General features: G+C 74.6%; 52 protein-coding genes, 1 rRNA gene and 1 pseudogene (1 of these 54 running past the window's edge). 26 read left to right on the top strand and 28 right to left on the bottom strand.

Annotated elements, in window-relative coordinates; all coding sequences use genetic code 11:
• The 3 genes from BMW62_RS19195 to BMW62_RS19185 all read left to right on the top strand — a co-directional run.
• On the top strand, positions 1-270 hold the end of the coding sequence (locus tag BMW62_RS19195) for a methyl-accepting chemotaxis protein (protein ID WP_091934415.1). Its footprint begins 1,314 nt before the window's first position; only the last 270 of its 1,584 coding nucleotides appear in the window; the start codon falls outside the window, past its left edge; the stop codon is at positions 268-270.
• A 218-nt stretch (positions 271-488) separates the two neighbouring features.
• Positions 489-1,499: a sensor histidine kinase gene (locus BMW62_RS19190; RefSeq protein ID WP_091934413.1), complete on the top strand. Its 1,011-nt coding sequence runs from the start codon at positions 489-491 to the stop codon at positions 1,497-1,499.
• Between the two features lie 46 nt (positions 1,500-1,545).
• Positions 1,546-2,049 (top strand): MarR family winged helix-turn-helix transcriptional regulator, encoded by a 504-nt coding sequence (locus BMW62_RS19185; protein ID WP_091934505.1) that lies wholly within the window; start codon positions 1,546-1,548, stop codon positions 2,047-2,049.
• A gap of 13 nt (positions 2,050-2,062) precedes the next feature.
• On the opposite strand, the gene BMW62_RS19180 is transcribed toward BMW62_RS19185, so the two are convergent.
• The 3 genes from BMW62_RS19180 to BMW62_RS19170 form a co-directional block, all read right to left on the bottom strand.
• A complete protein-coding gene (locus BMW62_RS19180; protein ID WP_091934410.1) occupies positions 2,063-3,916 on the bottom strand; it encodes a diguanylate cyclase domain-containing protein in 1,854 nt (617 codons plus the stop codon).
• Positions 3,917-3,982: 66 nt separating this feature from the next.
• Positions 3,983-4,993 (bottom strand): ATP-dependent DNA ligase, encoded by a 1,011-nt coding sequence (locus BMW62_RS19175; RefSeq protein ID WP_091934407.1) that lies wholly within the window; start codon positions 4,991-4,993, stop codon positions 3,983-3,985.
• Between the two features lie 110 nt (positions 4,994-5,103).
• Positions 5,104-5,625 (bottom strand): NUDIX domain-containing protein, encoded by a 522-nt coding sequence (locus BMW62_RS19170; protein ID WP_091934502.1) that lies wholly within the window; start codon positions 5,623-5,625, stop codon positions 5,104-5,106.
• A gap of 38 nt (positions 5,626-5,663) precedes the next feature.
• Here BMW62_RS19170 and BMW62_RS19165 point away from each other — a divergent pair, with 38 nt between their 5' ends.
• Complete coding sequence (locus tag BMW62_RS19165; protein WP_091934404.1) at positions 5,664-6,140, top strand: DnaJ family domain-containing protein; 477 nt, start codon at positions 5,664-5,666, stop codon at positions 6,138-6,140.
• Between the two features lie 180 nt (positions 6,141-6,320).
• Complete coding sequence (locus BMW62_RS22790) at positions 6,321-6,488, top strand: hypothetical protein (RefSeq protein ID WP_170852468.1); 168 nt, start codon at positions 6,321-6,323, stop codon at positions 6,486-6,488.
• Between the two features lie 129 nt (positions 6,489-6,617).
• Here BMW62_RS22790 and BMW62_RS19160 read toward each other — a convergent pair whose 3' ends face one another.
• Complete coding sequence (locus tag BMW62_RS19160; protein ID WP_091934401.1) at positions 6,618-8,492, bottom strand: hydantoinase B/oxoprolinase family protein; 1,875 nt, start codon at positions 8,490-8,492, stop codon at positions 6,618-6,620.
• Entirely contained in the window at positions 8,489-10,591 is a 2,103-nt protein-coding gene (locus BMW62_RS19155) for a hydantoinase/oxoprolinase family protein (protein ID WP_091934398.1), read from the bottom strand. The genes BMW62_RS19160 and BMW62_RS19155 overlap by 4 nt, the downstream gene beginning before the upstream one ends.
• A gap of 183 nt (positions 10,592-10,774) precedes the next feature.
• Here BMW62_RS19155 and BMW62_RS19150 point away from each other — a divergent pair.
• A pseudogene (locus tag BMW62_RS19150) lies at positions 10,775-11,341 on the top strand (hypothetical protein); the annotation flags it as partial.
• Here BMW62_RS19150 and BMW62_RS19145 read toward each other — a convergent pair.
• Together BMW62_RS19145 and BMW62_RS19140 are read right to left on the bottom strand one after the other, a co-directional pair.
• On the bottom strand, positions 11,342-11,908 hold the full coding sequence (locus tag BMW62_RS19145) for a DUF421 domain-containing protein (protein WP_139206312.1): 567 nt from the start codon (positions 11,906-11,908) through the stop codon (positions 11,342-11,344).
• 110 nt (positions 11,909-12,018) lie between these two features.
• Positions 12,019-12,435: a MarR family winged helix-turn-helix transcriptional regulator gene (locus BMW62_RS19140; protein ID WP_211435198.1), complete on the bottom strand. Its 417-nt coding sequence runs from the start codon at positions 12,433-12,435 to the stop codon at positions 12,019-12,021.
• A gap of 82 nt (positions 12,436-12,517) precedes the next feature.
• On the opposite strand from BMW62_RS19140, the gene BMW62_RS19135 reads away from it, so the two are divergent.
• The gene (locus BMW62_RS19135; RefSeq protein WP_091934389.1) at positions 12,518-14,359 is read left to right on the top strand and encodes an ABC transporter ATP-binding protein; all 1,842 of its coding nucleotides are present in this window, start codon (positions 12,518-12,520) and stop codon (positions 14,357-14,359) included.
• Between the two features lie 48 nt (positions 14,360-14,407).
• Here BMW62_RS19135 and BMW62_RS19130 read toward each other — a convergent pair whose 3' ends face one another.
• Positions 14,408-15,616 (bottom strand): globin domain-containing protein, encoded by a 1,209-nt coding sequence (locus BMW62_RS19130; RefSeq protein WP_091934386.1) that lies wholly within the window; start codon positions 15,614-15,616, stop codon positions 14,408-14,410.
• A gap of 183 nt (positions 15,617-15,799) precedes the next feature.
• Here BMW62_RS19130 and BMW62_RS19125 point away from each other — a divergent pair, with 183 nt between their 5' ends.
• The 5 genes from BMW62_RS19125 (at position 15,800) to BMW62_RS19105 (ending at position 20,705) form a co-directional block, all read left to right on the top strand.
• Complete coding sequence (locus tag BMW62_RS19125) at positions 15,800-16,687, top strand: GGDEF domain-containing protein (protein WP_244524161.1); 888 nt, start codon at positions 15,800-15,802, stop codon at positions 16,685-16,687.
• A gap of 73 nt (positions 16,688-16,760) precedes the next feature.
• Positions 16,761-17,384 carry a dihydrofolate reductase family protein gene (locus tag BMW62_RS19120; RefSeq protein ID WP_091934380.1) on the top strand — a complete coding sequence of 208 codons (624 nt, stop codon included), beginning with the start codon at positions 16,761-16,763 and terminating at the stop codon, positions 17,382-17,384.
• Between the two features lie 578 nt (positions 17,385-17,962).
• Positions 17,963-19,096 carry a serine hydrolase domain-containing protein gene (locus BMW62_RS19115; RefSeq protein WP_091934378.1) on the top strand — a complete coding sequence of 378 codons (1,134 nt, stop codon included), beginning with the start codon at positions 17,963-17,965 and terminating at the stop codon, positions 19,094-19,096.
• Positions 19,096-19,650: a hypothetical protein gene (locus BMW62_RS19110; RefSeq protein ID WP_091934375.1), complete on the top strand. Its 555-nt coding sequence runs from the start codon at positions 19,096-19,098 to the stop codon at positions 19,648-19,650. The genes BMW62_RS19115 and BMW62_RS19110 overlap by 1 nt, the downstream gene beginning before the upstream one ends.
• Positions 19,651-19,781: 131 nt before the next feature.
• On the top strand, positions 19,782-20,705 hold the full coding sequence (locus BMW62_RS19105; RefSeq protein WP_091934372.1) for an SDR family NAD(P)-dependent oxidoreductase: 924 nt from the start codon (positions 19,782-19,784) through the stop codon (positions 20,703-20,705).
• Positions 20,706-20,809: 104 nt separating this feature from the next.
• Here BMW62_RS19105 and BMW62_RS19100 read toward each other — a convergent pair whose 3' ends face one another.
• Entirely contained in the window at positions 20,810-21,277 is a 468-nt protein-coding gene (locus BMW62_RS19100) for a winged helix-turn-helix transcriptional regulator (protein WP_091934369.1), read from the bottom strand.
• A gap of 88 nt (positions 21,278-21,365) precedes the next feature.
• Between BMW62_RS19100 and BMW62_RS19095 the strand changes: the two genes are divergently transcribed.
• Positions 21,366-22,790, top strand: coding sequence for an MFS transporter (locus BMW62_RS19095; protein WP_091934367.1), 1,425 nt, complete (start codon positions 21,366-21,368; stop codon positions 22,788-22,790).
• Positions 22,787-23,539, top strand: a complete 753-nt coding sequence (locus tag BMW62_RS19090; protein WP_170852467.1) for a thioesterase family protein — start codon at positions 22,787-22,789, stop codon at positions 23,537-23,539. Before BMW62_RS19095 ends, BMW62_RS19090 begins: the two co-directional genes overlap by 4 nt.
• 68 nt (positions 23,540-23,607) lie before the next feature.
• Here BMW62_RS19090 and BMW62_RS19085 read toward each other — a convergent pair whose 3' ends face one another.
• Positions 23,608-23,925: a hypothetical protein gene (locus BMW62_RS19085; RefSeq protein WP_091934361.1), complete on the bottom strand. Its 318-nt coding sequence runs from the start codon at positions 23,923-23,925 to the stop codon at positions 23,608-23,610.
• Between the two features lie 77 nt (positions 23,926-24,002).
• On the opposite strand from BMW62_RS19085, the gene BMW62_RS19080 reads away from it, so the two are divergent.
• Together BMW62_RS19080 and BMW62_RS19075 are read left to right on the top strand one after the other, a co-directional pair.
• Entirely contained in the window at positions 24,003-24,272 is a 270-nt protein-coding gene (locus tag BMW62_RS19080; protein ID WP_091934358.1) for a type II toxin-antitoxin system Phd/YefM family antitoxin, read from the top strand.
• Positions 24,269-24,664, top strand: a complete 396-nt coding sequence (locus tag BMW62_RS19075; protein WP_091934355.1) for a PIN domain-containing protein — start codon at positions 24,269-24,271, stop codon at positions 24,662-24,664. Before BMW62_RS19080 ends, BMW62_RS19075 begins: the two co-directional genes overlap by 4 nt.
• A gap of 244 nt (positions 24,665-24,908) precedes the next feature.
• Here the strand turns inward: BMW62_RS19075 and BMW62_RS19070 are convergent, their stop codons facing one another.
• Positions 24,909-25,739 (bottom strand): SDR family oxidoreductase, encoded by an 831-nt coding sequence (locus tag BMW62_RS19070; RefSeq protein ID WP_091934352.1) that lies wholly within the window; start codon positions 25,737-25,739, stop codon positions 24,909-24,911.
• Positions 25,740-25,880: 141 nt separating this feature from the next.
• On the opposite strand from BMW62_RS19070, the gene BMW62_RS19065 reads away from it, so the two are divergent.
• On the top strand, positions 25,881-27,287 hold the full coding sequence (locus tag BMW62_RS19065; RefSeq protein WP_091934349.1) for a metallophosphoesterase: 1,407 nt from the start codon (positions 25,881-25,883) through the stop codon (positions 27,285-27,287).
• An 18-nt stretch (positions 27,288-27,305) separates the two neighbouring features.
• Here the strand turns inward: BMW62_RS19065 and BMW62_RS19060 are convergent, their stop codons facing one another.
• From BMW62_RS19060 to BMW62_RS19035, 6 genes are all read right to left on the bottom strand, one after another.
• Positions 27,306-27,995, bottom strand: coding sequence for a GPR1/FUN34/YaaH family transporter (locus BMW62_RS19060; protein WP_139206311.1), 690 nt, complete (start codon positions 27,993-27,995; stop codon positions 27,306-27,308).
• A gap of 245 nt (positions 27,996-28,240) precedes the next feature.
• Positions 28,241-28,924, bottom strand: a complete 684-nt coding sequence (locus BMW62_RS19055; RefSeq protein ID WP_091934346.1) for an SRPBCC family protein — start codon at positions 28,922-28,924, stop codon at positions 28,241-28,243.
• Positions 28,921-31,344: an aerobic carbon-monoxide dehydrogenase large subunit gene (gene cutA, locus BMW62_RS19050; protein ID WP_091934343.1), complete on the bottom strand. Its 2,424-nt coding sequence runs from the start codon at positions 31,342-31,344 to the stop codon at positions 28,921-28,923. Before cutA ends, BMW62_RS19055 begins: the two co-directional genes overlap by 4 nt.
• Entirely contained in the window at positions 31,341-31,859 is a 519-nt protein-coding gene (locus BMW62_RS19045; protein WP_091934341.1) for a (2Fe-2S)-binding protein, read from the bottom strand. The genes cutA and BMW62_RS19045 overlap by 4 nt, the downstream gene beginning before the upstream one ends.
• A complete protein-coding gene (locus BMW62_RS19040) occupies positions 31,856-32,725 on the bottom strand; it encodes an FAD binding domain-containing protein (protein ID WP_091934338.1) in 870 nt (289 codons plus the stop codon). The genes BMW62_RS19045 and BMW62_RS19040 overlap by 4 nt, the downstream gene beginning before the upstream one ends.
• A 207-nt stretch (positions 32,726-32,932) precedes the next feature.
• On the bottom strand, positions 32,933-34,411 hold the full coding sequence (locus tag BMW62_RS19035) for a uracil-xanthine permease family protein (protein ID WP_091934496.1): 1,479 nt from the start codon (positions 34,409-34,411) through the stop codon (positions 32,933-32,935).
• A gap of 183 nt (positions 34,412-34,594) precedes the next feature.
• On the opposite strand from BMW62_RS19035, the gene BMW62_RS19030 reads away from it, so the two are divergent.
• The gene (locus BMW62_RS19030) at positions 34,595-36,100 is read left to right on the top strand and encodes an FdrA family protein (protein ID WP_091934336.1); all 1,506 of its coding nucleotides are present in this window, start codon (positions 34,595-34,597) and stop codon (positions 36,098-36,100) included.
• Positions 36,097-37,515 (top strand): YlbE family protein, encoded by a 1,419-nt coding sequence (locus BMW62_RS19025; protein WP_091934333.1) that lies wholly within the window; start codon positions 36,097-36,099, stop codon positions 37,513-37,515. Before BMW62_RS19030 ends, BMW62_RS19025 begins: the two co-directional genes overlap by 4 nt.
• 79 nt (positions 37,516-37,594) lie before the next feature.
• On the opposite strand, the gene BMW62_RS19020 is transcribed toward BMW62_RS19025, so the two are convergent.
• The 4 genes from BMW62_RS19020 to BMW62_RS19005 form a co-directional block, all read right to left on the bottom strand.
• Positions 37,595-38,440, bottom strand: coding sequence for a hypothetical protein (locus BMW62_RS19020; protein ID WP_139206310.1), 846 nt, complete (start codon positions 38,438-38,440; stop codon positions 37,595-37,597).
• 26 nt (positions 38,441-38,466) lie between these two features.
• Positions 38,467-39,024 carry an RNA polymerase sigma factor gene (locus tag BMW62_RS19015; protein WP_091934328.1) on the bottom strand — a complete coding sequence of 186 codons (558 nt, stop codon included), beginning with the start codon at positions 39,022-39,024 and terminating at the stop codon, positions 38,467-38,469.
• Between the two features lie 210 nt (positions 39,025-39,234).
• Positions 39,235-40,029, bottom strand: coding sequence for a PilZ domain-containing protein (locus BMW62_RS19010; protein ID WP_091934325.1), 795 nt, complete (start codon positions 40,027-40,029; stop codon positions 39,235-39,237).
• Between the two features lie 136 nt (positions 40,030-40,165).
• On the bottom strand, positions 40,166-40,921 hold the full coding sequence (locus tag BMW62_RS19005; protein ID WP_139206309.1) for a DUF2470 domain-containing protein: 756 nt from the start codon (positions 40,919-40,921) through the stop codon (positions 40,166-40,168).
• A gap of 63 nt (positions 40,922-40,984) precedes the next feature.
• Between BMW62_RS19005 and rpsD the strand changes: the two genes are divergently transcribed.
• Entirely contained in the window at positions 40,985-41,587 is a 603-nt protein-coding gene (gene rpsD, locus BMW62_RS19000; RefSeq protein ID WP_091934319.1) for a 30S ribosomal protein S4, read from the top strand.
• Positions 41,588-41,791: 204 nt separating this feature from the next.
• Positions 41,792-43,546 (top strand): SpoIIE family protein phosphatase, encoded by a 1,755-nt coding sequence (locus tag BMW62_RS18995; protein ID WP_211435197.1) that lies wholly within the window; start codon positions 41,792-41,794, stop codon positions 43,544-43,546.
• 16 nt (positions 43,547-43,562) lie between these two features.
• On the opposite strand, the gene BMW62_RS18990 is transcribed toward BMW62_RS18995, so the two are convergent.
• The 3 genes from BMW62_RS18990 to BMW62_RS18980 form a co-directional block, all read right to left on the bottom strand.
• Positions 43,563-44,528 carry a tripartite tricarboxylate transporter substrate binding protein gene (locus BMW62_RS18990; RefSeq protein ID WP_091934313.1) on the bottom strand — a complete coding sequence of 322 codons (966 nt, stop codon included), beginning with the start codon at positions 44,526-44,528 and terminating at the stop codon, positions 43,563-43,565.
• Between the two features lie 113 nt (positions 44,529-44,641).
• Positions 44,642-45,733: a PP2C family protein-serine/threonine phosphatase gene (locus BMW62_RS18985; RefSeq protein WP_244524160.1), complete on the bottom strand. Its 1,092-nt coding sequence runs from the start codon at positions 45,731-45,733 to the stop codon at positions 44,642-44,644.
• 89 nt (positions 45,734-45,822) lie between these two features.
• Positions 45,823-46,968, bottom strand: coding sequence for a Cache 3/Cache 2 fusion domain-containing protein (locus BMW62_RS18980; protein WP_091934310.1), 1,146 nt, complete (start codon positions 46,966-46,968; stop codon positions 45,823-45,825).
• 346 nt (positions 46,969-47,314) lie between these two features.
• On the opposite strand from BMW62_RS18980, the gene BMW62_RS23540 reads away from it, so the two are divergent.
• Positions 47,315-47,437 (top strand): hypothetical protein, encoded by a 123-nt coding sequence (locus tag BMW62_RS23540; protein ID WP_280138676.1) that lies wholly within the window; start codon positions 47,315-47,317, stop codon positions 47,435-47,437.
• A 168-nt stretch (positions 47,438-47,605) separates the two neighbouring features.
• On the opposite strand, the gene BMW62_RS18975 is transcribed toward BMW62_RS23540, so the two are convergent.
• The 3 genes from BMW62_RS18975 to BMW62_RS18965 are packed head-to-tail and all read right to left on the bottom strand — an operon-like array spanning position 47,606 to position 50,281.
• Positions 47,606-48,709: a barbiturase gene (locus BMW62_RS18975; RefSeq protein WP_091934308.1), complete on the bottom strand. Its 1,104-nt coding sequence runs from the start codon at positions 48,707-48,709 to the stop codon at positions 47,606-47,608.
• A gap of 11 nt (positions 48,710-48,720) precedes the next feature.
• A complete protein-coding gene (arcC, locus tag BMW62_RS18970) occupies positions 48,721-49,692 on the bottom strand; it encodes a carbamate kinase (RefSeq protein WP_091934306.1) in 972 nt (323 codons plus the stop codon).
• A 55-nt stretch (positions 49,693-49,747) separates the two neighbouring features.
• Entirely contained in the window at positions 49,748-50,281 is a 534-nt protein-coding gene (locus BMW62_RS18965; RefSeq protein ID WP_091934302.1) for a GNAT family N-acetyltransferase, read from the bottom strand.
• Positions 50,282-50,385: 104 nt separating this feature from the next.
• Between BMW62_RS18965 and BMW62_RS18960 the strand changes: the two genes are divergently transcribed.
• Positions 50,386-51,555, top strand: coding sequence for a benzoate/H(+) symporter BenE family transporter (locus tag BMW62_RS18960; RefSeq protein ID WP_091934301.1), 1,170 nt, complete (start codon positions 50,386-50,388; stop codon positions 51,553-51,555).
• Positions 51,556-51,558: 3 nt separating this feature from the next.
• On the opposite strand, the gene BMW62_RS18955 is transcribed toward BMW62_RS18960, so the two are convergent.
• Complete coding sequence (locus tag BMW62_RS18955) at positions 51,559-52,404, bottom strand: PHP domain-containing protein (RefSeq protein WP_091934299.1); 846 nt, start codon at positions 52,402-52,404, stop codon at positions 51,559-51,561.
• A gap of 119 nt (positions 52,405-52,523) precedes the next feature.
• Between BMW62_RS18955 and BMW62_RS18950 the strand changes: the two genes are divergently transcribed.
• The 3 genes from BMW62_RS18950 to BMW62_RS18940 form a co-directional block, all read left to right on the top strand.
• Positions 52,524-54,746 (top strand): RecQ family ATP-dependent DNA helicase, encoded by a 2,223-nt coding sequence (locus BMW62_RS18950; protein WP_091934297.1) that lies wholly within the window; start codon positions 52,524-52,526, stop codon positions 54,744-54,746.
• A gap of 157 nt (positions 54,747-54,903) precedes the next feature.
• A complete protein-coding gene (locus tag BMW62_RS18945; protein WP_091934296.1) occupies positions 54,904-55,533 on the top strand; it encodes an alpha-ketoglutarate-dependent dioxygenase AlkB in 630 nt (209 codons plus the stop codon).
• 399 nt (positions 55,534-55,932) lie between these two features.
• A 16S ribosomal RNA gene (locus tag BMW62_RS18940) occupies positions 55,933-56,129 on the top strand; the annotation flags it as partial.

Below are 56,129 nucleotides of genomic sequence, written 5' to 3'. Positions count from 1 at the left end.
GGCAGCGTCACCGCGATCATCGCGGAGATCAACGACTACCAGACGACGATCGCCTCCGCCGTCGAGGAGCAGACCGCGACGACGAACGAGATGAGCCGGGCGATCGGGGACGCCGCGGAGAGCGGCCGGTCGATCGCCGGCACCGTCGGCGAGGTGGCCCAGGGTGCTCAGGAGACCTCCGCAGGGGTGGCCGCGATGCAGACCGCGGCGGACGATCTCGTGCGCATGTCCGGTGAGCTGCGGAAGGTGGCCGGGGCGTTCCAGAGCTGACCCGCCGGTAGCCGTGGGCGCGGCGCGGCGCGGCGCGACCGGCCGGTGGCGGTGGGGTCCGACCCCACCGCCACCGGTCGCGTCCGGGCCTCTGCGGTCGCCCCGAGGGGTGAGGACCGGTCGTTCGCCGCGCCCCGGTGCGGGACCTGACCGACGATGTCGCAGAATGCTCAACCAGTCGGCCGGGAAGGTTCCGGTCCGAGGGTGCAGGAGACCGGATGGAGCAGGGAACCGGCGAGGGCGCGGCGACGGTTGCGCCCGACCGTTCCCGTGCCCGCCCGGTGGACACCCTCCCGGGCGTCGCGCACCTCGCCGCGCCGGTCGGCTCCGACGAGGAGCTGCTGGCCGCCGTCCTGCCCTACATCGACGAGGGGCTGCGGGCGGACGACCTGGTCGTCCTCTCCTGCCCCCCGGAGACGGCGGCGCTGGTCACCGGTGCGCTGGGCGAGCGTGCCGGAACGGTCGAGGAGGACACCCGGCTGTGCCTCCTCGGCACGACGGTGCCCGACGCCGTCGCCGCCGGCCGCGACCTGGTGCGGCGGGCGCGGGGCACCGGATCGGGCCGGTTGCGGGTCGCGGGTCAGGTCCGGTTCGGGCCGACACCGCGCGACTGGTGCGAGGGGCTGCGCTACGAGGCCGCCGCGAACCTGCTGCTGGCCGCCCGGCCGGTGTCGGGCCTGTGCCTGCTCGACCGCCGCGAGCTCTCCGCCGAGGTGCTCGCCGGCGTGGCCGCCACGCACCCCTGGGTGCTCACCGGCGGCCGGGTGGTCCCGAGCGGGGCCTTCGAGGACCCTGCCGGCTACGCGCGCCGGCTGCCGGTGCCCCGTGAGCCGCTGGAGGGGCAGGCCCCGGCGCTGGCGGTGGACGACGCCCCGTCGCTCTCCGAGCTGCGCCGGCTCCTGCGGACGGTGATCCAGGCCCGGGTGCCCGATCCCGACCAGGCCGCCGACCTGCACTTCGCCGCCAGCGAGATCGCCAGCAACGCCTTCCGGCACGGGGCCCGCCCCGTGTCGGCCCGCGTGTGGGGCGACGGCGAGCGGCTGGTGTGCGCCATCACCGACCAGGGGCACGGCACCGACGTCCCCTTCCCCGGCTTCCACCCGGCGCACGGCGTGGACCTCGCGAAGGGCGGCATGGGCCTGTGGCTGACCCGCAAGCTCTGGGACCACGTCGACCTGGTCCCGGGGCCGGCCGGCTTCACCGTCCGGCTCAGCTCCCGCCTGCGCTGATGCGCGCCGATCCGTCTGCGCCGCCGGGGCCGTTACGGTGAGCGACGTGGAGGACGCCGTCGACCTGATCCTCGAGCAGTGGGCCCGGGAGCGTCCGGACCTCGACTGCTCGCCGATGGGGATCGTCGGGCGCATCACCCAGCTCCAGCGCGAGGTCCACCTCGCCCAGCGGGCCACGTTCGCCCGGTATGGCCTCGACGCGCCGTCCTTCGACGTGCTGGCGGCCCTGCGGCGGGCGGGCGCGCCCTACCAGCTCACGCCGACCGCCCTCATGCGCACGGCGCTGGTCACCTCCGGCGCGATCACGCAGCGGCTGGACCGGCTGGAGGAGCGGGGCCTGATCACCCGCGAGCGCAGCGAGGCCGACGGCCGGGCCGTCGTCGTCACGCTCACCGACGCGGGGCGCGCGGCGCTGGACGCGGCGCTGCCCGATCACCTGGAGACCGAGCGGCGGCTGCTGGAGGCGCTGCCGTCGGAGGACCGGGAGCAGCTGGCGGCGCTGCTGCGCCGCCTTCTCGTGGGCCTGGGGCGGGTGCCGCAGCAGCCCTGAGCCGCCCGTTCCGTCAGGGCAGCGCGTCCTCCGCCGCCCCCAGCAGGACATGCGAGTCCTTGCCGGTCCGCTTGGCGGCGTACATGGCGGTGTCGGCGCGGTGCAGCAGCTCCTCGGCGGTGCAGCCGGCCGTCCCGAGCGCGCCGCCGATGCTGGCGGTCACGGTCACGGTGATGGTGCGGGTGCCGACCCGGACCGGCGCGCGCAGCGCGGTCAGCAGCCGGTCGGCGACCTCGCGCAGCCGCACGGCATCGGCGTCGGCCAGCAGGAGGGCGAACTCGTCACCGCCCAGCCGCGCGACCACGTCCTCCCCGCGCACGCCGGCGGAGAGCCGGGCGGCGACGGCCAGCAGCAGCTCGTCCCCGGCCGCGTGCCCCAGGGTGTCGTTCACGTCCTTGAAATCGTCGACGTCGACGAAGAGCACCGCCGGCGAGGTGCCCGGTCCGGCGTCGGCGGTCGCGGAGGCGAGCCGCTCGTTGAAGGCGGTCCGGTTGAGCAGCCCGGTCAGGGGGTCGGTGCGCGCCTGGCGCCGCAACTCGTCCTCGAACAGCTTCCGGTCGGTGACCTCGCGGAAGTTCACGACCCAGCCCTCGATGCCGACGGCGTCCACGCGACCGCTGATCCGCATCTCCACCCACCGGGTGCCGCCCGAGCTGTGCTGGACGCGGATGTCGGTGTCCACGACGCCGGAGCCGCCGCCCGGCGAGCGGCCGGCCGCGGCGACAGCAGCCTGCAGGCGCGGCTGGTCGCGGGGATCGGCCAGCGAGATGGCGTCGCGCCCGACGTAGTCCGCCGGGGGGCGGCCGAGGAGCGACTGGACCGCCGGGCTCATGTACGCGACCGATCCCGCGGCGTCGACGATGGCGATGACGTCGGCGGCGTTCTCGAGCAGGATCTGGAGGCGTGCCTCGCCGGCGGCCAGGGCGGCCCGGGCCCGTTCGCGTTCGCGGGTCAGCGCTGCCAGCCGCCACAGCGCCAGCCCGGTGAGCAGCGTGCTGCCCAGGCCCAGGAGGTAGCCGACGCCGCCGTGGCCGATGCTCCACAGGAGCAGCAGCGCCGGGCTGATCAGCAGGGCGGCGCCCAGGCCGAGGACCCGGCTCGACGCGGCCTCCTGCTCGGTTTCGGGGCGTGCGCCCAGGGCGCGGACCGACGGGTGCCGCATGGCGAGCACGAGGGCGGCGATCGCCAGCAGCGGCAGCGGGTCCAGCCAGGGGTTCTCGCGGAGCGGTCCGGCCACCAGGCGTCCGGCGTAGCCGGCGACGGTGAGGACCCCCGCGGCGAGCAGGGCCAGGGAGCTCACCGACCGACGGCCGCGGGCCATGGCCAGCGGGACGCAGACGATGAGGAGCACCACGGTGATCAGCGGCGTGCCGATGCCGGTCTCGAGCAGGTCGGCCGGCACGTCGTGCCGGCCGCCGACGATGGCGAGGACGGCGAGCCCGGCGGCCAGCAGCAAGGTCGCGGTGTCGCCGGTGGCGGCCCAGTCGCGCCGCCGGGGGCCGCGCACGACCGCGATCGCGCCCACCACGACCGCCAGGTAGGCAGCGACGTCGAGACCGGACTCCACGGTGCCGAGCGGCCCCGGGAGCACGCCGGCGAGGGCCGGCGTCTCCACCGCACTGCTGGCGGCGAAGCAGGCCAGCCCCACGCAGAGCGCGCGCCAGGCGGTGGTCAGCGGTGACCGGTGGTCGCGCAGCGCGGTGGCGCCGGCCGCCACGCCGAGCAGGAAGAGCGGCACCTCGGCCGCCGGTCGCCAGGGACCGATCGGCACGACCGTGGACACGAGGAGCGCCACGACCGCGGCCAGCCCGGCGTGGCACCACGCGGCGCGCGCGGTGGCCGGGGCCCGGGAGGGAGAGGTGGTCACCCGATCCCATCGGCCGCCGACCGCGGGTGGGTGATCCGGTTCACCCGCAGGGGGGAGGGCCCCCCCTCAGATCGCGGGGAGGTCCTCGCGGCGGAGGTCGGGGCGCACCCGGACGAAGCGCAGGGGGTGGCGGAACACCCCGGCCTGCAGAGCGGCGTCGGCGCTCACCTCGACGACGGCGCTCGGCTCCACGCGCGTGAGGGGCACGGCCAGGCGGCCGCCGCCGAACCGGCCGGTGCCGATCCGCTCGGGCCAGGGGTGGTCCGGGCCGGCGGGGCGGAGCACGGCGGCCAGCTCGGCGGACTGGGCGGGCGAGAGCGGGCTGCTCCGGCCGACGACGACGAGCTCGCCGTCGCGGTAGCGGCCGGCCACCAGCTGGCTCGGCCGGTCCAGGTCACCGATGACGCCGCCGGCCAGCACCTCGGTCGTCTCCCAGCTCTTGACCTTCAGCCACTCCCGGCGCCCGGGGGCGTAGCGGGTCGCCGCCCCCTTCACGACCAGCCCCTCGACGCCGGCCGGGCGGAAGTCGTCGAACCACCTCCGCGCCTCGGCGGGGTCGGCGGTCACCGGGGAGAGCTGCATCGGCGGGGCCCAGCGGGCGGCCAGCTGCTCGAGGGCGGCGCGGCGCCGGGTGAACGTCCGGCCGCGCAGGTCCTCCCCACCGGCGGCCAGCAGGTCGAAGGCCACGTAGGAGGCGGGCGCGGTGGAGACCTGCGCCGCGATGCGCCCGGCCGAGGTCACCATGCGCTGCTGCAGCAGGCCGAAATCGAGCCGGTCGTCGTGCCAGATGACGACCTCGCCGTCGACCACGGTGCCGGGAGGAACCTGGGCGAGCGCGGCGGCGGCGACGTCGGGGAAGCGGTCGGTGAGGTCGCGCCCCTGCTTGGACCACAGCCGGGTGGCGCTGCGGTCGCGCACGACCACCAGCCGGTAGCCGTCCCACTTGGGCTCGTACCGGCACCCCCCGCTCAGCGCGGCGGGCGACGGGATCTGGCGGACCGGCTTGGCCAGCTCCACGGCGACGGGCCCGGCGAGCTCGGGCGGCAGCGCGGGCAGACCCGGGGCGGACAGGGGCACCGGGACAGCCTGCGGGGAGCCCGGGCGCCGCGCACGCCGGCGGCGGGTCGGCACACCCGTTCGGGGGCCGGTCACCACGCTCCGTCGCCACCCGGGCGCGGGGCGGCCTCTCAGCCGAGAAGCAGCAGCGCGTAGGCCGCCAGCGAGGGCCCGTCGGTGAAGCGGCCGTCGCGGATCATCGCCCGCAGCTCCTGCTCGGGGACGAACGCGGTCACCATGTCGGCCTCGGTCGCCTCCCGCGCGGGAGGGCCGGGCACGAGCCCTGTCGCCAGCCAGACGTCGAACTCCTGCGTGGAGAGCCCCGGCGCCAGGTCGAGGTGGCCGAGGTGGGTCAGCGTGCCGGCGCGCAGCCCCGTCTCCTCGGCGAGCTCCGCCCGGGCGAGCTCCTCGGCCGAGCCCTCCGCGCCCTGGGTCCAGGTGCCCTGCGGGAACTCCCAGGCGCGGCGGCCGAGCGGGTGGCGGTGCTGCTGCACCAGCCAGAAACCGTCCCGCTCGGCGGGCAGCACCAGGGCGAAGTGGGGTTTCTCCACCACGCCGTAGACGCCGCGGGACCCGTCGGCCCGCTCGACGCTGTCCTCCCGCACCCGGATCCACGGGTTGCGGTACACCTCCCGGCTGCTCGTCGTCCGCACGGTGGCGAGCGTGCCAGAGACGTGGACCATGGACGGCGATGACCGAGCGCAAGCCGCCGGGGGTCTCCTTCGAGACCTGGGTGGACACCCAGATCGCGCGTGCCCGGGAGCGCGGTGACTTCGACGGCCTGGACGGCGCCGGCAAGCCGATCGCGGGCCTGGAGCGCGACACCACCGCCTACGACTGGGTCGTGGCCAAGGCCCGGCGCGAGGGCATCGAGACCGCGGAGATGCTGCCCCCCGGCCTCGCCCTGCGCCGGGAGCGCGACGTGCTCCCGCAGCGCGCGGCCCGGCTGGGCACGGAGGAGGCGGTCCGGGCGCTGGCCGAGGACTACAACGCGCGGGTCGAGGCCTTCTGGCGCACCCCGCAGCCCAGCCGGTGGTCGCCGGTGCCGGGGCTGGCCGACGTCGAGGCGCTGGTCGAGGGCTGGCGGCGCGACCGACCCGCCGAGGAGCCGGCTCCCGCCCCGCCCGCGCCCCCCGTGCGCCGGCGCTGGTGGCGCCGGCGCGGCTGAGCGCCGCCGGGCCCGCGGCCTCAGCGCCGGCGCAGGCCGGCGTCGACACCGTCTGGGTGCGGCGGAGGCGCTGCGCGGCCGGGCCGGTGGAGCGGGTGCCGCGGCGTCCGCTCGTGGCGGAACCCGCGTCGGCGGCGTGGGGCCGGGGTAGGGGCCGGATCCGCCGAGGAGGAGGCCGACATGACCGAGGTACCAGGGACCGACCGTGACGAGGCCCGGGAGAACGTGCTCGAGGAGACCCCGATCACCCCGGAGGGCGTCGAGCAGGACACGTCCACCGGGGGTGACGAGGGCCAGGACGGGAACCAGGCCAAGCCGGACGCCGGGACCGCCGATCCCGTGACGTGAGCCGGGCGGGAACCCGTCCCGCGCCGCGACCTGGGCCGGACGGTGTCCCGTGCCGGGCGCAGTCGCTCTCTGCCCCGCTCGACGGGGCAGAGAGCGACTGTCCTCGGGACCCCTGCACGGCTCCGCCGGCTACCCCGGCAGGACGTCGAACTCGTTGAACGCCGCACCGCCGGAGAGGGTGGCGTAGCCGGGCCCGCGGTCGAAGAACGGCTCGTCGCCGGTGCGGGCGCCCCGCAGGGAGGCCCGCAGCTCCTCGGTGGCGGCCAGGTCGGCCTCACCCGACTCGAGGACGACGACGCCGTAGTCCTCCCGGGCGCCGGCGACCGACACCTTCCGCCAGGAGATGTCGCGCAGCACCTCGTCGACCGGCCGGTCCAGCGGGTCGCCCCAGCCGCCGCCGCCCGTCGTCCGAATGCGCACCACGGTGCCGGCCTTCAGCGGCTCGGCGTCGGCGAGCGCGTCGACGTCGTGCTCGTCCGGGCCGCCCGGGTCGACGGTGATCTGGAACGGCCGCCCGGCCTTGCCGCCCTTGACGCCCCAGCAGGCGAGGATCGAGCGGTCGGCGATCGACATGAAGTGGGCGTCGCGCAGCACGCGGATGTGCTTCTCGTAGCCGCAGCCGCCGCGGTAGCGCCCCGGCCCGCCGGAGTCCATCGCCAGCCCCAGCCGCTCGACCCGCAGCGGGAAGCGGCCCTCGGTGAACTCCGTCGGCAGGTTCCGCGAGTCGGGGACGACGTGGATGGTGTCCTCGCCGTCGGCGTAGTAGCGCCCGCCCGAGCCGCCGCCCAGCACCTCGCGCATCAGGTACGGCTCGCCGTCGAAGTCCGTGCCGTAGACGCCGGTGTATCGGATCGTCTCCTGGTCGGCGGGCATGCGGCCGCCGGTGGCCTTCGCCAGCACCCCGGCGAGCACGCCGAGCAGCCGCAGGATGACGAACGTCCGGGCGTTGGTCGGCGCCGGGAAGATCGGGGTGAGCAGCGTGCCCTTCTCCGGGAAGCGCATCTCGATCAGCGGGACGACGCCCTCGTTGACGTCGAGCTGCGCCATGCGCTCCGGCGTCTCGGCCAGGTTGCGCAGGATCGGCGCCAGCCACTTCTTGAGGAAGTTGCCGTCGGCGTAGTCGCCGCAGTGGTTGATCGGTCCCTTGGCCTGCGGGCCGGTGCCGGTGAAGTCGATGACCAGCGGCGTCTCCTCCGAGGAGTCCATGGTCAGCGTGATCCGCTGCCGGTGCAGCTGCGGCTCCTCGACGCCGTCGTGCTCGGCGTAGTCCTCCCAGACGTAGGTGCCGTCGGGGATCTGCGACAGGATCTCCCGCCGGTACACCTCGGTGGAGCTGTCGAGGATCGCGTCGAAGGCGGCCTCCACGGCCTGCACGCCGTACCGCTCGAACAGCTCCCCGAGCCGGCGGGCGCCCGCCAGGCAGGCCGAGCACTCCGCATCGAGGTCGGCCGCGAGCGAGTCGGGCATCCGCGAGTTGCGGGTCATGATCTTCAGCGCGCTCTCGTTGGGCACGCCGCGGTCCCACAGCTTGATCGGGGGGACCATCAGGCCCTCCTCGTACACGCTGGTCGCCGCCGACGGCATCGAGCCCGGCACGGCGCCGCCGATGTCGTCGTGGTGGCCGAACGCCTGGATGAAGGCGACCACCCTCTCGGCGCCGTTCACGTGCGCGAAGACCGGCACGGTGACGCAGAGGTCGGGCAGGTGGCCGATCCCGCCCTCGGAGAGGTAGACGTCGTTGTGGAAGTAGACGTCGCCGGGGTTCATCGAGTCCAGCGGGTAGTCCCGCACGACCGGCTGCACCAGCGCGGAGTACGAGCGGCCGGTGAGCTTGCGCAGCAGCCGGTCGTGGATGCCGGCCCGGAAGTCGTGCGCGTCGCGGATCATCGGGGAGCGGGAGGTGCGGCCGATGGAGGTCTCGACCTCCTTCTCGATCGCGGCCAGCGTGCCGGCGACGATCTCGACGAGCACCGGGTCGGCGGTCGTGGCGTCGGTGAGGCTCATCGGCCGGTCTCCTTCGTGAGCAGCAGGTTTCCGTAGGCGTCCACGGTGGCGGCGAAGCCGGGGTGCACCGGGACGGTGGAGCCGAACTCCTCGACGATCGCCGGGCCGCTGACGACGTCGCCGGGGGCCAGGCGCAGGCGGTCGTAGGTCGGCGTCTCCACCCAGTCGCCTCCGGAGGACGACGACGGCTGCACAGCGTCGAAGAAGACGGGACGGGAGCCCGTGACGGCCCGGTCCGTCCCGCCGTCGGCCGGCGCCAGCTCGACGAGGTCGGGACGCCGGATCGGGCCGATCCCGCTGACCCGCAGGTTCACCCACTCCACGGCCTGGCGCGGGTCGTCGGCGAAGTCGTAGCCGTACAGCTGGCGGTGCGCGGCGTGGAACTCCCGCGCCACCGCCTCGGTGGCCTCGGCGTCGAGCTCGCCGTCGGCGACCGGCACCCGCACCTCGAACGCCTGGCCGACGTAGCGCAGGTCCGCCGTCCGCTGCATGCGCTGCTGGTCGCGGCCGAAGCCCTCGCCGTCCAGGGCGACCTGCGCCTGGGCCTCGAGGTCGGCGTAGACGGCGCGCACCCGGGCCAGGTCCAGGTCGGCGTGCCGGCTGATCACGGTCTGCACGTAGTCGTTGCGGACGTCGACGGTGAGCAGGCCGAAGGCGCTGACGTTGCCCGGGTTCGGCGGCACCAGGGTGCGGGGCAGGCCGAGGATGTCCATGAGCCGGCAGGCCAGCAGCGAGCCCGAGCCGCCGAAGGTGGTCAGCGTGAAGTCCCGGACGTCCAGGCCCTTGGCCACGGTCACCTGGCGCAGCGCGTTGGCCTGGTTCCACGCGGAGATCTCCAGGATCCCGGTGGCCGCCCGCTCGAGGTCCATGTCCAGCTTCGCGCCGAGCTGCTGCAGCCCGTCCCGCGCGGCATCGACCGACAGCGGGATCTCGCCGCCCAGCAGGTGCGGGGGGATCCGGCCGAGGACGACGTGGGCGTCGGTGACGGTCGGCTGGTCGCCGCCGTTCCGGTAGCACATCGGGCCGGGGTCGGCACCGGCCGACTTCGGGCCCACCTTGAGCGTGCCCTCCGGCGAGAGCCAGGCGATGGAGCCGCCGCCCGCGCCCACGGTGACGACGTCGATCATCGGGATCTTGGACGGGTAGTCGCCCACCGAACCCTCGGTGGTGAGCGCGGGCTCCCCGTCGATGACCACCGTGACGTCGGTGGAGGTGCCGCCGCCGTCGCAGGTGAGCACCCGGTCGAACCCGGCGGTGCCCGCGATCAGCGCCGCGCCCAGCGCCCCGGCGGCCGGGCCGGAGAGCATCGTGGTGATCGGCTGGTGCACCACCTCGGCGGCCGAGAGCACGCCGCCGTTGCTCTTCATGACGTAGAACGGCACGCCGGGCGCGATCTCGTCGAGGCGGGTGCGGATGTTGGTGACGTACGCGCCGACCTTCGGCTTCACGGCGGCGTCGACCAGCGTCGTCACCGAGCGCTCGTACTCCCGGTACTCGCGCAGCACCTCGGAGCTGATGCTCACCACGGCGTCGGGGTGCTCCTCGCGGATCACCTCGAGCATCCGGCGCTCGTGCGCGTCGTCGGCGTAGGCGTGCAGGAAGCAGACGCCGACGGTGGTGATGCCGGCGTCGCGGAAGAAGCGGGCGGCGGCGCGGGCGTCGTCCTCGTCGAAGGGGCGCACCTCCGCGCCGGTGTGGTCCAGCCGCCCGCGCACGGTGTGGACCAGGTCGGCCGGGACGATCCGCGGCGGCTTGACCCAGAAGTAGCTGTTGCCGTAGCCGTCGGGCACCGACTGGCGGGCGATCTCGAGCACCGACTCGTAGCCCTCGGTGGTGATGAAGCCCAGGCGGTCCAGCTTGCCCTCGAGCAGCTGGTTGGTGGCCACCGTCGTCCCGTGGCTGACGGCGGTCACCGCCTCGCCGGTCAGGCCCATCAGGTCCAGCACCTTGCGGACGCCGGTGAGGAAACCCTCGGCCGGATCGGCGGGCGTGGACGGCGTCTTGGTGGTGGTCGTCCGCCCGGTCTCCTCGTCCACCGCGACGACGTCGGTGAACGTCCCGCCGGTGTCGATGCCGATGCGGACCCGGCGCTCGCTCATGGGAAGAAACCTTAGCGGTGAGATAACCGGATCGGAAGACTCCCGCCGCCGCGGGTGCGCCCCGCGCGGACCCATGCCTACCGTGGGCCGATGGACACCGCCGACCTGCTCGCGCTGCGGTCCGACGACCGCGCGGCCCTGCTCCTGATCGGCCTGCGGGGCGACTGGTAGCCCTACTGCTGCGCCCAGGCGGTCCGCCTGGCCCCGTCTCTGCCCCGTCTCGCCGCCGCCGGCACCGAGGTCGTGCTCGCCTCGGTCGACCCGCCCGAGGTGCAGCTCGCGTTCGACCGCACCTGGCACGTGCCCTACCGCTGGGTGAGCGATCCCGACGGCTCCCGGCTGGCGAAGCCGCTGGACGCCTGGGACGAGGACGCCTCGATCTTCCGGCCGGTCGTCATCGCGGTCGCCCCCGACGGCCGGGAGGTGTTCCGGGAACTTTCCCGCGACTTCACCGACCGGACGGACGACGAGCCCTTCCTCACCGCGCTGGAGGGGCTGGGCCTGCCCCCGCTCCCCGAGCCCGGGCCGTGGGCCCCGGAGGGCGTCGAGCCCCGGCCGTCGAAGCGGGCGTTCACGCCCGGCTCCTTCATCCCGTACTTCCGCGCCATCAAGTTCAACACCATGGCGCTGGCCGACCGGATGCGCGACGACCGGGACCGCGAGGAGGTCCGCACCGAGAACCGGATGGCCGCCTCCTTCCTGGAGTCGTTCGACCGCTGGCGGGCCGAGCACCCGCCGGAGCGCCAGTAGTCAGCCCGGCGCCCGCCGCGCGCCGGGCTCCTCCGCCGTCGCGGGGAGGCGCTCGGCGCCGGGCACGTCGGAGAACAGCCACGGGTCCAGCCGCTCGGACCTGCGCACCACGCTCACCGCCCCGGTGCGCTCGAGCACGACGCAGCCCACCTCGGCGAGGTCGCGGATGCCGGCCAGCCGGAGCTTCTGCCGCAGCTCGTCCTCGCCGACGTGGGCCGCCCGCAGGTTCTCCCGCAGCGGCACGTCCCCGGCCATGAGCAGCACCGGGGGGCGGTTCAGCAGCCGGTCCACCCAGCGGCTGCGCCGGACCCGCACCAGCGCGATCTGCGTGGTGAAGAGGGTGACGATCGCGACGACCCCGGTGAGCAGGGTCGGGTCGAGCAGCAGCGCGGTCCGGCCGATCACCGCGCCGAGCGCGATGGCGCAGCCGAGGTCGAAGCTGGACATGGTGGCGAGGCTGCGCTGGCCGACCAGCCGGACGCAGAGGATCAGCACCAGGTACATGGACACGGTGGTCAGGACGACGAGGCCGGCCGTCTGCCAGTCGATCCCCAGCTGGTCCCTCATCGGGCCTCCCCGGACGGCGGTGTGGGTCAGCCCCATTCTCGGGGGCGTCCGCCGCCGCGGCTGCGCGCCTCCCGGGGGCAACAGCTCGGCAGGCCAGGCGCCCGGCGCGGTCAGTCGGCGAGCGTGCGCAGGATCCGGGCGAGCGCGGCGCGGTCCTCGGGGCCCAGGCGGGCGAAGAGCTCGGCGGAGTCGGCGGCCCGCGCGCGGCCGATCTCGCCCCGGAGCCGCCGCCCCTCGTCGGTCGGCCGCAGCAGCACCGCCCGGCGGTCGGCGGGGTCGGGCGACCGCTCGACCAGCCCGCGCTCCTGCAGCCCGTCGGCCACCTCGGTCGCCGACCGGGGCGCGATGTGCAGCGCCTCCGCCAGGTCGGAGAGCCGGACGCCCTCGCGCTCGCAGACCACCCGGAGGGCCCGGGCCTGGTGGGGGGAGAGGTCCCAGGGGGCCAGCGCGTCGCGCCACCGGCGGCGCTGGGTGCGGGCCACCCGCATCAGCAGGTCGCCCAGCTCGCCGGTCCGGTCCTCCGCCACGGGGGAATGGTAGCGGCGGTGCTCCGGTTACCGGACAGTGAGGTAACCTCAGCAACCTGGAGGTGGCGACATCAGCGAGACGATGACCGGCGGCGGAGGCCGCGGTGGTGGCGGCGGGGGCAATTCCGGCCGCAGGCCCGACCCGGCCGACCTCGCCCAGCTGGAGCGGTCCCCGGTGCGCTGGGGCCGGGTCGCGGCGCTGTTCCGCCCGTTTCGCGGGCAGCTCGCCGTCGTGGTCGCGCTCATCGTGGCGTCATCGGCCGTGGCGCTGGCCACGCCCTTCCTCATCCGCCTGGTCATCGACGAGGCGATCCCCGAGCAGGACGTGCCGCTGCTGCTGTGGGCGGTCGGCGGGATGCTCGCCGTCACCGTGGTCACGGCCGTCTTCGGCGTCGTGCAGACGTGGATGAGCACGACCGTCGGCCAGCGGGTCATGCACGGCCTGCGGACGGCGGTCTTCACCCACCTGCAGCGCCAGTCCCTCGGCTTCTTCACCCGCACCAAGGGCGGCGAGGTGCAGTCGCGGCTGATGAACGACATCGGCAGCATGCAGTCGGTCGTCACCTCGACCGCCACCTCGTTCGCCTCCAGCGCGACCACGGTCATCGGCACGGCCGTCGCCATGGTGGTGCTGAGCTGGCGGCTGTCACTGCTCTCGCTGATCGTCCTGCCGCCGGCGATCTGGCTGACCCGCCGCGTGGCCCGCATGCGCCGCACGATCACCGCCCAGCGGCAGCGGCACCTCTCCGACCTGCACTCCCAGGTCGAGGAGGGGCTCAGCGTCAGCGGCGTGCTGCTGGGCAAGACCCTCGGCGCGGGGCCGGTGCAGTCGCAGCGCTTCGCCGGCACGTCGGAGTTCCTCGTGGACCTCGAGGTCCGCTCGCAGCTGGCCGGGCGCTGGCGGATGGCCACGATGAGCGTCGTCTTCGCCGGCATCCCGGCGCTGATCTACCTGGCCGCGGGCCTGCCGGCGACGTCGGGCGGCATGACGATCGGCACGCTGGTCGCCTTCACCACGCTGCAGGGCGCGCTCTTCCGCCCGCTCATGCAGCTGCTGGACATCGGCGTCTCGCTCACCGCCTCGATGGCGCTCTTCAGCCGGGTGTTCGAGTACCTCGACCTGCCGGTCGACATCGACGACCCGGCCCACCCCGTGCCGGTCGACCCGGCGCGGGTGCGCGGGGAGGTGCGCTTCGAGCACGTCGGCTTCCGCTACCCCGACGGCGTGCGGCCCGCGCTCGACGACGTCGACGTCACCGTGCCCGCCGGCTCCACCCTGGCGCTGGTGGGCGAGACGGGCTCGGGCAAGAGCACGCTCGCCTCCCTGGTGGCCCGGCTGAACGACCCCACCACCGGGCGGGTGCTGGTCGACGGCGTGGACGTGCGCGACATGCGGCTCGCCGACCTCGCGCGCGTCGTCGGCGTCGTCTCCCAGGAGACGTACCTGCTGCACGGCACGGTGCGGGAGAACCTGCTGCACGCGAAGCCCGACGCCACCGACGCCGAGCTGGTCGACGCCGCCCGCCGCGCCCAGGTGCACCACGTCATCGCGGCGCTGCCCGACGGCTACGACACGGTGGTCGGGGCGCGCGGGCACCGCTTCTCGGGCGGGGAGAAGCAGCGCCTGGCGATCGCCCGCACGCTGCTGCGCGACCCGCGGGTGCTGGTGCTCGACGAGGCGACCAGTGCGCTGGACAACGAGACCGAGCGGGCGGTGCAGGCCGCGCTGGACGAGGCCGCCCGCGGCCGCACGACCATCACCATCGCCCACCGGCTCTCCACCGTGCGCGACGCCGACCGCATCGTCGTCCTGGACGCCGGCCGGGTCGCCGAGCAGGGCGCCCACGAGGAGCTCCTGGCGCTCGGCGGCCGGTACGCCCGGCTGGCCGGCCTCGCCCAGCGGGACGCCGCCCTCGCCGGCTGAGGCTCGCGCCGTCGTCCACGCCGCGCCGCGCCGCCCCGGCCCCGCGGTTCAGTCCAGATCGGCCTGCCAGAGGTCGGGCCCGAAGACCTCGTACTGGATGTCCCTGGCCGGGACGCCCCGGTCGATGAGCGTGCTGCGCACCGCCTGCATGAAGGGCAGCGGGCCGCAGAGGTAATACACGGCACCCCAGGGCAGGTCGACCTGCGAGAGGTCCATCTGGCCGGCGTGCGCCCCGGCGACCGGCATCGAGCACCCGTCGCCCTGCTCGAACCAGACGTGCACCGAGGCGTTGGGCAGCTTGTGGACGTCGCCGACCACCTGCTCCCGCAGCGCCCAGGAGGCCTCGTCGACGTCGGCGTGCCACAGCCGTACGTCCAGGCCGGAACCGGCGTGCGCCAGGTGCGAGAGCATCCCGGCCATCGGCGTGATGCCGATGCCGGCGCTGGCGAAGACCACCGGGCGCCCGGAGTCGTCGAGGACGACGTCGCCGAACGGCACCGACAGCTCGAGCCGGTCGCCGACACCGACCGAGTCGTGCAGCAGGTTCGACACCTCGCCGTCGGGCGTGCCGCCGCCGTGCACCCGCTTGACGGAGAACTGGCGGTGCTCGCCGTCGTCGGCGCGGGTGAGGCTGTACTGCCGCGGCTGGCGGACGCCGTCGGGCATGACAGGGCGCACCGTCACGTACTGGCCGGGCAGCGAGGTCTTCACCAGCCGGTCGTCGACCCGCTTGACCTTGAAGGTGACGACGTCGTCGGTCTCGGGGGTCTTCTCGGTGACCTCCCACTGCCGCCAGACGGTGTCCGGGCGGACGCCCCGGGCGCTGTACAGGCCGCGCTCCTGGTTGATGAGCGCGTTGGCCATCAGCCAGTAGACCTCGTCCCAGGCGGCGGCGACCTCGGGCGTGACGGCGTCGCCGAGGACCTCGACGATCGCCCAGAACAGGTTGTCGTGCACCACCTGGTACTGCTCGGGCGTGATGCCCAGCGAGGTGTGCTTGTGGGCGATGCGGCTCATCAGGTGCTCGGGCAGCCGGTCGGGGTGGTTCACCAGCGCGCTGGCGAACACCGCCACGGAACCGGCGAGCGCGACCTGCTGGGTGCCCTCGGCCTGGTTGCCGCGGTTGAACGTGCCGTCGAACAGCTCGGGGTGCTCCCCGAACAGGTGCGCGTAGAACCGCCGCGCGATCTCCTGGATGTTCTCCGCGACGACCGGCAGCGTGGCCTGGATGACGGGTGCGGACCTGTCGGACAACATGCGGAACTCCTTCCCCCTCGGTTCCCCGTACCAGGGCCACGTTAGGCAACACGGGGTGCCGGGGCAGGTCCGGAACGGTCCCGGGAGGTCACCTCGCGCCGTATGGTCACCGCCCCGGGCGCGGAACCGGTCCGTCCGACGAGCAGCGGGGGTGAGCGCGGGATGCCTGCGCAGGAGGGCGCCGTGCCGTGGAGGGTCGCGGGCCCCGGCCTGCCGGACACCCACCTGGCGTGCGCCTTCGTGCAGGCGGTGGACGCGCTGCTGTGCATCATCGACGCCGAGGGCCGGATCGTGCTCGCCAACCTCGCCCTGCAGCGCTTCACCGGGCTCGACCGCGACGCGCTGCTCGGCCGGCGGTTCGTCGAGGTGTGGGTGATCCCCGGCGACGTGCCCTACGCCGAGGAGGCCGTGCAGCTGGCGATCCGGAGCGGCAAGGCCTACCCGTTGGAGGCCGACTGGGTCGACGCGCACGGTGGCTTCCGGCGGATCACCATGCGCAACACCGTCCTGCGGGACGACGACGGGCAGCCCTGGGCGATCGCCTGCGTGGGCCTCGACGTGACGGAGGAGCGGGCCCGGGAGGCACGGCTGCACGAGAAGACCCGCACCGATCCGCTCACGGGCGTGGCCAACCGCGGGGCCCTGTTCGACGAGCTGGGGCTGCGGTTGAGCACGACCGGTTGCGGGCTGCTCTTCTGCGACCTCGACGAGTTCAAGCGGGTCAACGACCAGTACGGGCACGGCGTGGGCGACCGCCTGCTCGCCGAGGCGGCCACCCGGCTGGTGGAGGTCGCCGGCCCCGAGCACCTCGTGGCGCGCTTCGGTGGCGACGAGTTCGTGATCCTCTGCTCCGTGGCCAGCGAGGCGGCGCTGGCCGACCTGTCGCAGCGCGTCGTCGCCCGGCTGGGCATGCCCTTCCCGGGGCCCGACGCGCCGCTGTCGATCGGGGTGAGCGTCGGGGCGACCATCGGGCGCCCCGGGGAGCCGTCGGACGACGTCATCGCCCGCGCGGACCGCGCCATGTACGGGGCGAAGAGCACGGAGCGGCGGCGGGCGCGGCGGCTGCCCTGACCCGGCGGCGATGAGTTCCGGGGCCGGCGGTCGTCTACCCGGAGACCGTCCCGCCCCACGCAAGGAGGACACCGTGCGCCCGATCGTCGTCACCACGTTCCTGACCCTCGACGGGGTCGTGCAGGCCCCCGGCGGCCCGCAGGAGGACACCTCGGGCGGCTTCCGCCACGGCGGCTGGCTGGTGCCGTTCTTCGACGAGGCCATGGGCGCCCAGATGGAGCGGTGGTTCGCCCCCGCCGAGGACTTCCTCCTGGGCCGCGGCACCTACGAGATCTTCGCCGCGCACTGGCCGAAGGCCCCGACGGAGGGCGACCCGGTCGGCACGGCGCTGAACACGTTGACCAAGCACGTGGCGTCGCGGACGCTCACCGCGCCGCTGGAGTGGGATACCGCGCGGCTGCTCGAGGGTGACGTGCCCTCGGCGGTGCGGGAGCTGACGCAGCGGGACGGCGGCGAGCTGCAGGTGCACGGCTCGGCCGGGCTGGTGCACACGCTGCTGCGCGAGGACCTGGTCGACGAGCTGCGGCTGATCACCTTCCCGGTCGTGGTCGGCGCGGGCAAGCGCCTGTTCGCCGACGACGCGGCGCCGCGCTCGTGGCGGCTGACCTCGTCGGAGGTGACGTCGACCGGAGCCGTGATGGCGGCCTACCGGCGGGTGGGCGAGCTGGAGACCGGGGACCTGACGCTCCCGGGGTGAGCCGGCAGCGGGTTCCACGTGGAACCCGCCGCCGCCCACCTCAGGGCCAGCGGACCGCCGGGTGCTCCGCCCGAGCTCGGTGGCGTGGACGAGGGTGCAGCCGCCCGTCCGCTCCTCGTACCACCGCTCTGGGTCGGCCAGCAGGGCACGCGCTGTGTCGTGCGACAGCAGGGCCGGCCCCGGCACCGGCGAGTTGCCTGCCTCGTCCCGGGCATCGTCGCGCAGCTCGATCAGCTCCGCGTCGAGCCGGCGCAGCAGTTGCGCGGAGCACGCTCCCAGGTCCGGCGCATCCCACCAGTCGTCCCGGTCGTCGAGGAAGCGCCCTGCCGACGGGCCCGGCGGGGACCAGGCCTGCTCCCCGGAGCGTCACGTGCGGCACGGCGCTCCCGGCGGGGCGCCCCGGACGACGCTCCGCCTCTGCTCCCCGTGCGGACCAGGGGCAGAACCTCCCGAGGGGATCCCCGGCCCCGGCGCCGCCGTCGCGAGGTCTTCGGTGGCGCAGCACGGCCGGGCCGGGGAGTGTGTCCATGATCGGTTCCGGACGCGACGACGAGGTCGCGGGCGAGCGAGGAGGTCCCATGGCGGAGGTCCACGGCAGGTGCGACGAGCGGTTCGCGGGGGTGCGCGAGGCGCTGGCGCAGCAGCTGGACGGCGAGGAGCTCGGCGCATCGGTCGCCGTGGACCTCGACGGCGAGACCGTCGTCGACCTCTGGGGCGGTCACCGCGACGAGGCGCGCACCCTCCCGTGGTCGGAGCACACGATCGTCAACGTCTGGTCGACGACGAAGTGCGTGCTGGCGCTGGCCGCCCTCATGCTCGTCGACCGCGGCGAGCTGGACCTCGACGCCCCGGTGGGCGACTACTGGCCGGAGTTCTGCGCGAAGGGCAAGAAGGACGTGCGGGTGCGGCAGCTGCTGTCACACACCTCCGGCGTCTCGGGCTGGGAGCAGCCCTTCTCCATCCGCGACATGTACGACTGGCACTTGGCCACCGAGCGGCTCGCCCAGCAGCGCCCCTGGTGGGAGCCGGGGACGGCGTCGGGCTACCACGCCAACAACCAGGGGCACCTGGTCGGCGAGGTGATCCGGCGGATCACCAACACGACGTTCAAGAAGTTCGTGGCCGACCGGATCGCCGACCCGCTGGGCGCGGACTTCCAGATCGGGGCGCGGGAGTCGGAGGTGTCGCGGATCGCGCCGGTGGTGCCCCCGCCGCGCCCGGACGTCGACCCGCGCACGCTCGACCCGGAATCGGTGGCGGTGAAGACCTTCACCGGCCCGCTGGCCTCGGCGAAGGCCGCCAACAGCCCGGAGTGGCGGGCCGCCGACCTCGGTGCGCTCAACGGCCACTCCAACGCCCGCGGCGTCATGCGGGTGCTGCGCACGCTGTCGCTGGGCGGCGAGGCCGGCGGGGTGCGGCTGCTGCAGCCCGCCACCGTGGAGAAGGTGCTCGACGTGCAGGCCGACGGCGTGGACCTGGTGCTGGGCGCGCCGTTCCGCTGGGGGACGGGCTTCTGCCTCGGCTCCCCGACGGTGCCCTACGTGCCCGAGGGCCGGACCTTCTTCTGGGGCGGCTGGGGCGGCTCGCTGGCGGTGGTGGACCTCGACCGGCGGCTGACGATCACCTACATGATGAACCGGATGGGCGGCGGGCTGATCGGCTCGCCGCGCAGCGAGGCCTACGTGCGGGCCGTGTACGACGCGCTGGCCTGATGGACCTCGACGACGTCCTGCCGCGGCCGGAGCACGTCACCCGGCAGACGCGCTGGATCGCGGCCGGGCCCGAGGCCGTCTGGGACGCGCTGCACGCGGTCCGTCTCTCCCAGCTGCCGGTGACGCTGGTGCTGGGCGCGGCCCGGTTCCTGCCGGTGGTGCTCTCCGGCCGCGGCCTCGGGCAGCTGCACGACCGGCCGTTCCTGGACGCGCTGCCGGTGCCGCTGCTGGGCGCCGAGGGGCCGTCGTCGGTGGTCTTCGGCGGTCCGCTGCAGGCCTGGCGCCTGGACGGCGGCGACGACGGCCCGGCGTTGGATGCGCCGGCCTTCCGCCGGTTCACCCAGCGCGGCTGGGTCAAGGCGGCGATCGACTTCCGGTTGACCGCGCGCGGCGGCGGCACGGACCTGAGCTCGGAGACCCGCATCACGTCGACCGACGAGGTCACCCGCCGCCGGTTCGACCGCTACTGGCGGCTGATCCGGCCGGGCAGCTCGGCGGTCCGCTGGGAGGTGCTGACGGCGGTGGAGCTCAAGGCCACCGGCCGCCTGCCCTGACCCGTCACCCCCTTCGAGCATGCGCGCTGACAGTGAGGGCCCGGCGTCCAGCACCCGGCGGCCGGCGCACATCGTCGGTGGGGGGCGGCCGTGACGCGTGGCGCATCCGCCCGGCACGATCCGCCCATGGCTTGGCCGAGAAGGACATCCCCGACCTCGCCGGGCGCACCGCGGTGGTGACCGGTGCCAACGGCGGCCTCGGCCTGCAGACGTCGCTCGCGCTGGCCGGTGCGGGTGCGCACGTCGTCCTGGCCGCGCGGGACCCGCAGAAGACGACGGCCGCGGTCGCCCGGATCGCCGAGCGGTACCCGGCGGCGTCGCTGGAGGTCGTGCCGCTCGACCTGGGCGATCTCGCGGCAGTGCGGGCCGCGGCGGGCGCGGTGCTGGCCGGGCACGAGCGGGTCGACCTGCTGGTGAACAACGCCGGGGTGATGGCGATGCCGCAGTGCACCACCGTCGACGGCTTCGAGCTGCAGCTCGGGGTGAACCACCTCGGGCACTGGGCGCTCACCGCGCACCTGCTCCCCGCCCTCCTCCATGCGCCGTCGGCCCGGGTGGTGACGGTGACGAGCACGGCGCGCCACCGCGCCCGGCGGCTGGACCCGGCCGACCCGCACCTGCGGCGCGGCTACGGGGCGTGGGCCTCCTACGCCCGGGCCAAGATGGCCAACCTCCACTTCGCCCTGGGGCTGCAGCAGCGGTTCGCGCGGGCCGGGGTGTCCGCGGCCTCGCTGGTCGCGCACCCCGGGCTGTCGAACACCGACCTGCAGGCGCGGTCGGTGCGGGAGGGCGGCGCCGGGTGGGTGGGGGCGTTCTTCGAGGCGCTGACGGCGCGGTCGGGGATGACGCCGTTCGAGGGCGCCCGGCCGCAGCTGCGGGCGGCGACCGACCCGCGGGCCGGGGGTGGGGAGCTCTACGCGCCCCGGTTCGGCTCCAACGGACCAGCGGTGCGCCGGCCGATCCTGCGCCGGTGGGCCCTGCAGGAGCAGATCGACGTCCTGTGGGAGGTGTCGGCGCGGGAGACCGGCGTCCCGCTGGAGGTGCCGCCCGCCTGACCCGCGTGCCCGCCTGACCCGCGTGCCCGCGCCCCGACTTCCGGGAAGTAGGGGCCCGGTGGGGCCGACGGGGCCCGGTTTCCCGGAAGTCGGGTCGCCCGGGCTCAGCGGGGGAGCGGGCCGTGCCCGGGCTCGCTGCCGCCGGGCACGTGCCGCTCGGTGCCCCGCCCGACCCGTTCCCCGCAGACGTCGCACACCCAGGAGGCGGCGATGCGGTGCCCGTGGTGGTGCAGCTCCACCGGCGGTGAGTCGGCGACGTGGCGGTCGCCCCACTGCATGAGCGCCTGCAGCACCGGCAGCAGGTCGGTGCCGGCCCGCGTCAGGTGGTAGTCGGCGCGCGGCGGGGTGCGGCTGTACTCGCGCCGCTCCAGCACGCCGGCGTCGACGAGTGCGGCGAGCCGGGCGGCCAGCCGTTCCCGGGGAGCACCGGTGCCGCGGAGGATCTCGCTGAACCGGTGCGCGCCCAGCGACACCTCGCGGACGATCAGCAGCGCCCACCGGTCGCCGACGACGTCGAGCGCGCCCGCGATCGAGCAGCGCCGGCCCGGGAGCGCGTCCAGTCGCGTCGTCATGCCTACAGGTTCGCATATCGAACCGACTCGTGTAACGTCCCGACCCATCTGGTTCGGAAACCGAACCATCGACGGTGCAGGGGTGCCCATGAGCACGACGGCGGAACCGCAGGCGGCGAGGGCGACCCGGCCGGGGCTGGTGCTCCTCGTGGTGTCGGCGGCGGTGTTCCTGGCCAGCCTCGACCTGTTCATCGTCAACGTGGCGTTCCCGGCGCTGAGCCGGTCGCTCGACGCCTCGACGACGGCGCTGTCCTGGGTCCTCAACGGCTACACGATCGGCTTCGCCGCGCTGCTCGCGCCGGCCGGCCGGGTCGCCGACCGCATCGGCCGGCGGCGGGTCTTCCTCACCGGGCTCGCGGCCTTCGGCGCCGGGTCGCTGGGCTGCGCGCTGGCCTGGGACGTCGGCAGCCTGGTCGCCTTCCGCGTCGTGCAGTCCGTGGGTGCCGCCCTGGTGACGGCGACGTCGCTGGCGCTGCTGCTGCACACCTTCCCGCCGGCCCGGCGGGCGCAGGCGATCGCGGTCTGGTCGGCGGTGGGCGGGGTCGCCGCCGCGCTGGGGCCGCCGATCGGCGGGCTGCTGGTCGAGGCGTCGTGGCGGTGGGTGTTCCTGGTCAACCTGCCGGTCGTCGTCGCGGCGCTGGTGGTGGGCCTGCGGGTGCTGCCCGAGTCGTGGGACGAGACCGAGACCCGCCGCCCCGACGTCGTCGGCACCGCCCTCCTCGTGCTGGCCGTCGGCGCGCTGGCCTACGCGCTGGTCGACGCGCCCGAGCGGGGCTGGGGCGACGCGGTCGTCGTCGCCTCCTTCGCCGCGGCCGTGGTCGCGGGCGTGCTCGTCGTCGTCCGGGCGGCGCGGGCGCCGGCAGGGCTCGTGCCGGTGCTGCCCCTGCCGCTGTTCCGCGCCCGGGCGTTCGCGCTGGCCTGCCCGTCCATCGCCGCGTTCATGGCCGCGTTCGCCGCGATGCTGCTGGGAAACGTGCTGTGGCTGACCGGCGGCTGGGGCTACACGGCGGTCGAGGCCGGCTTCGCGCTGGTGCCCGGGCCGCTGCTGGCCGCGCTCGCCGCCGTGCCGGCCGGCCGGCTCGGCGCGCGGGTCGGCTGCGGGGTGGTGGCCGCGGCCGGGACGGCGCTGTTCGCGCTGGGCGGGCTGTGGTGGCTCACCCAGGTCGGCGCGGACGCCGACTACCTCACCGCCTTCCTGCCCGGCCAGCTGCTCACCGGTCTCGGCGTGGGGCTCACGCTCACCAACCTGTCGGCGGCGGCGTCCTCCGCGCTGCCCCCGGGTGCGCTGGCCACCGGGACCGCCACGTTCGGGGCGTCCCGGCAGCTCGGCGCGACCCTCGGCGTCGCGCTGCTGCTGGCCGCCGTCGCCCGCAGCGGCGGGGAGCTGCCCGGGGCCGACCGGGGCTGGCTGCTCGTCGTCGTCCTCGCCGCCGGGGCCAGTGCGCTCGCGCTGGCCATCGGCCGCGCCCAGCACCCCGATCTCCGCCCCGCCCCCCGAGAGGAAGCCCCGTGACCGCCACGACCACCGCCGGACGCCGGCTCTCGTTCGACCCGACCTGGCGCTCGTTCACCGCGACGCAGGGCGGGCTGGTCGTCGGCCACCTGCTCGACGCCGCCGCCGCGCTGGCCGGGGCGCCGCCGCGCGCCGTGACCGCGCACCTGCTCGGCGGGGTGGCCGCCGACGTCGAGGCGGAGGTGACGGCCGCCGCCGACCGGACCGGCCGCACCGGCAGCGTGCGCAGCGAGCTGCGGCAGGGCGGCGAGCTGCGCGCGGTGGCCCAGGTGCTCACGCTCGCCCGTCCGGCGTCCGCGGGGATCGAGCACGGGGCGCCGGCGGAGCAGCCGCGGGTGGCCGACGGCATCCCCTTCGAGCTGCCGCGCGAGTACGTGCCGGTCGCCGAGCACACCGAGATCCGGGCGCTCGGCGCGTCACGCCCGCTGGCCGGGGGCAGCGAGCCGCGGCTGCACGCCTGGGTGCGCATCCGCGGCGGGGAGCTGGCGCCGCTCGTGCAGCTCGGCGTGCTGCTGGACGCGCTGCCGCCGTCGCTGTTCGCCGTCCGCACCGCCCCGGCGGCGATGCCGACGGTGGAGCTGACCGCCCACCTGACCGGGCCGGTGCCGGCGACCGGGGCGTGGGTGCGGGTGGACCAGCGGACCGTCTGGTGCGACGACGACGTCGCGATCGACGACGTCGAGCTGCGGGCGGAGGACGGCTCGCTGGTCGCCCGCGGCCGGCAGACCCGGCGGCTCCCGGCCGGCTGAGTCACGGGTGTGCGCTCGCCGGGGTCACCCACCGCCCCGTGACCCCGGTTTCCGCACAGCCGCCCGGATCAGCGGCGGGCGGTCGGATCGGCCCTGCGGCGCTCTCCCCAGGCGAAGCGGGTCTCGCAGACCCAGTCCTCGAGGTGGTCGGCGAGGCGCGCGGCCAGGGCCCCCGGTCCGGCCCGCTCGAACCCCTCCCACGACGGGCTGCTCAGCAGGTCGCGGAACATCTCGCCGCGGGCGACGACGCGCACCCAGATCTCGTCCGGGGCCACGCCGTCCTCCCGCCACAGCTCGGCGGACTCGAACTCGTCGTCGCGCAGGACGCTGCGGGCCACCGGCTCGACGACGTCGGCCCGCAGGCGGTCGAGCTCGTCCTCCGGCACCCGGCCAGCATGGTGCCCGCGGTCAGCCGCCGTCCAGCAGACCGGCTAGTAGCACGTCCAGTGCTACTCTGCTCGGCATGCTGCGGATCGGCGTGCGCGAGCTCCGGCAGAACGCGAGCAAGTATCTGGCGCGGGTCAAGGCAGGAGAGACCGTCGAGATCACCGAGCGGGGCGCGCTCGTCGCCCGGCTGGTGCCTCCGCACCAGGGGGATGCGGCGCGCGACCGGCTGATCGCCGCGGGGAAGCTGCGGCCGGCCGCCGCTCCGCGTCGGTTGCCGGCGCCGCTCGTCGTCGAGGGGCCGTCCGCCACCGATGTGCTGGACGAGCTCCGCGCGGACCGCGGGTGATCTACCTCGATTCGTCGGCCATCCTGAAGCTGGTCCGTGCCGAAGAGCACAGCGCCGCGCTGGCCGCCTGGCTGACCGATCGCCCTGACGTGCCACTCGTGAGCAGCGCGCTGGCGCCGGTCGAGGTGCTCCGCTCGTGCCGGCGCATCGACCCGCGGCTGGGGGAGCAGGGGCGTGCCGTCCTGGCGGTGCTGGATCTCGTGCCTCTGGATGACCACGTCCTGACCGCGGCGGCCGAGCTCCCGGAGCCGTCGCTACGCAGCCTCGATGCGCTGCACCTGGCCAGCGCGCTGGCGCTCGATCCCGACCTGGAGACCTTCGTCGCCTACGACGCCCGCCTCCTGGAGGCGGCCGCCGCGGCCGGACTGGACGTGTCGCAACCGGGAGCCTGACCGCTCATCTCCCTACCGCAGCGGCGGCGCTGCTGCGGAGCACGCGGGTGATCCTGCCCGTCGTCGCCTGGGCCTGGCTCGGCTGGCTGCCACCGCGCTGACCTCGCCCCCTGCGGACCACTGCTCGCCCGCAGCTGATCGCAGACCCGGCCCCAGTGGTCCGTTCCCATCGAGGACGTCTCGTGCGCCTTCGGCCCGTCGCCGCCCCGCTCGCCCTCGCTTGTGCGGGAGGGACCCTGCTGCGTCAGGGCTTGTTGCCGTGGGCGGCGACGGAGAGCGGCTCCCAGGCACGCCACTCGGCCAGCCGGGACTCGTAGTCGCGGGTGGCGATAGCCAGCGGCCCGTCGCCGAAGAAGACCCGCAGCGGCGGGTTCTTCGCATCGATCAGTTGCAGCACCGCCTCGCGGGTGGCGAGCGGGTCGCCGGGGTTGCCGGCGCGGGCCTTGCGCTGCTCGGCGGCCTTCTCGCGGAAGGCGTCGTAGGCCGGGTCGGGGGTGGCGTGCTTCGCCGAGGTGCCGCCCCAGTCGGTGGAGTAGGCGCCGGGCTCGATGATCGTCACCTTGATGCCGAAGTCGGCCACCTCCGCGGCCAGGGACTGGCTGAACCCCTCCAGCGCCCACTTCGAGGCGTTGTAGATGCCGATGTTCGGGAACGCGCTGATCCCGCCGATGCTGCTCACCTGCAGGATGTGGCCCGAACCCTGGGCGCGCAGGTAGGGCAGCGCGGCCTGGGTGACGAACAGGGCGCCGAAGACGTTGGTGTCGAACTGGGCGCGGGCCTCGGCCTCGCTGATCTCCTCGACCATGCCGAACTGGCCGTAGCCGGCGTTGTTGACGACGACGTCGAGCCCGCCGAACCGGTCGTGCGTCTGCGCGACCGCGGCGAACACGGCCTCGCGGTCGTCGACGTCGAGCCGGATCGGCAGCACCCGGTCGCCGAACCGCTGCACCAGGTCGTCGAGGCTCGCGGTGTCCCGGGCGGTGGCGGCGACGGTGTCACCGCGCTCGAGGGCGGCGATCGACCACTCGCGGCCGAAGCCGCGGGATGCGCCGGTGATGAACCAGGTCTTGGCCATGCTGGGGTCTCCTTCGTCGGGCGTCCGGGCTCGTCAGCGCGTGCGTTCCCCGTCCTGTTCCCGCAACGAGCGCGCCCGGCTCGGCTCGGCCGCACGACGGACCGTGGTGGACCAGCGGCGGTTGCGGGTAGGCGCCCGTCCATGCCGGAGACCCGATTCGAGTCCTTCGTCCACCTCGTCGACGTCGGCCCCGAGCGAGCTCTCGTCGCCTGGGGTGGCTTCTGGTTCCGACGCGACGCGCCTGCGGGGCGCTGGCGGGTGGTGGAGGACGAGCTGCTCGACGAGGTCGATCCAGGCCGGATCGACAGCATCGGTGCGCGCTCGGCCCCCTACGGTGCGGCGCTGGTCGAGGTGCTCGACGACTCCGGCGACGTCGTCGCCGCGGCGCGGACGGACACGGCCAACCACACCTGGGTCGAGGGGCTGCGGCCGGACACCGGCTACCGCTACCGGATCACCGTGGACGGCCGGCCGTGGGCCGCCGGCGAGCGGTGGGACTGGGGACCGGTGCCGCGCGGCGGGCTGGACCTGCGGCCGGGCGGACGGTCCTACGACCTGCGCTTCCGCACCCACCCGGCACCGGATGCGCGGGTATCCCTGGATTTCGTGGTCCTGGGCGACTACGGCGTCGGGATCGTCGTCGACTCCGAGAGCGCCCGCCGGCAGCGGCGGGTCGCCCGGGTGCTCGAGCGGCTCGTGGACCGGTCCGGCGTCCGGCTGGTGGTGGGCACCGGCGACAACGTCTACCAGGGGCAGGTCGACCGGGTGGACGGTGAGAGCGGCGGGCACGACGACGACTGGTACTCGAGCTTCTACCAGCCCTACCGCTACGCCCTGGCGCGGGTGCCCTTCTACCCGGCGGTCGGCAATCACGACACCAGCGACAGCGAGACCGCAGACGACCGCGAGGAGGTGCGCGACAACTTCTTCACCGACCTTCGCTTCACCCCGGCCGCGGCGGGGGAACGGGCCTCGGTGGAGCCGGGGATGTTCTACCGCTTCCGGTTCGGCGCCGACGTCGAATTCGTGTGCCTGGACACGTCGCTGGCCGACTCGCTGCCCAACCGGCACTTCTTCGAGAGCCCGGAGCACCAGGGCTTCCTCGACCGTGCGTTCCCGGCCGACGATGCCGGGGGCCCGACCTGGCGGTTCCCGTTCTCCCACCACCCGACCTACTGCGCCGGACCCCACCACCCCAACACCGCGTCGATGGTCGACAAGCTCGTGCCGTTGTTCCGCCGCTCCGGGGTGCGGGCGGTGTTCGCCGGGCACGAGCACAACTTCCAGGTCTCCCGCGCCGACGGGATCGACTACTTCCTCTCCGGCGCGGGCGGGCAGCTGCGCGAGGAGGCGCCGCGGGATTTCGAGGCGGCGCACACGGTGGCGTGGGCCGCGCAGTCGCACCTGCTCCTGGCCGCCGTGGGCGGCGACACGCTCACCGTCACGCCGTACGCGGCGCTCGGGGCGGACGGCGAGCCGGAGGCGATGACGGCGCTGGGGCCGGACAACCGCGTGGTCGAGGTGCCGTTCGTGGTGTCCGCGTCCTGACCCCGGCGGCGTCCGGGCTCACAGGTTGCGGCGGACGCCGGCCTCCTGCTCGAGCTGCTCGGTCTGCTGGGCCAGTGGCTGGTCCAGCGCCGTCCGGGCCTGGTTCCGCCGGCCGAGCGGCAGGACCGTCCGGTGCGCGGTGTCCTCGAGCAGCAGCGCGGCGGCGCCGTAGAACGCCAGCACGGTGATGGCGAGGGAGAGGGTTCCCGCCGCTGTCTGCAGCCCGGTGGCAGCCGGCAGTTCGTACAGGCCGGCGAGCAGCGTCCGGACCGCGGCGACGAAGAGGATCACGGCGAGCAGCAGCTGGCCGTTGGTCGCGATCACCCCCAGCAGGAGGACCACAGCGGCGAAGGTCAGCAGGTACAGGCCGAGGACGACGCTCGTGGAGCCCGGCCGACCGACGAGGTACTGGACGCCGACGGTGGCCCACGAGCCGGCGAAGACGCCGAGGCCGGTGCCGGCGAGCCCGTCGCGCGAGAGGAACGCGAAGACCGCGGCGATCAGCTCGAGCGGGGCCACGAAGGTCAGCAGGAGGACGCCGGCCTGCGGCACCTGCGGGATCGGGATCCAGCCGAGCCCGATGCCGCCGAGCACGGCCATCCCGGTGCCGAAGACGAAGAAACCCAGCGGCACGGCGCTTCCGAGCGGGCGCAGCGTGATCCGCACCGGATCGGCGCCGGGACGGACCGATCCGTCGGAGCTGGTCATCAACTCGGGAAGCTCGACGGTGTCACCCTGGGGGGGGGGGGGGGGGGGGGGGGGGGGGGGGGGGGGGGGGGGGGGGGGGGGGGGGTAGCCGGTCGTCGTGAGCGGGAACGGGCGCCGGGCGGACCCGGCCGGGTCGCCGGAGGCCGCGCCACCGGAGGGTCACCACCCGGACCGGACTCCTTACGGTGGGTCACGCGCGGGTCGGGCAGAACCGGGTGGCGACCGACCCGCGCATACCGGCGCGTTCAGTCGCGGCGGCGGCCCATGCGGTAGCCGACCAGGATGCCGATCAGCGTCAGCAAAGCGCCGCCCACGGCGCCGAGCGCCAGGGTCTGCGCATCGCCGGGCGTTCCCGCGGAAACGCCCGCGCGGCCGGTGAACACCTGCGGCGCGCCCTCGGGAGCGGGGGCGGCGTGCTTGCCGGCCGCCTCCGCCTCCGCCGTCGAGCTCACCGCGGCCGCGGACGGCGCGACGGCCGCCGGCACCGCGGCGCCGGTCAGCTCGGCGTCGATGGCCTTGAAGAACTGGCCGGCCATCCGCTTGGCCACGCCGGTGATCATCCGCTGGCCCACACCCGCGACCGGCCCGCCGATGACGGCGTCCGCCGAGTAGGTGAGGTTCGTGGCGCCGTCCTCGGACGGGGCCAGGGTGATCGTCACCGTCGCCCGCGCATTGCCCGGCGCACCGGCGCCCGACGCGTGCATCACGTAGGAGGAGGGCCGCTGCTGGTCCGACAGCCGCACCTCGCCGGCGTAGGTCCCCTTGATCGCGCCGACGCCGACCGAGACGTTCATCTTGTACTCGTCGTCGCCGACCTGCTCCAGCGACTCGCAGCCGGGGATCGTCCGCGCCAGCACGGTCGGGTCGGTGATCACGGCCCACACCTTCTCGGGGTCGCCGTGCAGCACCGCAGAGCCGTCGAGCTTCACGCCATCACTCCAGTCCCCGCCCGGCGCCCGGCCGTCGCGGTCATCTCCGAATCAGGGGAACGCACCAGGTCGTACAGCTCGGTCGGCGAGATCGGCATCGACGCGATCCGCCGCCCCACCGCGTCCTCGATCGCCGAGGCCAGCGCCGCCGTCCCCGGGATCACGCCGGCCTCGCCGGCGCCCTTGATGCCCAGCGGGTTCAGCGGCGAGGGGGTCTGCTGGTGGTCGATGTCGATGTCGGGCACCTCGGAGGCGTACGGCATCAGGAAGTCCATGAACGAGGCGTTCTGCAGCTGCCCGTCGGCGTCGTAGGCCATCCGCTCGTACAGCGCCCCGCCCACGCCCTGCGCGACGCCGCCGTGCACCTGGCCCTCGACGATCATCGGGTTCACCACGTTGCCGCAGTCGTGCACCACCGCGTACTTGACGACGTCGATCTCCCACGTGGCCGGGTCGATCTCCACGATCGCCGCGTGCGCGCCCGACGCGAACGTCGACCGGATCGGCGAGTAGTAGTCGCGGTGCTCGAGCCCGGGCGCGTCGCCCTCGGCGATCGGCGGCTTGTCGTCGTCGCCGGGCTTGGCGAACTGCGTGGCCTGCCGCGCCGCCTCGTCGAAGGCGTACCGCAGCGGGTTCGAGAGCACGGCCACGGTGCGCAGCGGGATCGACGTCCCCGGCACGCCCTTCACCTGCACCAGGCCCTCGTCGATCTCGAGGTCCGCAGGCTCGGCCTCCAGGACGTCGGCGGCGATCCGCAGGGCCTTCTCGCGCACCCCGCGGGCGGCCAGCGCGATCGCGTTGCCGCTCATCACCGCGGCCCGCGAGGCGAACGTGCCGACGGCGTACCCGAAGCGGCGGGTGTCGCCGGTGGTCACCTCGACGTCCTCGATCGGCACCCCGAGCTCGCTGGCGACGATCTGGGCGAACGCCGTCTCGTGCCCCTGCCCCTGCGAGGTCAGCCCGGTCGAGACCAGCACCTTGCCGCTGCCGAGCACCTGCACGTGCCCGCCCTCGTACGGCCCGGGTCCGGTGCCCTCCACGTACAGCGCCATCCCGACGCCGAGCAGCTTGCCGCGCGCCTCGGCGTCGGACCGCAGCCGCGAGGCCTCGTCCCAGCCCACGAGGTCCTTGAGCTTGACCAGCAGCCCCGGGTAGTCGCCCGAGTCGTAGATGACCGGCCGGCCGTCCTGGAACGTCAGGTGGTGGTCGTAGGGGAACTGGTCGGGCTGGATGAGGTTCCGCTCGCGCACCAGCGCCCGGTCCAGGCCCAGCTCGTCGGCGATGCGGTCCATCGTCCGCTCCATCGCGTAGCAGCCCTGCGGCCGCCCGGCGCCGCGATAAGGGGTCACGATGACGGTGTTGGTGAACACCGACTCGACGATGACGCGGTACACCGGGATCGCGTACGGCCCCACCAGCTGGGTCGCCGTCACGATCGGCACGATGATCCCGTAGGGCGTGTAGGCGCCGTTGTCGTGCCAGATGTGCACGTCGAGGGCGGTGATCCGGCCGTCGTCGTCGTACCCGACGGTGATCTCCTGCCGCTGCTGGCGCTCGTGCGCGGAGCCGATGAAGTGCTCCCGCCGGTCCTCGGCCCACTTCACCTCCCGGCCCAGCGCGATCGCCGCCATCGGCACCAGCAGCTCCTCGGGCCACGGGTGCACGATCTTCACGCCGAAGCCGCCGCCGACGTCCGGCGCGATCACCTCGACCTTGTCCAGGCTCAGGTCCAGCTTCGCCGCGATCGCCGCGCGGACCGACGTCGACGCCTGGGTGCTCGTGTACACCCGCAGCGACGAGTCGTCGGCGTCCCACTTCGCGTGCACGCCCTTGCCCTCCATCGGCATGCAGGCGCTGCGCTCGATGTACTGGGTAAAGCTCAGGGCCCGCGGGGAGGCGGCCAGCACGGGCTCGACGTCGCCGGTCTCCTGGTGGTGCCGGGCCGCGATGTTGTCCGGGATCTCCTCGTGCACCGCGTGCTGCGCCGCGCGTGCGGCGTCCACCCCGACGACGACCGGGAGCTCCTCGTAGGTGACGACGATGCGGTCGCAGACGTCCTCGGCGACGTACCGGTCGGTGGCGACCACCATGACCACCGGCTCCCCGACGTGGTTGACCTCGCCGTTGGCCAGCGGGAACCCGGTGCGCGGCGAGTGCAGCTGCGGGTGCGGGATGAGCACCGGCAGCGGCTCGGCCATCGGGCCGGTGAGGTCCTCGTAGGTGTAGATCGCGACGAGGCCCTCGACGTCCAGCGCCTCGTCCACGTCGATCGAGACGATCCGGGCGTGCGCGTGCGGGGAGCGCACGAAGGCGGCGGCCAGGGCGGTGTGCCCGATGTCGTCGAGGTAGCGGCCCTTACCGGTGATCAGCCGCTGGTCCTCGCGCCGGCGGACCGGTTCGCCGAAGAGCTTGGTGGTCATGCGTCGGCGTCCTTCATCGCGGCGGCCGCGTGGTGCACGGCCTTCTTGATGTTGGCGTAGCCGGTGCACCGGCAGAGGTTGCCGCCGACCATGTCCTCGACCTCGTCCTCGGTGAGCTCCTCGGCGTTGTCCCGCGCCTCGAGCCCGGCCGCGATCGTCATGAGGAAGCCCGGCGTGCAGAACCCGCACTGCAGCGCGTGGCACTCGCGGAAGGCCTCCTGCACCGGGTGCAGCACCTGCCCGCCCTGGTGGTCCTCGCGCGCCAGCCCCTCGACGGTGCGCACCTCCGCGCCGTCCACCTGCACGGCGAGCATCAGGCACGAGCGCACCGGGGCGCCGTCCACGACCACCGTGCAGGCACCGCAGACGCCGTGCTCGCAGCCGACGTGCGTGCCGGTCAGCCCCAGGTCGTGGCGCAGCGCGTCGGAGAGCAGCCGGCGCACCGGCACCGTGGCTTCACGTGGAACACCGTTCACGGTGACGGTGATGGTCCGTTCGGTGTCGATGCTGGTCATGCGGCCCTCCCAGCGGCCTCTGCGGCGGCGTCCGCCAGCGTCCGCTCGGTCAGCACCCCCACCAGCAGGCGCCGGTAGTCGGCGCTGGCGTGGATGTCGGTGTCCGGGTCGACCAGCGTGCGCGCGAGCGCCCCGGCGGCGGCCCAGTCGGCCTTCTCCACCGGCGAGCCGGCGACGGCCTCGGTCAGGTCGTGCACCTCGGGGGTCAGCCCCACCGAGACGTAGGAGGCCAGCACCCGCTCGACCCGCCGGTCCTCGGACAGGGTGACGACGACGCCGGCGCCGCAGACCGCGTAGTCGCCCTTGCGGCGGGCGACCTCGGCGAACGCGGTGCCCGAGCGCGGGGGCAGGGCCGGGAAGGTGGCGGCGGTGACGACGGCGCCGGCGGGGATCGAGGTCTCCAGCGGGCCGACGAAGAAGTCGCGCCAACCGACGACCTCGCTGCCGGCCGTCGTCGCCACGGTGACCGAGCCGTCGGTGAGCGCGAACACCGAGGTCATCTCGCCCGAGGGGTCGGCGTGCGCGATCGAGCCCACGGTGGTGCCGCGGTTGCGGATCGCCGGGTGGGCGACGTTCGCGGTCGCCCGGGCCAGCAGCGGCTGCACCGCGGAGGCTCCCTCGTGGCGGAGCAGCGCGTCGTGCCGCACCAGAGCCCCGACCGTCACGCCGTCGGCGGTCACCTCGACGGCGTCCAGGCCGGGGATCCGGTTGATGTCGACCAGCGTGGCCGGCGCCGCCAGGCGCATGGACAGCAGGGGCAGCAGCGACTGGCCACCCGCGAGCACCTTGGCGCCCTCGTCGGACAGGACCGCCAGGGCCTCTCCCAGGCTGCTGGGATCGGCGTAGCGGAAGGGGGCGGGCTTCACCGGCTCCGGTCACCTCCGTGCTCGCTGCGAGACGTCACTCTGTCACCGGCGGGAGGGTGGGCGAAAGTACCTCAGCGCTAAAACTTCGTTGCGAGTTCCGTCAGCGGACGGGGACGACGGCGCCGAGCCCCACCGGCCCGCGGACGCACGCCGCCCCCGGCGCCCGGACGGTGAGGTCCGGGTGCCGGGGGCGGCGGGGAGAGCGGGTCAGCGCTTGCGCGTGTCCGTCCCGGGGGTGTTGCCACCCAGCACGCCGGGGCGGCCCAGCTGGTCGACCGACGACGGATCCGGCCGGACCTCGTGCCTACCGGCGTGCCCCAGGGCCGGCCCGGTGCCCTGCACGAACCCGTCCTCCTCGAGGAGTGCGGCCTTCATCTCCGGGGGCGCAACGGCCCGGGCCAGGTGCCAGCCGACGACGACGACGATCGTGCCCAGGGCGATGCCGCTGAGCGGGAACGTGTCCGTGACGTTCAGGGTCACGTTGCCGATGGCGATGATGATCCCGGCCGCCAGCGGCACCAGGTTGATCGGGTTGGCGAAGTCGACCCGGTTCTCCTTCCAGATCTTGGCGCCGAGGAGGCCGATCATCCCGTAGAGGACGACGGTGATCCCGCCGAGCACCCCGCCCGGGATGATGTTGATCAGCGCGCCGAACTTCGGCACCAGGCCCAGCAGGATCGCGACGATCGCGGCCACGTAGTAGGCCGCCGTCGAGTACACGCGAGTGGCGGCCATGACCCCGATGTTCTCCGCGTACGTCGTCGTCGGGGAGCCGCCGACCGAGGTGGCGACGACGGTGGCGACGCCGTCGGCGAAGACCGCCCGGCCCATGACCGGGTCCAGGTCGCGCTTGGTCATCGCCGCGACGGCCTTGACGTGCCCGGCGTTCTCGGCGATCAGCGCGATCACCGCGGGCAGCACCAGCAGCGTGAAGTTCACCGAGAAGCTCGGGGCGGTGAACTCCGGCAGCCCGATCCAGTCAGCCTGGGCGACCGCGTCGAAGTTGATCCGGTCACGGGTGACGACCGCTCCCGTGCCGTCCGGCGAGGTGATCGGACCGGCGGCCGCGTCGAGCAGGACCGAGAGCAGGTAGCCGAAGATCAGGCCGAGCAGGATCGAGATCCGCGACCAGAAGCCGCGCAGCAGCAGCGAGGCGACGATCACGAACGTCATGGTCGCCAGGCCGACCCACTGGTCCTGCGGCCAGTACACGTTGGCCACCACCGGCGCGAGGTTGAAGCCGATCAGCAGGACGACCGCGCCGGTGACCGCCGGCGGGAGCGCCGCATTGATCGCCCGGGCGCCCATGAAGTGGATCGCGAGGCCGGCCAGGGCCAGCACGACGCCGGACACCAGGATCGCGCCCAGGACGGCGGCGTCGCTGTCGGTCTGCGCCCGTACCGCCAGCACGCCGCCGACGAAGGCGGCGCTGGTGCCCAGGTAGCTGGGGACCTGCCCCTTGACGATCAGCAGGAAGATGATCGTCGCGATGCCGCTCATCATGATCGCCAGGTTGGCGTCCAGGCCCATGATGAGCGGGAAGACGAAGGTCGCCCCGAACATGGCGACGACGTGCTGCGCGCCGATCCCGACCGTGCGCGGCCAGGAGAGGCGTTCGTCGGGGGCGACGGCCTCCCCGAGTGGGGGCGTCTTGCCGTCCCCGTAGAGCTTCCACCCGAACGCCATGAGTGCCTCCTCGACGTGCACTTCGAACTCGATGCGGTGCTGGTCGACGGGGGTGTCGGCGCACCAGAAGGCGTCACTGTGTCACCGCACACACGTCCGACGGAAGTACCTCAGTGCTAAATCGTTATTGCGGGCAGATGCCGATACTTCACCGCTGAGAGATCTGTCGGTACGGTGCCGAGGATGAGCCCCTCAGCCCCCTCCGGTGGAGACGCCGCGGTCTCGGTGCAGCTGCGATCCGGCGTCTACGCCGACTCGGTGAAGCTGATGCAGGTGAGCCGCCGGATCGGCGCCCGCGAGGGCGTCTCCGCCGTCCTCGTCGCCATGGCCACGCCGCTGAACCTCGAGCTCGCGGCCGGCATGGGCCTGGCGCCCGAGGAGCAGACCAGCCCCGAGCAGCTCCTCATCGCCGTCCGCGCCGTCGACGACGAGACGCTCGCCGACGCGCTCGCCGACGTCGACGCCGCCCTGGTCGAGCGCGAGCGCTCGACGGGCACCGCCGCCGCGATCCCGCACCGCACCATCGGCGCGGGGCTCGACGAGCTCTCCCCGGAGGCGCCGGCGCTGGCGATCGTGAGCGTGCCCGGCCAGCACGCCGTCGCCGAGGCCGCCGACGCGATCGCCGCCGGGCGCAGCGTGCTGGTGTTCTCCGACGGTGTCCCGGTCGAGCACGAGGTCGCGCTCAAGCGCGCCGCCCGGAACGCCGGCGTGCTCGTCATGGGCCCCGACTGCGGGACGGCGATCGTCTCGGGTGTCGCCCTGGGCTTCGCCAACGTCGTCCGCCCCGGGCCGGTGGGCCTGGTCGCCGCCAGCGGCACCGGCGCGCAGCAGGTCTCCTGCCTGCTCGACATGGCCGGCGTCGGCGTCTCGCACGTGCTCGGCGTGGGCGGGCGGGACCTCAAGGAGGAGGTCGGCGGGCTCGCCACCCTCGACGCGCTGGCCGCCCTGGACGCCGACCCCGCCACCGAGCGGGTGCTGCTGGTGTCCAAGCCGCCCGCGCCCTCGGTGGCCGCCGCGGTCACCGACGCCGCGGCGCAGCTCTCGGTGCCGGTGCGCTCCGCCGTCCTCTCGCCCGAGAGCCCCGACCTGACCGCCGCCGTCGAGGCGCTGCTCGCCGACATGGGGCTCGACGTGCCGGTGTGGCCGTCCCGCCCCGGGCCCGCCGAGGCCGCCGTCCCCGGTGCGGTGCTCAAGGGCCTCTACTCCGGCGGCACGCTGGCCGACGAGGCGATGCTCGTCGCCGGCCCGGCGCTCGGCGGCATCCGCTCCAACATCCCGCTGCGGCCGGAGCTCGATCTCGGTACGGACCTGTCCGCCTCCGGCCACCTCGTCATCGACTTCGGCGACGACGCCCTGACCGTGGGCCGCGCGCACCCGATGATCGACCCGACGCTGCGGCTGGAGGCGATCGAGGCGCTGGCCGCCTCCGACGAGCCCGCCGTCCTGCTGCTCGACGTCGTCCTCGGGTACGGCGCGGACCCCGATCCCGCCGCCGCGCTGGCGCCGGCGCTGACCGCCGCCCGCGCGCGCCGATCGCTGCCGGTCGTCGTCGCGCTGATCGGCACCGAGGGCGATCCGCAGGGCTGGTCCGGGCAGGCCGACGCGCTCGCCGCCGCCGGCTGCGCCGTCTTCTCCTCCAACGCCGCGGCCACGCGGTACGCCCTCGACCTGCTGGGAGCTTCGGCATGACGCTCGGGAATCTGCTCTCCGGCCCGCCGGTGATCGTCGCCGCCGGCGTCGACGTCTTCTCCGAGGCGCTGCGCGCCCAGGGCGCCGACGTGCACGACGTCGACTGGCGTCCGCCGGGCTTCGGCGATCCGGCCGACCTCGCCGCGCTCGCGCTCGACGCCCGCCGCGCATCGGCCAACCGCACCGCCGTCGAGCGGCTCATGGCGGCCGGTTCCGTGCTCGTCGACGTCCGGCCCGCCCGCGAGGTCATCGGCCTCACCGACCGCACGCTGCTGCACTCCGGCCCGCCGCTGGAGTGGGAGAACGCCTCCGGGCCGATGCGCGGCGCCCTGGTGGGCGCCTGCCTGTTCGAGGGGTGGGCGGCCGACGTCGAGGAGGCCGAGATCCTCCTCTCCACCGGAGCGGTCACCCTCGAGCCCTGCCACCACCACCGCACCGTGGGGCCGATGGCGGGCGTGACCAGCCCGTCGATGTGGATGTGGTGCCTGGAGGACCCGGTCACCGGCGGGCAGGCGTTCTGCAACCTGAACGAGGGCCTCGGCAAGGTGCTGCGCATGGGCGCCTTCAACGAGGAGGTGCAGACCCGGCTGCGGTGGATGCGCGACGTCCTCGGTCCGGTGCTGTCGCAGGCGGTGCGCGGCTCGATCGACGCCGGCAACGACCCCCTCGACGTCAAGGCCGTGCTGGCCCAGATGCTGCAGATGGGCGACGAGGGACACAACCGCAACCGCGCCGGCTCGCTCATGGCGCTGCGCGAGCTCTCGCCGTCCATCGTGGCCAGCGGCGCCCCGTCGTCCGACATCGCCGACGTGCTGCGCTTCATCGGCGGCAACGAGCACTTCTTCCTCAACCTCGGCATGCCGACGGCGAAGCTCGCGCTCGACGCCGCCCGGGGCATCCCCGGCTCGACGATGCTCACCGTGATGTCGCGCAACGGCACCGAGTTCGGCATCCAGACCGCCGGCACCGGTGACCGCTGGTTCACCGGCCCGGCCAACACCCCGGTCGGCCTGTTCCTCGGTGACTACGGCCCGGACGACGCCAACCCCGACATCGGTGACTCCGCGATCATGGAGACCTACGGCATCGGCGGGTTCGCCATGGCCGCGGCCCCGGCGATCGTGCGCTTCGTCGGCGGCACCGTGCCCGACGCGCTGGCGACGACCGAGCGCATGTACCAGCTGACCCTGGCCGAGAACCCGGCGATGGCGATCCCGATCATGGGCTTCCGCGGCTCACCGACCGGCATCGACGTGCTGAAGGTGGCCCGCACCGGTTGGCTGCCGCAGATCAACACCGGCATGGCCGGGCGGGTGGCCGGCACCGGGCAGGTCGGCGCGGGTCTCGTGCAGCCGCCGCAGGCGTGCTTCGAGCAGGCGCTGGCCGCGCTGGCCGAGGAGGCCCGCACCGCCTGAGCCCCACCGCGAATGCGACGAACGCGTGGCCATCAGCAGCTGATGGCCACGCGTTCGTCGCACTCGGGGGAGCCTCGGGTCAGGGGCGACCGGTGCCCGCCTGCGCCGGGCCACCCGGGGCCGCCGGAGCGGCGTCGCCGCCCGCAGCGGGGCGCTCGACCGGGGCCGGAGCCGGAGCCGGAGCCGGGGCCGGGGCCGGGGCCGGGGCCTGCGTCGGCCGCGCCGCGGGCGCCGACGAGGTGGCCGGGCGCTCCGTGGTCGCCCGGTCGGCCTGCTCACCGGCCTGCTCGGGCTGGTGGGTGCTGCGGGCGTCCTCGCTGATCTGGCCGCCGTCCACCCCGCCGTCCCGGGCGTCCTCGCTGACCGAGGTGCCGAAGTCGGGGATGGCGGGGATGTCGGCCGGGCCGGTGCCGGCCTCCGGCGCCTCCTCCGTGGTGGTCCCCTCGGAGGTCGGTTCGGTGGTCTCCTCGGCGTCGGTCGAGTCGGGCAGGTCGAACGGCGTCACGGCCTCGATGGTGGTGGCCACGCCGTCCTGGACCGGGGCGGGCAGGACGCCGGCGACGCCGGCGGTGCTGACACCGACCAGGGCGGCACCCAGGCCGGCGGAGGCCTGGGCCACGGCCCCGGCGGAGGCGAACTTGGCGACGGCGGCGGCGAGGACGGTGAACATGCGGTTTCTCCTTCTCGGTCGCCCCGGGAGCGCGGTGGACGCCGCTCCCCGGGCAGTGGGGACCGTCTCCGCCGGGGCGGGGACGGTGAGGAGACCGGTGGTCAGCAGCTCCGCGAGGGCCGCGTTCGGCCGCGCGGGCCGGGAGGACATCTCGCGGACCGAGTCGGCGAACGCCATGAGCGAGGCTGCCTCGGCCGGGACGGGGCGTCCCGCGAGGTAGGCCTCGAAGGCCTCGTCGAGCTGGCTGGTGGTCATCTCATCCCCGTCATCGCCGGCGCGCTTCACAGGGGCGCGCCGGTGCGTTCGAGCTCACTCCGGAGGGTGAGCAGGCCGCGGCGCTGGAGCGCCTTGACCGCCGCCACCGACCGGCCCATGGCCGCAGCGACCTGCTCCAGGCTGAGGTCGGCGACGATGCGCATGAGGAGGACCGAGCGCTGGTCGTCCGGCAGGGAGGCGCACAGCTGCTCGACGGCGGTCGAGCCCAGGAGCACGAGGGCGTCCTCCTCGACGTTCCCGCCCACGGTGCTGCCGAGCAGGTCCTCGTCGGATCCGGAGGTCTGCGGACGGCGGCTGCGGCGTCGCCAGTCGTCGACGAGCCGGCGGTGCGCGATGGTGAACACCCAGGCCCGCAGGGCCCCCTCGTCGCCCTCGAACGAGGACAACCCGGTGAACAGGCCGATGAAGGTCTCGCTCGCGAGGTCGTCGGGCTCGAGCGCGCCGTGCAGCCGCAGGTACCCGGTCACGGAGGGGGCGAGGTCGCGGTACAGCGCCTCGAAGGCCCAGGCCGCGCCGGCCTGCGCCGCGGAGAGGACCTCCGGGAAAGGGGTTCCGATCGCCACGGCTCACCTCCGACCGGCATGGGCGTCTGCCCTGTCATCGGCAGGAGCGGCCGGGAACGTGAGCCCGGGTGGGCGAGTGGCCGCACCGGGAGCCCCTGAACCCTGTGCGAGTGCGACGAACTCGGGGCCATCAGCGGCTGATGACCACGAATTCGTCGCACTCGGTGGGCGTCGGCTCAGGGCAACCGGTGCCGCCGCACCGGGACCGGATCAGAGCAGGCCGCGGGAACGCAGCGACCGCAGTTCGGCGAACACGTGCCGGCGGACCAGGTCCTGCGTCCTCTCCGGCATGTCGACGAACCGCAGGCTCAGCTCGATGCCGCCGTCCTGGCGCGGGATCCGCCGGATCACCTTGCCGCGGCAGGCCAGCTCCTGCCCCTCCTCCAGGCGGACGACCAGCGGGAGGACCGCACCGGCGCGCAGGGGGTTCTCGGCCTCCCCGCGGGATCGATCGTCCGTCACGGCCTGCTCGGCCGGGGAACCCGGCGCGGACGCCTCGACGGGCACTGCCGGCGCGGGCTGCTCCGTCAGCGCTGCCGGCGAGGGCTGCTCGGCGGGAGCCGGCGCGGCAGCGCGGGCCGGGTCCCGCGGCGCGAACAGGGCCCGGATCCCGCCCTCGCTGATGTCGACCGTCAGGCCGTGCAGCACGTCCGGCCCGACGGTCATCCGCACCTGCAGGCTTAGCGGCGCGCGCACCGCGGACCGGCGCTGCCCCCGGGTCGACGGGCCGACGGGGCGCAGCCGCCACTGCGGCGGGTGGAGCTCCGCGGCGATCAGCTCGGTCGGGAGGGAGCGGAGCTCCTCGGGTCCGCGCCAGATGACCTCGACGTGCTCGCCGGCGTCGAGCCGGACGCGCCGCCTCGAGCGGTCCTCGCCGATCGACACCACGATCTCGGTGGGGTCCGCCGACTCGACCAGGCTGATCAGCACGTCACCCCGGCTCGTGGCGAGCAGGTCCACCACGGTGCGGGCTTCCGGGTAGTCCACCCCCGCGTTCTCCGGCATCCCGACCCCTCCTCCATCCAGAACGGGTGCGTCCTCGATCGCGCGCAGGCTAGCGGGGCGAGGTGTACGCGGGCCGCGTTACCGGCAAGACCCCGACCGGCGTGTCGTCACCGGGGACGCGGGGGCTTCTCCGCGCTCAGGCGGGGCCGCAGCTGACCAGGTGGTCGACGGCGGTGGCGAACCCGTCGACGCCGTCCAGCGCCTCGGCGAACGGCACCCGCAGGTCGTAGCAGCCGTCGCGGCCCTGCACCCGGAAACGGACGCCGAAGCGGTCCAGCCCCAGCAGCCGGACGTCGTCGTGTCGCCCCGCCCAGTGCTGCACCCGCGTGCACAGCCGGCCCAGCGGCACCCGGTGGGCGGACACCAGCTCGGTCTCCGCCGCGCTGACGGCGTCGGGCCGGGCGGCGCGGAAGTCGTCGGGGTCCACCTCGGCGCGGGTGCCGGACTCCTCGAGCTCGACCTCGGCCAGGTCCAGCCGCACCAGCGCCGCGCCCAGCCCCACCTCGAAGAGCACGTCCGCCGGCGAGCTGTCGGCGAAGTCGAGCACCAGCTGCGGCACGTCCGGCTCTTCCACGGGCACCAGCCAGCCGGTCAGCTGCACCAGGCCCCGCACCGGGTGGCGCAGCGGGAAGGGGGCGCGGTCGGCGACGGTCAGCCGTGCGGGGACGTCGCCCAGCGGGGAGCCGCGCAGCGCCGTCATCACGCCGCCGCCGGTGGGGACGACGAGCAGGACGTCGCCGTCCGCCGTCGTCGTCGCGGCGAGCACCGAGCAGGACCCGGTCCCGGCCACGTGGAGGGTGGCGGCGCAGCACACCGCCACCGTGCGGGCGCGCTCGGCCGCCGGCGGCTGCCGGTCGACGGCCGCGGACGAGTGCGTGGGACCGGCCGTCATGGACCACCTCGGTGTGCTCGTGGGCGACTAGTAAGGTGAGCCTAACCAAACCGGAGGTCCCGAGTGAACACGCCCCGTCCCAAGGTCCGGCTCAGCCGCGCGCTGGGCATCCCGCTCACGCCGAAGTGCGTCCAGTACTTCGAGCGCCGCCCCTACCCGCCGGGCGAGCACGGGCGGAAGCGTCGCAAGGACAGCGACTACTCCACCCGCCTCAAGGAGAAGCAGCGGCTGCGCGCGCAGTACGGCATCAGCGAGACCCAGCTGCGCGCCGCCTTCGACCGCGCCAAGCGCACCGGCGGGAAGACCGGTGAGGCGCTGATCCAGGACCTCGAGTCGCGACTGGACGCCACCGTGCTGCGGGCCGGCTTCGCCCGCACGATCTACCAGGCCCGCCAGTTCGTCACCCACCAGCACGTGCTGGTCAACGGCAAGCGCGTCGACCGCCCCTCCTACCGGCTCCAGCCCGGTGACTTCGTGCAGGTCGCCGAGAAGTCGCGGGCCAAGGAGCCGTTCGTCGTCGCCGCCTCCGGGGCGCACGCCGAGGCACCGGCCTACCTCGAGGTGCGGCTGGCCGACCTGGTCTGCCGCTACGAGCGGACACCGGGCCGCGACGAGGTACCGGTGGTCTGCGAGGAGCAGCTGGTCGTGGAGTACTACTCCCGCTGAGCAGCGCGCGGACCCCGCGTACTCGTGGCCGTCGGCGCCGGCGGCCACGAGTCCGGGCCCCCGGGGCCGGCGATCCGCGGCAGGGGCGACCCGGCGGGGTGCCTCCCGGTCGTGCCCGATGCACCTGCCGCGGGTGCGGGTGCGAGGATGCGCGCGGCACGAGCGGACGGTCACCGGATCGGCGGCGCGAGGCGTGCCCGGCCGGTGGGGAGCGAAGCGCTGGACAGGCAACTGGCGGAGCTGATCCCCGGTGACCCCCGGTCGGAGCTCCAGCGGATGGTCCTCGAGCACGACTGGGCGGACACCCCGCTGGGGCCGCAGCAGGACTGGTCGCCGACGCTGCGCAGCGCGGTCAGCATCTGCCTGAACTCCCGGTTCCCCATGCTGCTCATGTGGGGGCCCGAGCTGGTCATGGTCTACAACGACGGCTACGCGCCGATCCTGGGTGAGCGGCACCCCGCGGCCCTCGGCGAGCGGGTGGCCGACGTCTGGCCCGACGTGTGGGCCGACATCGAGCCCATGATCGCCGAGGTCTACGCCGGCGGTGCCACCTACGACGAGGACCTCCCGCTCGTGATGACCCGGCACGGGTACGACGAGGAGACCTACTTCAGCTTCGCCTACAGCCCGGTCGTCGAGCCCGGCGGCGCGGTGGTCGGGCTGCTCGACACGGTCGTCGAGACCACGTCCCGGGTGCTCACCGCCCGCCGGCTCGGCGTCCTGCAGCGGCTGGGCAGCCTGCCGCGGGCCGCGCACGGGGACACGACCGAGGCGGTCGTCACCGCGCTCGAGCTGCTCGCCGACGCCCGGCCCGACTGCCCGTTCGGTCTGGTCTACCTGGCCGACGACGCAGGGGGGCCGCGCTTCGTCGCCGGGCAGGGCCTCGCCGTGCGCGGGGGGCCGGCCACCGGCGACGTCCCCGAGCAGGTGTTCCGGGCGATGGCCACGGGCGAGGCGCAGACGGTCACCGGCCTGGCGGAGCTCCTTTCGGGGTTCTCGATCGCCGGCGCGAGCCCCGTCGCACAGGTCGACGTCGACACCGCCGTCGTCCTGCCCCTCACCGCCGCGGGCGCCGAGCGGCCGATCGGCGCCCTGGTCCTGGGCGCGAGCCCCCACCTCCCCCTGGACGACGACTACCGCGTCTTCATGGCGCTGGTCGCGGGGCAGGTCGCCGCGACCGTCGCCGATGCGCAGGCGGTCGCGGCCGAGCGCCGCCGGGCCCAGGAGCGGGCGCGGTCCGAGCGGGCGCGGGCGCAGTTCTTCACCGACGTCGCCGTCACCCTGCAGCGCGCGGTCCTCGGCCCCACCGTGCTGCCCGAGGGGTTCGCCGTCCACTACGAGCCGGCGGCCGGGACGCTGGAGGTGGGCGGCGACTGGTACGACGTGGTGGACCTGCCCGGCGGCGGATACGGCGTGGTCGTGGGCGACGTGGTCGGTCGCGGGCTGCCCGCCGCCGCGGTGATGGGGCAGCTGCGCAGCGCCGGACGCGCCCTGCTGCTGGAGAGCCGGTCCCCCTCCCACGCCCTCGAGGCGCTCGACCGGTTCGCCGCCATGGTGCCCGGCGCCGCGGTCAGCACGGTGTTCTGCGCGGTCCTCGATCCGCGCACCGGGTCGCTGCGCTACAGCAGCGCGGGTCACCCGCCGGCGGTCCTCGCCGAGGCGGACGGCCGGACCCGCCTGCTGGAGGACGCCGCCTCCCTGCCCCTGGCGGTGGTCGAGGGGCTCGACCGGCCCGAGGCCGAGGTCGTGCTCCCGGCCGGTTCCACGCTGCTGCTCTACACCGACGGCCTGGTCGAACGGCGGGACGAGGCCATGGACGAGGGCATCGGCCGGGCCGCGGCGGCGCTGGCCGAGGGCCGGCACCTCGGTCCGGCGGAGCTGAAGGCGCAGCTCACCGAGCGGCTGCTCGGCGACGCCCCGGACGACGACGTCGCCTTCGTGCTCGTCCGCCGCAGCTGACGCACCGCGCCCGCGCTCACCCGTCCAGGACGCCGCGGAAGGTCTCCTCGGTCTCGGTGAACAGCTCGGCCAGGCCCTCGCCGTCGATGAACTCCTCGGGTACGTACCGCTCGTCCAGCGTCTCCACCACGCTCGCCTCCTCCGCCGCGCTGCGCAGCGTGTCCTCGAGCGTCTGCCGCACGTCGTCGGGGAGCCCGGCGGGCGCGATGACCCCGAAGGTCGTCGTGCTCTGGACGAGCTCGGGGTACCCCTCGTCGACGAAGGTGGGGGCGTCCACGTAGGGCAGCGGCTCCTCGCTGCCGACGGCGAGGACGCGCAGGTCGCCGGACTCGACGGCCGGCAGCACGTCCTGCGAGAGGTTGAGGAAGCCGGCGGTCACGTTGCCGCCCAGCAGTGCCGTCTGGACCTCCGAGTTGCCGTCGAACGGGACGACGGTCAGCGGGACGTCGTAGAGCTGGGTGATCCGCCGCGCCTCGGCGGCGTGGGTGTTGGTGGCGCCCGGCGTGCCCACGGTGACCGAGCCGGGTTCGTCCTGCGCGGCGCCGAACAGCGACGCCAGGTCCTGGTGCGGCGAGTCGGCCGGCACCACGATGCCCGACGGCACGCGCGTGACGACGCCGATCGGGGTGAAGTCCTCGCGGGTGTAGCCGACGTCGTTGCTCAGGTAGTTGAGCACCGCGGTCGGCAGCGCGGTCATGGAGAGCGTGTGCCCGTCGGCCTCCTCCTGGATCAGCTGCTGGTACGCGGTGGCGCCCGAGGCCCCGGGGAGGTTCTCGACGACGACGGACTCCCCCAGCTCCTCCTCCATGTGCGCGGCCAGGGCGCGCGCCGCGATGTCGGTCGGGCCGCCCGCGGTGTACGGGACCAGCAGCCGGACGCTCTCCGACGGGAAGCCGCCGGCGCCCGGGCCGGGGTCGTCGCCGCCGCAGGCGGTCAGCGCGGTGGCGGCGAGCAGGGCGACGAGCACGCGGGCAGATCGCATGGGAGCTCCTGATGTGGGGGACGGCGGCGTCGCCGTCGCACCGGGTCACCGCCCGTGTCCGGCGGTGTGCTCATCGTGCGGCATCCCGGCCGGCCCGGCATCCGCGCTGACCGTCAGGCGGGGAGCCGCACCACCAGCAGCGCGATGTCGTCGTCGCCCCGGCTGCCCAGGGCGCTGAGCAGCCCGTCGCACATGCGGTCCAGGGGCTCCCGGCCGAGCTCCCGCAGCGTCCGCACCAGCCAGGTCGTGCCGTCGTCGAGGGTCATGCCGCGGCGCTCGACCAGCCCGTCGGTGTAGAGCAGCAGCGTGTCGCCCCGGTGCAGCAGCAGGTCGTGGTCGGTGCGCGCCGGCCCGTCGCCGGGGCCGGCGCCCAGCAGCCGGTCGGGCATCCGCTCCAGCACCTCGACCCGGCCGTCGGCCCGCACGACCACCGGCGGGGGGTGCCCCGCGTTGGACCACTGCAGCGGCACCGCGCCGTCCACCGCACCCCGCGGGTCGATGGTGGCCACGGCGACCGTCACCAGCGTCTCCAGGCCCAGCCCTGCCAGGACGTCGTCCAGCACGGTCAGCGCGGCGGCGGGGGAGCCGTGCCCCACCCGGGCCAGGGCGCGCAGCATGCCCCGGGTCTGCGCCATGGTGGCCGCCGCCGGGGCGTCGTGGCCGGCGACGTCGCCGATGACCAGCATCGTCCGCCCGTCGGACAGCGGGAAGGCGTCGTACCAGTCGCCGCCCACCTGGGCCTCCCGGGCGCCGGGGAGGTAGCGCGCGGTGGTCTCCAGCCCCGGGACGGTGGGGATGTCGCCCAGCAGGGCCCGCTGCAGCGTCTCCCCGGTCCGGACGGCGGCCCGCGTCGCCGCGGCCTCGGCGCCGAGCCGGGCGACGTGGGCCTCCCGGCGCAGCCGCAGCTGGCAGGTGACCACGGCCAGTGCGCCGCCGAGGGCGACGGCGATCAGGCGGATGGTCTGCGCCACCGCCGTCTCGGCGGTGTACTGCTGGCTGTAGAGGCCCAGCAGGGTGGCGACGACGAACGCGGCCGCGGCGTAGGCGACCGTGGTCCGCCGGCCCAGGAAGGTGGCCGAGGCGAGCGGTGCGATGACGCTGAGCCCGAGCACTACCTGGCCGCGGCCGCTGACGACCTCGGCGATCACGACGAGGAGCAGCACGAGGGCCGGCAGCGCGGCGTTCACGCGCCGTGACCGCTTCACCGCATCCCCCTCGTGCCCGCCCAGTGACGCGGCGCGTCCGGGCCCAACCTAGAGGACGGCGGCCGTGGACCGGGTCAGGCCGGGAGCGGTCAGCCGCCCGTTCCGTGCATCGCGTCCAGCGGCAGCCCGACGTAGAGCATGCCGATCAGGGCCCCCGCGTCGTCCCGCAGCCCGGTGTAGGCGGTGAAGTAGGGCCGGTCGGCCACCGTGGCGGCGCCGGTGTAGGTCTCGCCGGCGAGGACCGCCACGAGCACCGGGTTCGGGCGGCCGTCGGCGTTCGTGCGGCCGATGGCGGTGCCGACGTTGCGCCGGCCGGCCGGGTTCAGCACCGTCGTCGCCACGCGCACCATGCCGCCGTCGCCGTCCAGGCGCTGGAACACCGTGCAGCTGCCCCCGACCTCGCGCACCACGTCATCGACCAGCACGGCCGGGCGCCGGGGGTCGTCGCTGCGCTCCAGCGGCCGGCCGCCGACCAGCAGGTCGGGGAGCTCCGCCGTGTGCGTGGCCCCGGTGGTCTGGTCGCGCACGGTCAGCCTGGTCCGGCCCGCGCCGAGCCGCGCGCCGCCCAGGTCGGCCAGCTGCTGCTCGGCCACCGCCAGGGCCCGGCGGACGTAGACCACCCGCTGGCTCTCGGCCAGCTGCCCGACGGCCTCGCTGATCCGGGCGGAGCCGCCGGCAGCGCGCTCGACGTTCTCCACGATGCGGTCGGTGGCCGCCCGCTGCTGCTCGACCGCGGCGGTGATGGTGTCCTGCGCCTCGGCGATCGAGCCGAGCGTGCCGGTGATCCGCTGGACCGCCTCGACGGCGTGCTGGGTCTCCCGCTGCACCGCCGTGATCTGGGCATCGATGTCGCGGGCGGCCTGCGCCGTCCGGTCGGCGAGCTCCTTGACCTCGTCGGCGACGACGGCGAACCCGCGGCCGAGGTCACCGGCCCGGGCGGCCTCGACGGAGGCGTTCAGCGCGAGAAAGCGGCTCTGCTGGCTGATCGCGCTGATCAGCCGCACGAACTGGGTGATCGACTCGCTCGCGGTCTGCAGCGCGGCGATCCGCTCGTCGACCGCCCGCGCGTCCTGCACCGCCTCCTCGGCGACGGCCGAGGCCCGGCCGGTGCTCGCGGAGATGTCGCCGATCGCGGCGCGCAGCTCGGCGAGGGAGGCGGCGGCCTCCGCGGAGGTGTCGGAGACCTCGCGCGAGGCCTGGGCGAGGACGCCGGCCTGCCGGGCGGCGTCCTCCATGCTGGTGTCCCGCTCGACGGCGCGGCGGGGTGCGGGGGGCGCCGGGACGACCGCCGGCGTCGCGGGGGGGAGCGGAGCGGGACCTGACGACGTGGACGGACGCACGACCCGTTCCCTCCTGCAACTCCTCGGCGGACGGGCCCGTGAGCGGGCCGTCCCGGAACCGTAGGGCGGACGGCACGAGGCCGGGGAAGGCGCGCCGGTCGGTGGCAGATCCGGCCCGGCGGAGACCATTCCGGTGCCATTCGGTGACCGTCCCGGAAATGTCGACTCAGCGACTCGACTTTCTTCTGGGACAGGCGTCGAGAATGCGCGGGGCCGTGCCGAGGCGGGCTCCCCGGCCGGGTTGGACTTCGCCCTCGATCCGCCGGCCCTGCGCCTGGCCGGCGACCCCGAGACCGTGCTGACGACGCTGACCCCGACGTCCGTGCCGGTGACGACGGTCGGCCTCCGCGGCCTCCTGGCCTGACCGTTCCCGGGGACGACTTCGGGGAAGCAGGGCTCCGGACCGCCGTCCGGACCCCTGCTTCCCCGAAGTCGTGTTCTGGGAGCTACGCCTTGCTCATGGCGCGACTCCGCGCCCCGGTCCGCTCCTCGCTCGTCCCTCGCTGCGATGCCCCTCGAGGAACGGCTGTCGTCACGCGCGGACGATCGCGGCGACCGGACCGCCGCCGGACGGGCCCTGGTGCACCGCGGCCACCGAGACGAACACCGCCGGATCGCCGGTCACCGACGCGGTGACGCCGCCGACGGTCGCCTTGATCTGGCGGTGCCAGGAGACGTCGGAGTCGTCCAGCATGGCGTTGCGCCGCCCGCGCACCTTGCCGTCGGGCGAGGCCTCGCACTTGAGGAAGACGTTGACCAGCCGGTCGCCCAGGTCGGTGTGGTGCGGGCGCTCGGGCAGCTCCAGGCCGGCGTCGCGGATCGCGGCCCAGATGCCGTCCTGGTCCAGCGCGTCCTTCATCACCGAGTGGCCGACGCGGTAGCTGCCGCCGTGCCCGCGGGCGTTGCCGACGACGACGATCTGCGCCCGGTCCAGCTCCACGCCGGACGAGCAGGACGCGACCGACGAGTACAGGGACAGGTCGCGCATGACCTGCTCCTGCGTCGGCATCTCGATCTCGCCGAGCGCCACCGCGATGCCCAGCGCCGTCGTGCCGTTGGAGATGTCCATCGAGCCGTGCGGCTCCTCCAGGATCGTCGTCTCCCCGCGCTGGTGGGCGTCGCGAATGGTGTCGATCGTCAGCAGCGGCGTCTTGGTCTGCACGTAGTGCACGTCGGCCGGGTCGGTGATGCCCGCGGCCGCCATCGCCTTCTTCACGCCCTCGGCGACCTTCTCGACCATCGCCACCCGGCCGATGTCCTCGGGCAGCAGGACGTCGCTCATCGCGTAGCCCACGGTCAGCCGCGGCTCGTCGGTCTTCTCGACGGCGTCCTCGGGAAGCGTGGCGAAGATCGTCGCGTGTGGGCTGATGACGCCGTCGGTGCCGCCGGACCACACGATCGGGATGTCACCGACCTCCTCCTTGGAGCGGCTGCCCTTCTCGAGGAGCACCTCACGGAAGGCGCGGTCGGCGATGATCCGCGTGTAGTCGTTGATCCCGCCGTTGCCCTCGGTCTTGCCGATGACGGCGACGACGCGGTCGGCCTCCATCACGCCGTCGTCGATGAGCTTGGCGAGCTCGGAGGCGTCGCTGACGTTGTGCAGCGGGACCTTGCGGACCTCGATCGGTGCGGGCATGCGGATTCCCTTCAGGAGGAGGTGAGGACGGTGCCGGCGTCGTCGCCGCGGACGGCGTCGGCGATGTGGTCGAGCGAGGTGATGACGGCGCGCGGGGGCGGGGCGTGGCCGGGGGTGGAGCCCTCCACGAAACGTAGGGCGGCCTCGACCTTGGGGCCCATCGAGCCGCGGGCGAACTGGCCCGCGGCGGCGAGCTCGCGGACCTCGGCGACGGTCACCCGGCCCAGCGGGCGCTGCGCCGGCGTCCCGAAATCGACCATGACGTTCGGGACGTCGGTGGCGATCACGAGGGTGTCGGCCTCGACGTCGCGGGCGAGGATCGCGGCGGTCAGGTCCTTGTCGATGACCGCCTCGACGCCGCGCAGGGCGTGCCCGTCCACGTGGTCGTCGACGACGGGGATGCCGCCGCCGCCGGCGCAGACGACGACGAACCCCGCCGCGGCCAGGGCGTGGATGGCGGGGGAGTCGACGACGGACAGCGGCTCCGGGGAGGCGACGACGCGCCGCCAGCCCTTCTCGCCGCGGTCCTCCCAGGTCTGGCCGAGCGAGACGAACCGTTCCGCCCGCTCGCGGGGGAGGAAGCGGCCGACCGGCTTGGACGGTTCGGCGAAGTGTGGGTCGTCGCCGTCGACGAGCGTCCGGGTGACCAGCGCGGCGGTGCGCTGGGGCAGGCCGCGCGCGGCGAGAGCGGCGTCGAGCTCGTCGGCCACGGTGAAGCCGATCGTGGCCTGGGTCTGCGCGACGTTCCAGTCCAGCGGCACCGGCGGCACCTCGTGCGCCGCGAGCTCGTTCTTCACCAGCAGGTTGCCCACCTGCGGGCCGTTGCCGTGGGTGAGCACCACCTGGACACCGGCGGCGACCACCTCGGCGACGTGCCCGGCGGCCTCCCGGATCGCGTCGCGCTGCGCCTCGGGCGTCGCGGAGCCGTCGGCGCCGGTCATGGCGTTGCCGCCGAGGGCGATCACCACGCGGTTCGACGTCACCCCGGGGACCCTAGCCGCATTTCCCTTAGCGGTGAAGTAGTTGCCCCGGGCCGGGTCAGCTCGGCTCGACCGGCTCGTCGTCGTAGCTGCCCAGCGGCCGTTGCGCCCACAGCACGTCCCGCCACCGGCCGTGCTTCCAGCCGATGCGCCGGTAGGTGCCGATCGGTTCGAAGCCCATCGCCGCGTGCAGCCCCTCGCTCGGCTCGTTGGGCAGCGTCATGCCGGCGATCGCGGTCCGGTAGCCGCGCGCGGCCAGCCGGTCGAACAGGGCGGTGTACAGCGCCCGCCCGCCACCGTGCCGCCCGTACCCCTGGGCCAGGTAGACGCTCACCTCGCACGACCACCGGTACGCCGCGCGCTCCTTGTACGGCCCGGCGTAGGCGTACCCGACGACGACGCCGTCGTCCTCCAGCACCAGCCAGGCGTGCCTGCGCAGGGCCGCGGCGATCCGGTCGGCCATCTGCTCGGCCGTCGGCGGCTCGGTCTCGAAGGTGATCGCGGTGCCGGTGACGTAGGGCGCGTAGATCGCCGCGCAGGCGGCGGCGTCGGCCACGGTGGCGTCCCGGGTCGTCGGAGCGGAGGCAGCCATGATCGGCAACGTAGGCCGGGTGGGCCGGGTCCGGGCGTGAGGTCGGCCACCTCGGCCCGGCGTCGACGAAGCGCCCCCGGTCCGCTCCGCTAGCGTCCCCCGCCGTGCCCGCCGCCCCCTCGTCGACGACCGTCGCGGGGCTGGTGACGGCGCTCGTCGGCTTCCTGAGCTCCTTCGCCGTCGTGCTCACCGGGCTGCGGGCGGTCGGCGCCACACCGGGGCAGGCGGCCTCGGGCCTGGTCGTGCTGTCGGTGGCGATGGGGGTGGCCACCGTGCTGCTGGCCCAGCGGACGCGGATGCCGATCACCGTCGCCTGGTCCACGCCCGGTGCGGCCCTCCTCGCGACGGCCTCCGCGCCGTCCTGGGAGGTCGCCGTCGGCGCCTTCGTGCTGGTCGGTGCGCTCGTGCTGCTCACGGCGGCGTGGCCCCGGTTGGGCGGCGCGATCGCGGGGATCCCGCCGGTGCTGGCCCAGGCGATGCTGGCCGGCGTCCTGGTCCCGCTCTGCCTGCAGCCGGTCCGGTCCGCGCTGGAGATGCCCTGGCTGGTGGTCCCGGTCGTGCTGGTCTGGGTGGTCCTGCTGCGCTTCTCCCCCCGCTGGGCCGTGCCGGCCGCGTTCGCCGTCACCCTCGGCATCATCGGCTGGCTGGCCTGGCGCGACGGCGGGGTGGACGCCGCCGCCCTGGTCCCCGCACTCGAGTGGACGACGCCGGACGTGGGCTCGACCGCCGTGATCGGGCTCGCGCTGCCGCTGTTCCTGGTCACCATGGCCTCGCAGAACGTGCCCGGCATGGCGGTGCTGGCGGCCTACGGCTACCGGGCGCCCTGGCGGTCGGCCATGGCCGTCACCGGCGCCGGCACGCTGCTCGGCGCCCCGTTCGGCGGGCACGCGATCAACCTGGCCGCCATCAGCGCGGCGCTCGCCGCCGGCCCCGAGGCGGACCCCGACCCGTCGCGCCGCTACCTCGCCGCCCGCACCGCCGGGCTGGCCTACGTGGCGTTCGCGCTCGTCTCGGCCGCCGTCGCCGCGCTGGTGGTCACCGCCCCGGCCGGGTTCGTCGCCGCGGCCGCCGGCCTGGCGCTGTGGCCGGTGCTGGCGGCCTCCCTGAGCGGCGCGCTGGCGCGGCCGGAGGACCGGATCCCCGTCGTCGCCACCTTCCTCGTGGCGATCAGCGGCGTCACCGTGGGCGGCATCGGGTCGGCGTTCTGGTCGCTCGTCGTCGGCCTGGCGTTCTGGGCCTGGTACCGGCCGCAGCCCGCCGTCGCCCCGGCTTGACGGTCAGCGGCGCCAGAAGTCGAAGCGGTCGCGCCCGGGCCGGAATCCGGCGGCCTCGGCGACGGCGGCGGCCAGGTCGAACTTCTGCCCGACGGCCGTGGGCGCGTGCGCGTCGCTGCCGAAGCTGACCGCCTCGCCGCCCTCCTCGCGGAACCAGCGCACCTGGTCGGCGGAGGCGAGCGGGCTGCTGGTGTTGATCTCCAGCGCCCGGCCGCTGCCGGCGAGCGCCCGGAACACCGCCCGGTACTCCTCCTCGTAGTCCTTCTCCACGTACCGGTGCGAGCCGCCGGGCCAGTACCGGCGCGGGAAGTCCACGTGGGCCAGGACCTGGAAGACGTCGCTGCTCTCGATCATCCCGACCATCTCGCCGAGGTAGCGGCGCATCGTCGCGTCGGCGTCGACGTGCAGCAGCCGCCCCACCCCGACCAGCCGGCCCTCGTCGGAGAGCGAGTGCAGCGAGCCCAGGATCCGGTCGACCGGGGAGTCCTCGAGGTGCCTGGCGATGCTCGCGGCGAACAGGTGCGGCTCGCCGGTCTCGATCCCCGACCAGATGCGCAGCTCCGGGAACCGGTCGCGGACCTCGGCCAGCTCAGCGACGTAGCCCTCGACGTCGATGGGCAGCTGGTGGGCCGGGTAGCGGTCGACCAGCCCCTCCTCGGTGGCCCGGTCCTCGTCGTGCCACACGGTGAAGTCCAGGTGCTCGGTGAACGCGATCGCCGGCAGCCCCTGGGCGATCGCCCGCTCGCAGGCCTTGCGCATCGTCGAGGAGTCGGGTGTGTCCCACGACCAGTGGGTGTGCACGTGGTTGTCGGGCGGCAGCTGCCCCTGGTGTGCCCTCTCGAGTGCCATCGCCTGTGGATTCTCCCCCGCCGTCCCCGTCACAGCTCCGCTGGGGAGCCGGAGCGCTCCGCGCCACCTCTGCCGCGCGGCCACCCGTTCCGTCCCTGCCCGTGCCTACTGTCGTCGGCATGAGCACCGCCGCACCGCCGTCCTCGATCGCCGACGAGGCCCTGGAGATCCTCCGGGAGCTGACCGGCCGCCCCGACGCCGTCTTCCGCGAGGGGCAGGACGCCGCCGTCGCCGCGCTGGTCGAGCGCTCCCAGCGGGCGCTGGTCGTCCAGCGCACCGGCTGGGGCAAGTCCGCCGTCTACTTCGTCTCCACCGCCCTGCTCCGCCGCCGCGGCGCGGGCCCGACGCTGCTCGTGTCGCCGCTGCTGGCGCTGATGCGCGATCAGGTGGCCGCCGCGGCCCGCGCCGGCATCCGCGCGGTCGAGATCTCCAGCGCCAACATGACCGAGTGGGACGACATCGCGGCACGCCTGGCCGCCGACGACGTCGACGTCCTGCTCGTCTCGCCCGAGCGGCTCACCAACCCGCGGTTCCGCGAGGAGCAGCTGCCCGGGCTGGTCGCCCGCTGCGGGTTGGTCGTCGTCGACGAGGCGCACTGCGTCTCCGACTGGGGGCACGACTTCCGCCCCGACTACCGCCGCATCCGCGACCTGCTGGGCACCCTTCCCGACGGCACCCCCGTGCTGGCGACGACGGCGACGGCGAACGAGCGCGTGGTCGCCGACGTCGCGGAGCAACTGGGCGCCGGTGGCGTCGAGGTGACGACGGTCCGCGGCCCGCTCTCCCGCGACTCGCTGCGGCTCGGCGTGCTGCGCCTGCCGTCGGACCGGGCGCGGCTGGCCTGGCTGGCCGCCCACCTCGGCGACCTGCCGGGCAGCGGCATCGTCTACACGCTCACCGTCGCGGCGGCGGAGGAGACGGCGAACCTGCTGCGCGACGCCGGCCACGAGGTACGCGCCTACACCGGCCGGCTCGACGACGCCGACCGCAAGGACGCCGAGGAGGCGTTGCGGGGCAACGAGGTGAAGGCGCTGGTCGCCACCTCGGCCCTCGGCATGGGCTTCGACAAGCCCGACCTGGGTTTCGTCGTCCACTTGGGCGCGCCGTCCTCCCCGGTCAGCTACTACCAGCAGGTCGGCCGCGCCGGGCGCGCCGTCGAGCACGCCGACGTCCTGCTGCTCCCCGGGCTCGAGGACATCGCCATCTGGCAGTGGTTCGCCACCTCCTCGATGCCGCGGGAGGACCACGCCGCCGCGGTGCTGACGGCGATGGCCGACGGAATGGCGTGGTCGGTGGCCCGGCTGGAGACGGTGGCCGACGTCCGCCGCTCCCGGCTGGAGCTGCTGCTGAAAGTGCTCGCCGTCGACGGTGCGGTGGAGCGGGTGCAGGGCGGCTGGCGCTCGACCGGGCAGCCGTGGGTCTACGACGCGGACCGCTACGCCCGCGTCACCCGCACCCGCGAGGCCGAGCAGCGCGCGATGCTGACCTACGCCAAGCCGGTCGGCGAGGCCGAGTGCCGCATGGCGTTCCTGCAATCCGCGCTCGACGACCCGACGGCCGCCCCGTGCGGCCGGTGCGACGTCTGCGCCGGCCCCTGGTACGCGACCGACGTCCCGGAGGCGGCGTCCGAGGCGGCCTCCGCCGCGCTCGACCGGCCCGGCGTGGAGCTGGCGCCCCGCGCCATGTGGCCGACCGGCGCCGACCGGCTCGGCGTCGACGTGAAGGGGAAGATCCCGCCGGGGGAGCAGCTGCAGACGGGCCGGGCGGTCGCCCGGCTCACCGACCTGGGCTGGGGCCAGCGGTTGCGCAGCCTGCTCGGGGACGACGGCGTCGGCGGGGTGGTCGAGCTCGACCTCGAGGCGCCGGGCATCGAGGAGGACCCGGACGCGGCCTTCGAGGTCCCGGTGCGGCGCTCGGTCTCCGACGTGCCGCCCGACGAGGAGCTGCTGCGGGCCTGCGGCCGGGTGCTCGCCGCCTGGGACTGGGCAGAGCGCCCGGCCGCGGTGGTGGCGATGCCGTCGCGACGCCGCCCGCAGCTGGTGAGCGGCGTCGCGCAGGGCCTGGCCCGCATGGGGCGGCTGCCCTACCTCGGCGAGCTCTCCCTCGCCCACGGTGGGCCGACCGGGCAGCCCGGGGGGAACAGCGCCTTCCGGCTGGCCGCGGTGTGGGACCGGATCGTCGTGGGACCGGACCTCCGCGCGCGGCTGGCGGAGGTCTCGGGGCCGGTGCTGCTCGTCGACGACCTGGCCGACTCGCGGTGGACCATGACCGTCGCCGGCCGGGAGCTGCGCCGGGCCGGGGCGGCGCCGGTCCTGCCGTTCGCCCTGGCGCTCACCGCCTGACGGCCTGTCCGTGAGCCGGCGACGGGTGAGGCCTACCGGGTCCGCCCACAGCGCCCGCGCCTCGCGCGCTCACCTGGCCCGCCAGGTGGTCCTTGGGTGGGACCGCTGTCCACAGCTTTTCGCACACATGTGCGAAAAGTCGGAGTAGCGTGCCGGCATGCAGCTCGCGCACCAGCCCTCCATCTGGGACCTGGCCGAGGAGGCCGCGCTCACGCCCCTCGCCGGCCGCGTCGCGCGGCACGAGCTCTCCGCCGGCGCGTGGGTCGACCACCTGCCGGGCTGGGTGACCGGCTCCGACGAGGTGCTGGACGTGCTGCTCGGCGACATCGGCTGGCGGGAGGACCGCCGCCAGATGTACGAACGCGAGGTCGCCGTGCCACGGCTGCTCCGCTGGTACTCCGGCCAGGAGGAGCTCCCGCACCGGCTGCTGACCGACGCGCGCGAGCAGCTGAACCGCCACTACCTGCCGGAGCTCGGCGAACTCTTCGTCACCGCAGGCATGTGCCTCTACCGGGACGGGCGCGACAGCGTGGCCTGGCACGGCGACCGGATCGGCTGCGGGCGATCGGCGGACACCATGGTGGCCATCGTCTCCTTCGGGTCCCCGCGGCCGCTGCTGCTGCGGCCGGCCGGTGGGGGGGAGTCGCTGCGGTTCCCCCTCGGGCACGGCGACCTCGTCGTGATGGGTGGCTCGTGCCAGCGGACGTGGGAGCACTGCATCCCCAAGACGGCGAGGCCGGTGGGCCCGCGGGTCAGCGTCCAGTTCCGCCCGCGCGGCGTCGCCTGAAGAAGGACCACCCTTCCCCCCACGCCTCGCAGGCTCGGCGCGGGTCCCTGAAGGGTGGCCGTTCCAGCGCCTCACCACCCCCCTGCAGAGCCCTTCCGAGGGCGTGTACTGTTCTGCCTGCACCGAGCGAGAACGGACCGGGCCGCGAGGCCCGGGAAACCGCCGGCAGAGCCCCTGAGGCCGAGCTGCTGCGGAGCGCGGTGTAGAGTGGAGAAATCGCCTCGGACGAAGGCCAAGAAATTGGCCGGGATTCGTGCGCATCCGCTCCTTGAGAACTCAACAGCGTGCCGAAAGTCAGTGCCAAGTAATACCCCGTGCCGGTCTTCGGATCGGCTGGGATTCCTTTGGTTGATTGATATCGAGAGTGTCAGCTCTCGGTTCTCAGCCGGTATCAAATCATCTACGGAGAGTTTGATCCTGGCTCAGGACGAACGCTGGCGGCGTGCTTAACACATGCAAGTCGAACGGTGAACCGCTTCGGTGGGGATCAGTGGCGAACGGGTGAGTAACACGTGGGCAACCTGCCCCTGGCTCTGGGATAACTCCAAGAAATTGGGGCTAATACCGGATATGACCGCTGACCGCATGGTCTGGTG

Origin of the sequence: Blastococcus sp. DSM 46786 (genome assembly GCF_900109665.1) — a bacterium.
GTDB lineage: Bacteria > Actinomycetota > Actinomycetes > Mycobacteriales > Geodermatophilaceae > Blastococcus > Blastococcus carthaginiensis.
The sequence above is the reverse complement of the archived record's forward strand: the minus strand, read 5'-3'. Positions and strand labels throughout refer to the sequence as shown.

Bases quoted from the DNA above. Each gene is read 5' to 3' on its own strand.
- BMW62_RS19010 (WP_091934325.1), bottom strand. From the start codon at position 40,029: ATGCCGGAGAACGCGGGGGTGGACTACCCGGAAGCCCGCACCGTGGTG.
- BMW62_RS19065 (WP_091934349.1), top strand. From the start codon at position 25,881: ATGCCGGAGACCCGATTCGAGTCCTTCGTCCACCTCGTCGACGTCGGC.
- BMW62_RS19100 (WP_091934369.1), bottom strand. From the start codon at position 21,277: ATGACGACGCGACTGGACGCGCTCCCGGGCCGGCGCTGCTCGATCGCG.
- BMW62_RS19160 (WP_091934401.1), bottom strand. From the start codon at position 8,492: ATGAGCCTCACCGACGCCACGACCGCCGACCCGGTGCTCGTCGAGATC.
- BMW62_RS19110 (WP_091934375.1), top strand. From the start codon at position 19,096: ATGGACCTCGACGACGTCCTGCCGCGGCCGGAGCACGTCACCCGGCAG.
- BMW62_RS19165 (WP_091934404.1), top strand. From the start codon at position 5,664: ATGACCGAGCGCAAGCCGCCGGGGGTCTCCTTCGAGACCTGGGTGGAC.
- BMW62_RS18950 (WP_091934297.1), top strand. From the start codon at position 52,524: ATGAGCACCGCCGCACCGCCGTCCTCGATCGCCGACGAGGCCCTGGAG.
- BMW62_RS19145 (WP_139206312.1), bottom strand. From the start codon at position 11,908: ATGAGGGACCAGCTGGGGATCGACTGGCAGACGGCCGGCCTCGTCGTC.
- BMW62_RS19135 (WP_091934389.1), top strand. From the start codon at position 12,518: ATGACCGGCGGCGGAGGCCGCGGTGGTGGCGGCGGGGGCAATTCCGGC.
- BMW62_RS19005 (WP_139206309.1), bottom strand. From the start codon at position 40,921: ATGACGGCCGGTCCCACGCACTCGTCCGCGGCCGTCGACCGGCAGCCG.
- BMW62_RS19045 (WP_091934341.1), bottom strand. From the start codon at position 31,859: ATGACCAGCATCGACACCGAACGGACCATCACCGTCACCGTGAACGGT.
- BMW62_RS22790 (WP_170852468.1), top strand. From the start codon at position 6,321: ATGACCGAGGTACCAGGGACCGACCGTGACGAGGCCCGGGAGAACGTG.
- BMW62_RS19080 (WP_091934358.1), top strand. From the start codon at position 24,003: ATGCTGCGGATCGGCGTGCGCGAGCTCCGGCAGAACGCGAGCAAGTAT.
- BMW62_RS19030 (WP_091934336.1), top strand. From the start codon at position 34,595: ATGAGCCCCTCAGCCCCCTCCGGTGGAGACGCCGCGGTCTCGGTGCAG.
- BMW62_RS19060 (WP_139206311.1), bottom strand. From the start codon at position 27,995: ATGACCAGCTCCGACGGATCGGTCCGTCCCGGCGCCGATCCGGTGCGG.
- BMW62_RS19155 (WP_091934398.1), bottom strand. From the start codon at position 10,591: ATGAGCGAGCGCCGGGTCCGCATCGGCATCGACACCGGCGGGACGTTC.
- BMW62_RS19020 (WP_139206310.1), bottom strand. From the start codon at position 38,440: ATGACCACCAGCCAGCTCGACGAGGCCTTCGAGGCCTACCTCGCGGGA.
- cutA (WP_091934343.1), bottom strand. From the start codon at position 31,344: ATGACCACCAAGCTCTTCGGCGAACCGGTCCGCCGGCGCGAGGACCAG.
- BMW62_RS19115 (WP_091934378.1), top strand. From the start codon at position 17,963: ATGGCGGAGGTCCACGGCAGGTGCGACGAGCGGTTCGCGGGGGTGCGC.
- BMW62_RS19190 (WP_091934413.1), top strand. From the start codon at position 489: ATGGAGCAGGGAACCGGCGAGGGCGCGGCGACGGTTGCGCCCGACCGT.
- BMW62_RS18980 (WP_091934310.1), bottom strand. From the start codon at position 46,968: ATGGAGGACGCCGCCCGGCAGGCCGGCGTCCTCGCCCAGGCCTCGCGC.
- BMW62_RS18945 (WP_091934296.1), top strand. From the start codon at position 54,904: ATGCAGCTCGCGCACCAGCCCTCCATCTGGGACCTGGCCGAGGAGGCC.
- BMW62_RS19025 (WP_091934333.1), top strand. From the start codon at position 36,097: ATGACGCTCGGGAATCTGCTCTCCGGCCCGCCGGTGATCGTCGCCGCC.
- BMW62_RS18975 (WP_091934308.1), bottom strand. From the start codon at position 48,709: ATGCCCGCACCGATCGAGGTCCGCAAGGTCCCGCTGCACAACGTCAGC.
- BMW62_RS18965 (WP_091934302.1), bottom strand. From the start codon at position 50,281: ATGGCTGCCTCCGCTCCGACGACCCGGGACGCCACCGTGGCCGACGCC.
- BMW62_RS18955 (WP_091934299.1), bottom strand. From the start codon at position 52,404: ATGGCACTCGAGAGGGCACACCAGGGGCAGCTGCCGCCCGACAACCAC.
- BMW62_RS18990 (WP_091934313.1), bottom strand. From the start codon at position 44,528: ATGCGATCTGCCCGCGTGCTCGTCGCCCTGCTCGCCGCCACCGCGCTG.
- BMW62_RS19070 (WP_091934352.1), bottom strand. From the start codon at position 25,739: ATGGCCAAGACCTGGTTCATCACCGGCGCATCCCGCGGCTTCGGCCGC.
- BMW62_RS19035 (WP_091934496.1), bottom strand. From the start codon at position 34,411: ATGGCGTTCGGGTGGAAGCTCTACGGGGACGGCAAGACGCCCCCACTC.
- BMW62_RS19095 (WP_091934367.1), top strand. From the start codon at position 21,366: ATGAGCACGACGGCGGAACCGCAGGCGGCGAGGGCGACCCGGCCGGGG.
- BMW62_RS19130 (WP_091934386.1), bottom strand. From the start codon at position 15,616: ATGTTGTCCGACAGGTCCGCACCCGTCATCCAGGCCACGCTGCCGGTC.